This window comes from Dehalococcoidia bacterium, assembly GCA_028711995.1.
Taxonomy (GTDB): domain Bacteria; phylum Chloroflexota; class Dehalococcoidia; order SZUA-161; family SpSt-899; genus JAQTRE01.
Map to the genome: position 1 here is coordinate 1 of JAQTRE010000010.1, position 45,279 is coordinate 45,279.

General features: G+C 53.4%; 39 protein-coding genes. 26 read left to right on the forward strand and 13 right to left on the reverse strand.

Annotation, left to right across the window (positions count from 1 at the left end; all coding sequences use genetic code 11):
* Positions 1-162 precede the first annotated feature (162 nt).
* Positions 163-1,338: an aminotransferase class I/II-fold pyridoxal phosphate-dependent enzyme gene (locus PHV74_03005; protein MDD5093334.1), complete on the reverse strand. Its 1,176-nt coding sequence runs from the start codon at positions 1,336-1,338 to the stop codon at positions 163-165.
* A gap of 223 nt (positions 1,339-1,561) precedes the next feature.
* On the opposite strand from PHV74_03005, the gene PHV74_03010 reads away from it, so the two are divergent.
* The 11 genes from PHV74_03010 (at position 1,562) to ispH (ending at position 13,230) form a co-directional block, all read left to right on the forward strand.
* A complete protein-coding gene (locus PHV74_03010; protein MDD5093335.1) occupies positions 1,562-2,719 on the forward strand; it encodes a PAS domain-containing sensor histidine kinase in 1,158 nt (385 codons plus the stop codon).
* On the forward strand, positions 2,716-3,369 hold the full coding sequence (locus PHV74_03015) for a response regulator transcription factor (protein ID MDD5093336.1): 654 nt from the start codon (positions 2,716-2,718) through the stop codon (positions 3,367-3,369). The genes PHV74_03010 and PHV74_03015 overlap by 4 nt, the downstream gene beginning before the upstream one ends.
* 377 nt (positions 3,370-3,746) lie before the next feature.
* Positions 3,747-4,841 (forward strand): uroporphyrinogen decarboxylase family protein, encoded by a 1,095-nt coding sequence (locus tag PHV74_03020; GenBank protein ID MDD5093337.1) that lies wholly within the window; start codon positions 3,747-3,749, stop codon positions 4,839-4,841.
* 88 nt (positions 4,842-4,929) lie between these two features.
* The gene (locus PHV74_03025) at positions 4,930-5,967 is read left to right on the forward strand and encodes a uroporphyrinogen decarboxylase family protein (protein MDD5093338.1); all 1,038 of its coding nucleotides are present in this window, start codon (positions 4,930-4,932) and stop codon (positions 5,965-5,967) included.
* Between the two features lie 82 nt (positions 5,968-6,049).
* A complete protein-coding gene (locus PHV74_03030; GenBank protein MDD5093339.1) occupies positions 6,050-6,706 on the forward strand; it encodes a cobalamin-dependent protein in 657 nt (218 codons plus the stop codon).
* Positions 6,707-6,815: 109 nt separating this feature from the next.
* Positions 6,816-7,127, forward strand: coding sequence for a hypothetical protein (locus PHV74_03035; protein ID MDD5093340.1), 312 nt, complete (start codon positions 6,816-6,818; stop codon positions 7,125-7,127).
* Between the two features lie 81 nt (positions 7,128-7,208).
* Positions 7,209-9,119, forward strand: coding sequence for an ASKHA domain-containing protein (locus PHV74_03040; protein MDD5093341.1), 1,911 nt, complete (start codon positions 7,209-7,211; stop codon positions 9,117-9,119).
* A gap of 156 nt (positions 9,120-9,275) precedes the next feature.
* Positions 9,276-10,565, forward strand: coding sequence for an ABC transporter substrate-binding protein (locus PHV74_03045; GenBank protein MDD5093342.1), 1,290 nt, complete (start codon positions 9,276-9,278; stop codon positions 10,563-10,565).
* 224 nt (positions 10,566-10,789) lie between these two features.
* The gene (locus tag PHV74_03050) at positions 10,790-11,413 is read left to right on the forward strand and encodes a lysophospholipid acyltransferase family protein (protein ID MDD5093343.1); all 624 of its coding nucleotides are present in this window, start codon (positions 10,790-10,792) and stop codon (positions 11,411-11,413) included.
* A gap of 307 nt (positions 11,414-11,720) precedes the next feature.
* Positions 11,721-12,398, forward strand: a complete 678-nt coding sequence (locus tag PHV74_03055; GenBank protein ID MDD5093344.1) for a lysophospholipid acyltransferase family protein — start codon at positions 11,721-11,723, stop codon at positions 12,396-12,398.
* Positions 12,388-13,230: a 4-hydroxy-3-methylbut-2-enyl diphosphate reductase gene (gene ispH, locus PHV74_03060; GenBank protein MDD5093345.1), complete on the forward strand. Its 843-nt coding sequence runs from the start codon at positions 12,388-12,390 to the stop codon at positions 13,228-13,230. Before PHV74_03055 ends, ispH begins: the two co-directional genes overlap by 11 nt.
* Positions 13,231-13,306: 76 nt before the next feature.
* On the opposite strand, the gene PHV74_03065 is transcribed toward ispH, so the two are convergent.
* The 7 genes from PHV74_03065 to PHV74_03095 form a co-directional block, all read right to left on the reverse strand.
* Positions 13,307-14,509: a hypothetical protein gene (locus tag PHV74_03065; protein ID MDD5093346.1), complete on the reverse strand. Its 1,203-nt coding sequence runs from the start codon at positions 14,507-14,509 to the stop codon at positions 13,307-13,309.
* A 76-nt stretch (positions 14,510-14,585) separates the two neighbouring features.
* Positions 14,586-16,088 (reverse strand): leucyl aminopeptidase, encoded by a 1,503-nt coding sequence (locus tag PHV74_03070; GenBank protein ID MDD5093347.1) that lies wholly within the window; start codon positions 16,086-16,088, stop codon positions 14,586-14,588.
* A 27-nt stretch (positions 16,089-16,115) separates the two neighbouring features.
* Entirely contained in the window at positions 16,116-16,421 is a 306-nt protein-coding gene (locus PHV74_03075; GenBank protein MDD5093348.1) for a hypothetical protein, read from the reverse strand.
* Positions 16,422-16,568: 147 nt separating this feature from the next.
* Positions 16,569-16,724, reverse strand: coding sequence for a hypothetical protein (locus PHV74_03080; protein MDD5093349.1), 156 nt, complete (start codon positions 16,722-16,724; stop codon positions 16,569-16,571).
* Between the two features lie 20 nt (positions 16,725-16,744).
* Positions 16,745-18,292, reverse strand: coding sequence for a bifunctional phosphoribosylaminoimidazolecarboxamide formyltransferase/IMP cyclohydrolase (gene purH / locus PHV74_03085; GenBank protein MDD5093350.1), 1,548 nt, complete (start codon positions 18,290-18,292; stop codon positions 16,745-16,747).
* A 270-nt stretch (positions 18,293-18,562) separates the two neighbouring features.
* Positions 18,563-19,795 carry a CoA transferase gene (locus PHV74_03090; protein ID MDD5093351.1) on the reverse strand — a complete coding sequence of 411 codons (1,233 nt, stop codon included), beginning with the start codon at positions 19,793-19,795 and terminating at the stop codon, positions 18,563-18,565.
* On the reverse strand, positions 19,792-21,048 hold the full coding sequence (locus PHV74_03095; protein MDD5093352.1) for a CaiB/BaiF CoA-transferase family protein: 1,257 nt from the start codon (positions 21,046-21,048) through the stop codon (positions 19,792-19,794). Before PHV74_03095 ends, PHV74_03090 begins: the two co-directional genes overlap by 4 nt.
* A gap of 261 nt (positions 21,049-21,309) precedes the next feature.
* Here PHV74_03095 and PHV74_03100 point away from each other — a divergent pair, with 261 nt between their 5' ends.
* The 3 genes from PHV74_03100 to coaBC all read left to right on the forward strand — a co-directional run bounded on the left by PHV74_03100 (position 21,310) and on the right by coaBC (position 24,089).
* Complete coding sequence (locus PHV74_03100) at positions 21,310-22,002, forward strand: hypothetical protein (GenBank protein MDD5093353.1); 693 nt, start codon at positions 21,310-21,312, stop codon at positions 22,000-22,002.
* A gap of 118 nt (positions 22,003-22,120) precedes the next feature.
* Positions 22,121-22,900: a type III pantothenate kinase gene (locus PHV74_03105; protein ID MDD5093354.1), complete on the forward strand. Its 780-nt coding sequence runs from the start codon at positions 22,121-22,123 to the stop codon at positions 22,898-22,900.
* Positions 22,893-24,089 carry a bifunctional phosphopantothenoylcysteine decarboxylase/phosphopantothenate--cysteine ligase CoaBC gene (gene coaBC, locus PHV74_03110; GenBank protein MDD5093355.1) on the forward strand — a complete coding sequence of 399 codons (1,197 nt, stop codon included), beginning with the start codon at positions 22,893-22,895 and terminating at the stop codon, positions 24,087-24,089. The genes PHV74_03105 and coaBC overlap by 8 nt, the downstream gene beginning before the upstream one ends.
* A 186-nt stretch (positions 24,090-24,275) precedes the next feature.
* On the opposite strand, the gene uvrB is transcribed toward coaBC, so the two are convergent.
* Positions 24,276-26,267, reverse strand: coding sequence for an excinuclease ABC subunit UvrB (uvrB, locus tag PHV74_03115; GenBank protein ID MDD5093356.1), 1,992 nt, complete (start codon positions 26,265-26,267; stop codon positions 24,276-24,278).
* Positions 26,268-26,585: 318 nt separating this feature from the next.
* Between uvrB and PHV74_03120 the strand changes: the two genes are divergently transcribed.
* From PHV74_03120 to PHV74_03155, 8 genes are all read left to right on the forward strand, one after another.
* Positions 26,586-27,086, forward strand: coding sequence for a DUF177 domain-containing protein (locus PHV74_03120; GenBank protein MDD5093357.1), 501 nt, complete (start codon positions 26,586-26,588; stop codon positions 27,084-27,086).
* Between the two features lie 34 nt (positions 27,087-27,120).
* The gene (gene rpmF, locus PHV74_03125) at positions 27,121-27,309 is read left to right on the forward strand and encodes a 50S ribosomal protein L32 (protein MDD5093358.1); all 189 of its coding nucleotides are present in this window, start codon (positions 27,121-27,123) and stop codon (positions 27,307-27,309) included.
* A gap of 109 nt (positions 27,310-27,418) precedes the next feature.
* Positions 27,419-28,357, forward strand: coding sequence for an ACP S-malonyltransferase (fabD, locus tag PHV74_03130; protein ID MDD5093359.1), 939 nt, complete (start codon positions 27,419-27,421; stop codon positions 28,355-28,357).
* An 89-nt stretch (positions 28,358-28,446) separates the two neighbouring features.
* On the forward strand, positions 28,447-28,863 hold the full coding sequence (gene nusB, locus PHV74_03135; protein MDD5093360.1) for a transcription antitermination factor NusB: 417 nt from the start codon (positions 28,447-28,449) through the stop codon (positions 28,861-28,863).
* 46 nt (positions 28,864-28,909) lie between these two features.
* Positions 28,910-29,170 (forward strand): acyl carrier protein, encoded by a 261-nt coding sequence (locus PHV74_03140; GenBank protein ID MDD5093361.1) that lies wholly within the window; start codon positions 28,910-28,912, stop codon positions 29,168-29,170.
* Positions 29,171-29,396: 226 nt separating this feature from the next.
* Positions 29,397-29,960: a uracil-DNA glycosylase gene (locus PHV74_03145; GenBank protein ID MDD5093362.1), complete on the forward strand. Its 564-nt coding sequence runs from the start codon at positions 29,397-29,399 to the stop codon at positions 29,958-29,960.
* A gap of 53 nt (positions 29,961-30,013) precedes the next feature.
* Complete coding sequence (locus PHV74_03150) at positions 30,014-32,344, forward strand: DNA translocase FtsK (protein MDD5093363.1); 2,331 nt, start codon at positions 30,014-30,016, stop codon at positions 32,342-32,344.
* Complete coding sequence (locus PHV74_03155) at positions 32,341-34,161, forward strand: acetyl-CoA carboxylase carboxyltransferase subunit alpha/beta (protein MDD5093364.1); 1,821 nt, start codon at positions 32,341-32,343, stop codon at positions 34,159-34,161. Before PHV74_03150 ends, PHV74_03155 begins: the two co-directional genes overlap by 4 nt.
* A gap of 3 nt (positions 34,162-34,164) precedes the next feature.
* On the opposite strand, the gene PHV74_03160 is transcribed toward PHV74_03155, so the two are convergent.
* Positions 34,165-34,746, reverse strand: a complete 582-nt coding sequence (locus PHV74_03160; protein ID MDD5093365.1) for a flavin reductase family protein — start codon at positions 34,744-34,746, stop codon at positions 34,165-34,167.
* Positions 34,747-35,433: 687 nt separating this feature from the next.
* Here PHV74_03160 and PHV74_03165 point away from each other — a divergent pair.
* A complete protein-coding gene (locus tag PHV74_03165) occupies positions 35,434-37,212 on the forward strand; it encodes a hypothetical protein (protein MDD5093366.1) in 1,779 nt (592 codons plus the stop codon).
* A 24-nt stretch (positions 37,213-37,236) separates the two neighbouring features.
* Entirely contained in the window at positions 37,237-37,887 is a 651-nt protein-coding gene (locus PHV74_03170; protein ID MDD5093367.1) for a hypothetical protein, read from the forward strand.
* An 82-nt stretch (positions 37,888-37,969) separates the two neighbouring features.
* On the opposite strand, the gene PHV74_03175 is transcribed toward PHV74_03170, so the two are convergent.
* Both PHV74_03175 and PHV74_03180 read right to left on the reverse strand, forming a co-directional pair.
* Positions 37,970-39,013, reverse strand: coding sequence for an ABC transporter permease (locus tag PHV74_03175; protein MDD5093368.1), 1,044 nt, complete (start codon positions 39,011-39,013; stop codon positions 37,970-37,972).
* Positions 39,010-40,890, reverse strand: coding sequence for an ABC transporter permease (locus PHV74_03180; protein MDD5093369.1), 1,881 nt, complete (start codon positions 40,888-40,890; stop codon positions 39,010-39,012). Before PHV74_03180 ends, PHV74_03175 begins: the two co-directional genes overlap by 4 nt.
* A 436-nt stretch (positions 40,891-41,326) precedes the next feature.
* On the opposite strand from PHV74_03180, the gene PHV74_03185 reads away from it, so the two are divergent.
* Together PHV74_03185 and PHV74_03190 are read left to right on the forward strand one after the other, a co-directional pair.
* The gene (locus tag PHV74_03185; protein MDD5093370.1) at positions 41,327-42,202 is read left to right on the forward strand and encodes an ABC transporter ATP-binding protein; all 876 of its coding nucleotides are present in this window, start codon (positions 41,327-41,329) and stop codon (positions 42,200-42,202) included.
* A gap of 39 nt (positions 42,203-42,241) precedes the next feature.
* Entirely contained in the window at positions 42,242-42,652 is a 411-nt protein-coding gene (locus tag PHV74_03190) for a hypothetical protein (GenBank protein MDD5093371.1), read from the forward strand.
* A 131-nt stretch (positions 42,653-42,783) separates the two neighbouring features.
* Here the strand turns inward: PHV74_03190 and PHV74_03195 are convergent, their stop codons facing one another.
* The gene (locus PHV74_03195; protein ID MDD5093372.1) at positions 42,784-44,580 is read right to left on the reverse strand and encodes a glucosyltransferase-I; all 1,797 of its coding nucleotides are present in this window, start codon (positions 44,578-44,580) and stop codon (positions 42,784-42,786) included.
* Positions 44,581-45,279 lie beyond the last annotated feature (699 nt).

Below are 45,279 nucleotides of genomic sequence, written 5' to 3' on the forward strand. Positions count from 1 at the left end.
CGGCGAGTTTTCTTTTTCTTATTGGCATAGGCCATGCTGGCAAATGTGGGTCCATTTATCACGGCAGATCTCCTTGAAGTAGTCTGCCATTATTATCGCATGATTCGGGACTTAATCAGAGGTTCCTCAAGTAAACTCAGGCCAAGTGACAGTCAACGATTCTTACGATATACGCCTGCGCACGAATCGCCGAATGCGCTCCAGCGCTTCCTCGATCTCTGGCAGAGAGACGGCATAGCAGCAGCGCACATGTCCCTCACCGCAGGTGCCGAACGCCGATCCCTGAATGACCACCACCTTCTCCTCTTTGAGGAGATTTTCGGCAAACGCGTCCGATGACAGGCCGGTGGACTTGATCGAAGGGAAGGCGTAGAAGGCGCCTTTAGGCTCAAAACACGGAAGGCCGATCTCATTGAGGCCCTTGACGATCACCTTGCGCCTGCGATCATATTCGGCCAGCATCTGCTGGATATCTTCCTCGCCGTTCTTGATGGCCTCAAGGGCCGCCATCTGCCCCATGATGGAAGTACACATCATGGCATACTGATGAATCTTCATCATCGCCTCAATGATGTCCTCCCGCGCCATGGCATAGCCGACCCGCCATCCGGTCATGGCATAGGCCTTGGAAAATCCGTTGATCAGGATAGCACGCTCCTGCATATCCGGCAGACTGGCAAAGCAGGTGTGCTCCACGCCGTAGACCAGCCGATCGTAAATCTCATCGGAGATCACCAGAAGATCATGCCGCCGGGCGATATCGGCGATGCGTTCCAGTTCGCTTCGATCCATCACCGCGCCGGTAGGATTATTGGGGAAGCCCAGCAAAAGAGCCTTGGTTCGAGGGGTGATGCGCTTTTCGATCTCTTCCGCCTTGACCTTGAAGTCATTTTCAATCGAAGTCGGTACCGGCACCACCACTCCACCGGTCAGAATCGTACAGGGTGTATAGGCCACGTAACCCGGGTCCGGGACGATGACCTCGTCGCCAGGATCGAGAATGGCGCGCATGGCCAGATCCAGCGCCTCGCTCGATCCGGTGGTGACCAGAATCTGGTTGTTCGGATTGTAGGCGATTCCATATCGATGCTGATAATGCTCAGCCAGCGCCTTTCTAAGTTCGATGCGGCCGTAGTTGGAGGTATACATGGTATACCCCTTCTCGATGGCATAGATACCCGCCTCAGAGATATGCCAGGGCGTGACGAAATCGGGCTCCCCCACACCCAGCGAGATGGCCCCGTCCATCCCGGAGAGCAAGTCGAAGTATTTTCTGATCCCGGAGGGTGGGATCTTCTGCACCCGCTGAGAGATCGCGTTCCTTGGCACTTTCTTCATAGCGATTAAGGTCGCCTCGATTCTTGATTCCTTAATCATACCCGATATTTGCCTCTGTATCCACTGCCAGCGAGTCAGCCAGTTGAACATCTTGTTATTCACCAATCCCAAAGGTATCATAGGATCACCAGAAATTCGTAAGACGGTTTCAGGCGAGCAGATAACCCCATTCTTTGGGATGGGCTCGCCAGAATCGAGGCCATCGTCAAGATCGAACGGCTTTATGCAGCTCATGAACGACCAACAAAAGACTCAAGAACAACTCATCGCTGAGTTATCACAAGCCCGCCGCGAGATCGCTGAATTGCGAGAAGGCGAGAATCGGCGCATCTGGGTGGAAGAAGCTATCTCAGAGTCTGAGGATAATTTGCGTGCCTTGGTTGAAAACGCTCCGGACCATATCATGATTCTGGATCACCAAGGAACCATCCTGTCTGCCAACCGCATTGTTCCCCCTTTTACTCCCGAGGCTGTATATGGCAAAAACATTTTCGATTTCATCGCCCCGCAATTCCACAGTACTGCCCAAAAGTGCTTTGCCCACACTTTTCAGACTGGAGAAATGATAAACTTCGAAGGCAAAGGCGTACATCCCGGTTTTACAGGATGGTGGGTCGGCCGGGTGGGCGCTGTGAAACGCGGTGGAGAGGTCATTGCCGTAACATTTATGAATACGGACATCAGCCAAGTAAAACACGCCGAGGATGTGCTTCGAGAACATTCTCAACGGCTGGTAGAGGCTCAGGAGGCAGAGCGTCGTCGTATTGCCAGAGAACTCCATGATCATATTGGGGGGAGTCTTACCGGACTTCGGCTATTACTGGAAAAGGCGGTCATGGAACCGCCTGAGAAATCGCAGCAAAGCATATCCGAAGCGCAGGCGTTGATCTTTGAACTCATGGCGTGGGTGCGCGATTTCTCCCTTGACCTTCGACCCTGGATGCTGGATGACCTGGGCTTGTTGCCGGCCTTTTTCTGGGGGCTTGATCGGTTGAAAGCAATAGCCGGTCTTTCTGTGGATTTCGAGCACGCGGGTTTGCAGGGGCGATTCCCCGCACAAGTGGAGACTTCTGCCTATCGCATCGCGCAAGAAGCATTAACCAATGTCGTCAAGCATGCCGGTGTTCAAAAAGCCACGGTACGGCTTGTGGGTGACCGGCACCAACTGACCGTGATAATTCAAGATGCGGGCCGTGGGTTCGATCCGCGAACCGCATTCAGCAACCCCCTGTCCAGTGGGCTGATCGGAATGAGAGAGCGCGCAGTATCACTGGGCGGAAAGTTGTTCGTGGACTCCGAAGTTGGGATGGGAACAACCATAATGGCTGAACTGCCGCTTAGGGAGATGGTCCCGGAATCTGCAGATGAGGACTGGAAGTGACAACAATTGTACTGGCCGATGATCACGATATAGTCAGGAGAGGACTACAATCCGTGCTGCAGGCACAGAAGGATTTCGAGATCATCGGCGAAGCGTCGGACGGACTGGAGACCATCAAGATCGCGGAGAAGCTACAGCCGGATGTGCTGGTGCTGGATCTGGTCATGCCGGGGCTAAGCGGACTGGAGGTCGCCAGAAGAGTTGCCAAGCAATCGCCGAAAACCAGGGTGATTATTCTCTCCATGTATGACAACGAAGCCGGTGTGTTGGAAGCCTTCAGGGCCGGGGCAATGGCGTACGTAGTAAAGCAGGCCTTGTCAAATGAACTGGTACAGGCCATCCGCGCTGTCATGGAAGGCCGTTTATATCTCAGCCCTCCGCTTTCCGATCGGGCCATCGCCAGTTATGTAGAGAAGGCCCAGGGGGCCAAACTTGATCTGTACGAGACGATATTGACATCCAGAGAGCGAGAGGTTCTGCAATTGACGGCCGAGGGATATACCAGCATTCAGATCGGCCAGCGGCTGTCCATCAGTCCGCGCACAGTCGATACCCACCGCAACAGCGCCATGCGAAAGCTGGACCTCCATAGCTCGGCTGATATCGTCCGGTATGCTATCCAACGAGGAATCGTCCCCCTCGAAAGTTGACCCGCATCTGCTTTGGTGCAACACGATTCGATAGAACCGCGAACTCGCCCCGATCAATATCAAGCGGCCTGCGCGCCATCAGTACGTTGGTTCGCGTATACACAGGCTCGTGACTGTTTCACATAATCGCGCCATAATTACGCTTATCCGCGGATATACAACCCCCTTGTCTACTCCTCATACTAAGATCGTAATAGAATATCGTATAATCATTGAATATGTTGCGCTTGCCGAAATTACAGTTGAGAGAGCGACTGAAGTGATTGAAAGGCTCCGCGTGAAGGCAATGTGAGGGTGGAACAAGTAGAGGAACCCCCTATGAGTCATCGATCAGACCCGCAACACCGAGAAATTGATTAGTGGAGGAGGTTGGTACCATGCCAATTCTGAGACAGGACAGGATGACATCGGATGAGCGATTGGTGGCCCTGCTCAACAGAAAGCCCGTTGACCGCGTTCCCATCTATCCCTTAGCTGTTGGCTTCTCTGTCGTCAATGCCGGCTTCACGATTTTCGACGCCTATGGAGATTCCACCGGAAAGAAGAGCGCCGATGCGACACGATGGATGAATGAGCAATACGGCTTCAATCAGTTGCCGCTTCTGGGCACCAATGGAGTAGTAGAGTTTGGCGGGGAACTAACGCTGCCTACAGGTGAGTATAGTCAATCATCAGCCATCGCTCGCCACGGAGTCAACACATCAAAAGAAGCCTGGGATTTGAAGTCGCCCCCCGACGTCAGAACATCGGGTTTCTTGCTTTCGAGGGCCATGGCAATCAGCAAGCTGGAGGCGGAGCGCGGTGCACCCTATATCCACATCGCGATGCAAGGCCCCTGGGATATCGCCTGCAACATTTGCGGAATAGAACGGTTATGTAAATGGGCGATGCGAGAAAAGGAGACGGCCCATCACCTGCTACGGCTGGCCACCGATTTCAATTTACAGATCATCAATTGGTGGGCTGAGACTTTTGGCGCGGAGCGTCTCTTCCCTTTGAGCGCCCACCCTCATACGGCAGCTCAGATAATCGGGCCGAAGATATTTGAGGAATTCTGCTTCCCCTATATCAAGGAGGAACACGAAAAAATGATGGGGATGGGCATCAAGAACATCCTCACTCATGTCTGCGGTTATCATGCCATGAACTATCCGATGTGGGCACAAATCCCTATGGGAAACCCCGGGATTATCAGCGTCGCCCATGATATGCATGAAGACTGGCCATCGCCTCTTGAGAGTGTGGGGAAGCTTTTCCCAGATGATATCATCATGGGCAATATCGAACCGGCGGTCTTTCAGGTGGGTACTCCAGGGCAAGTCTATGAGCTGGCCAGAAAGTGCATCGAGATCGGGAAGAAGCATGAGGCAGGGTTTGTTCTGGGGCCAGGGTGCGAACTGCCGCCCAAAGCATCACCCTACAATGTCTGGCAGATGACCAAGGCAGTCAGCGACCATGGCTGGTACGAATAGCAAGCGGGTATCGCTGTTTATCAAGTGACAAGCGAGGCTGGCCGAAAAAGGGCAATTAAGAAATCGGAAGAGAAGGAAGGTGGCTTTTATGAACCGAATCAGCGCTCTCCTGGATGGAAAACGAGTAGACAGAGTCCCTGTCTTCCAATTCGCACTGGGGTTTTGCGCCAGGAACGTTGGGTATCCCATTGCTGCCATTTATCAGGACCCTGAGAAGAGCTTGCAGGCACAGCTGTGGAGCAAAGAGATGTACGGCTGGGACAATGCTCCGTTTTACGGGTATGCCTCGTATGGGAGCTGGGAATTCGGGGGACCAATAGAGTTCCCCAGCAGCGAGCTGCAACAAGCCCCGACGATTCCCTATTTTCCGGTGCAATCGGAAGAAGATATCAAGGGCCTGAAATTGCCCGCTGTGAAAAGGGCTGGCATGCTTCCCTTCGCTATGGAGTTCTCCCAGCTTCAGAAGAGGCTTGATCTGCCGATCACCGTGGTGGTGGGAGGAGTATTCACACTGGCGGGAAACATCTGTGGAGTGGATCGGCTATGCCGCTGGATGCTGAAGAAGCCTGAACTCGCCCACCAGATTATTCGCCTGTCCACCGATCATATCCTGGACGTAGTACAATATTGGGGGGAAACATTCGGCGCGGAGAGGGTTATCCCCTATATTCTGGAACCTCTGGCAGCCAATCAAATAATTTCACCCGGACAATTTGAGAAATTCGTTCTCCCCTATGAGAAGGAAGCCCATGAAAAGATGTTGTCCATGGGCATTAAACACATCCTCTGCCACATCTGCGGCGAACAGAATCTGAACATACCGTTCTGGGAACAGATTCCGATGGGCAACCCCGGCATCGTCACCTTCGGCAAGGAGGTCAATCTGGCCACGGCCATAAGACACTTCGGGGACAAGTGCATTATCGCCGGCAACGTTGAGCCCCGCATTCTTCAGGAAGGAACTCCGCAGGAGGTCTATGAAGCCATGAAGCAGTGTGTCATTGAGGGCAAGGATTCTCCCCGGGGTTTTATAGCGATGCTGGGCTGCGAACTTCCGCCAATGGCTCCCCCGTATAATGTCCATACGATGATGAAGGCCGTCAATGACTTCGGCCGGTATAGCTAAAATGAACGGCATGGATAAGGGTTGAATTGCAGCCATCCAACACAATAGGGCGTGCTAAAACCAGAAAAGGAGGTAGTCTGAAATGACGTCAAAGGAGAGGACGAGGGAGATAATCAAGGGGCTTTATGATGCCGTGGTGGCATTTGATGAGGGAAAGGTTGTGGAGCTCAGCCACACCGTCCTCAATGAAAGCGTGGACCCATATGTCGCGGTGGTCGATGGCCTGGCCAGTGGCATGTCCGAGGTGGGCGACCGCTTTAACAAGATGGTTTACTTCGTCCCCGAGCTTCTCCTGTGCTCAGATGCGCTCTATGCCGGTTTAAACATCCTGAAGCCGGCCATACTCGCATCGGGAGGAAAGGCCGCCGTAAAAGGATCCATCGTCCTCGGCGTTGTTGAGGGCGATATTCACGATATCGGCAAGAACCTGGTTAAAGTGATGTTTGAAGCTGCCGGCTGGACCGTGCACGATCTGGGGCGCGATGTGAAACTCCAAAGGTTTGTTGAGGAACAAGCAAAGACCGGCTCTGAAGTTGTCGGCCTTTCCGCTCTGACAACTAGCAGCATGCTGGCAATGCAACAAGCGGTTCACATGATAAAGTCCAGCAATCCCAAGACCCGTGTTCTGGTAGGCGGAGCGCCGATAAACATTGACGTGGCCAAGAAGTTTGGCGCCGACGGATATGCTCCAAGCGCCGGAACCGCAGTCGCGGAGGCGGCGAGGCTTGTAAAACATTAAATGGAGATGCGACATCACGGTAGAAGCCAGTACACTCGAATATCAATTCGGCCGCCAGCTTGATCAAAGGGTAGCTGCTCCTTTATGGCGGGATGCATGATCGGATGACATGACAAAAGTAGTGGTTAACCCCGGCATATGCGGTTTTCTTACCTCCATAGAGGTCGAAAAGACTGCTGGTCGAAAGGTCAGGGTCAGAATTCTCAGCGATTGTGAGACAGTGACCAAGCTGGGCGAATCACTGACGGAGGTCGATCAGAGGGATGTCATCAAGCAACACGCAAATATCAATCGAACAGCCTGGAAATTTCCATTGCACCCATCATGTCCTGTTCCTGTGGCCATCATAAAAGCAGTTGAAGTTGAGGGAGGCTTGGCGCTGCCTCGCGATGTGGTTATCCACTTCGAGAAGCCCGATTAGAGACAGCGGACTGCAGAGCGTCCCAAGGGGAGACTATACTTGTCTGATAGCAAGAGGCACGAGATCATTTTCCATCCCTCAGTGTGTAGAGGTACTATCGATGATGGCAAAACCATCATGGAGGCCTCCCAGGAACTTGGCGTGCCGATAGAGGGTGTCTGTGGCGCTCAAGCGCTTTGTGGTAAGTGCCAAGTCAGAATCAAGGAGCGGCTCTTTGCCGAATATGGCATGGCATCTGGCTCAGGGGCTGTATCTCCACTAAGCGAGTCGGAAAAGAAACTGTTGAGTGATGAGGAAAAGCGGCAGGGTTACCGGCTAGCCTGCCAGACTCACGTCCATGGCGATATCATGGTCTTTGTTCCCGAACAAAGCCGGGGGCAGGAACAGATCGTCCGCAAACAAGCCACGCCGAGAACCATCGAGTTGAAGCCCGCGGTAAGAAAATACTGCGTGGAGATGGCACCCCCTACCCTGCGGGATAGCCTAGGCGATTGGGATCGCCTACGGATCGAACTGCATCGACGGTTCAACTTGAGCAATCTGACCATTGATTTTCAGGTAATGACAGACCTGCAAAAAGTGGTGCGCCAAGGCAATTGGATTGTGAGTGCATCCGTGTGGATGGACAATGAGGTAATCAGGGTAGAGCCCGGACATGAAAGCGGGAGCTATGGGATAGCAGTGGACATAGGGACTACCACCCTGGCCGGTTACCTGTGTGATCTGGAAAGTGGTGAAGTGGTTGCCACCGAATCTATGATGAACCCCCAAGCGGTTTACGGCGATGATGTGATGACCCGCATCAGCTACACCATGGGCAACCAGGATGGCCGCGAGCGCATGAACCAGGTGATCATTGAAGCTCTCAATCAGCTCGTCAGGCAAGCAGCGGCCCGCGCAGGCATTGAGGCAAAAGATATCATTGACATGACCGTTGTGGGCAACACATGTATGCATCATTTCTTCCTGAATCTCGATCCTCAGCACATCGCCAAAACTCCCTTTACCCCGGCAATATGCCATTCCCTGAACGTGAAGGCCCGCGACTTGGGGTTAAAGATATCCCCCGGAGCTTATGTTCATGTCCTTCCTATCGAAGCCGGCTTTGTCGGGGCTGATAATGTAGGAGTACTCCTGGCAGAAGAACCATACCACCAGGATGATATTGTGTTGATCCTCGATATCGGCACCAACGGAGAACTGATACTCGGTAACCGGGACAGTATCCTCTCCGCCTCCTGTGCTACTGGCCCGGCATTCGAGGGAGCCAGCATAAGGCACGGCATGCGTGCTGCTGTTGGGGCTATCGAGAGAATTGAGATAGCCCCGGATACCAAGGAGGTGCGCTTCCAGGTTATCGGGAAAGAGGGCTGGAATACGAACTTGCCACATATCGGGGCTAAAGGCATATGCGGATCAGGGGTGATCGATGCCATAGCTCAATTGCTGGTGAGCGGTGTAATAGGCAAAACCGGGCGTTTCAACGAAGACCTGGAGAGCGCCCGTTTCCGCGTGATAGAGGGAGAGCCGGAATTCGTCATCGCCTGGGCAGATGAGACCTCTATCGGTCGCGACATCGTAATCTGTCAGAGTGATATAAGGCAGATCCAGCTGGCAAAAGGGATCATGTATGCCGGGGCAAGAATCATGATGCAACATTTGGGTGTGGAAATTTTGGATAAAGTTATCTTGGCCGGAGCCTTCGGCAGTTGTATCAACCAAGAATCGGCAGCTATCATCGGCCTCTTTCCTGATTGTGCTTTAGAGAACATTTGCGCCGTGGGTAACGCTGCCGGTGATGGAGCTCGCATAGCTCTTCTTAATGTGGATAAGAGAGCAGAAGCCGAAAATATGGCCAGAAAAGTGGAATATATGCAATTAGCTTTAGTACCTGATCTTGCCAGGGTTTTTGGCCGGGCGATGTGGTTCCCCCATATGCATGATTCCTTTCCTCTTTTAACAGGTTCCGGCCTCGGCAAGACAATGGAATAATATTGAGCTTTAATGCCAACAGTTTATACTACAGAACATCAATCTTGTGTGGGTTGAAAGTCATCATTTTGAGGGAAGGAGGTGCCCACAAAGCGTGAGTTGGTGGAAGCTTGTGTACAGATTACTCGGGTGAAACACAAAATAAGGAGGGTACATATGCACAGTCTGAGAAGCAGTCTCTGGTACAAAGCAGCAGCCTTGATCATTGTGGCAACATTGCTGGTTCCCGTGCTGGCTGCCTGTGGTGACGACGGTGATAAGACGACTCCTGCAGAAATCACTGCCCCTCCATCCACAACCACCCCCGCAACTTCAAACCCAGCCATAACGACCTCCGATAAGCCGGTGAAGATCGGTGTGATCATTGATTACAGCGGCCCGGCTGCCTTGACAGGCTTTCTGGTGGATGGCGTCATCGAATTCGCCAAATGGTACTGGAATGACAAACAAGGCGGCATCCTGGTAGGAAACGAGCGCCGACCGGTGGAGTTTCTCAAATACGATAACAAAGGTCAGGTGGCAGAGGCAGCAGCTGCCGCAAAGAAAGCCTTGATCGATGGGTGTACGGTGGTCACCATGGGAGGAACTTCGAATTCGTTTGGCTTTGCCATTGCTGACGTGACCGATCCGGCAAAGGTCCTCTATTCAACCTTCCTAAATGAACCGGACCTGTTCACTACTTACAGCTGGTTGGTTTGCTCATTCTACGACCTTGAGGCGAGGGCCAAGATGACTGCCGACGTGGTTGTCAAAAAGATAAAGGCCAAGAAGGTCAGTATTCTCTGTCTGGAACTGGAGACCGACCGCAAGGCGATGGACAGGGTCAAAGCGGCAATCAAGGATTTGGATCCTACCATAGAGATCGTTAGTGAGGACTACGTCTCCCTGGGGACCTCAGATTTTTCGAGCCTGCTGACGAAGATCAAATACAAGAATCCGGACGTACTTGTCACCATCTTGGTTGAGGCGAACTACCAGGCAATAGCCAAGCAGATATTGGAAGGAGGCGGCTGGGGCAATATCCAGCACGTCGGCAATACTGAGGGGTCCAGTTTCAGTGGAATCGGCAAGTCTCCTGGTGCAAACGGCTGGTATACACCGTTCATGTACCTGAACGGCCAGGGAAGCCCGGCCCAGATAGAATTCGGTGAGCTGTGGGCCGAAAAGTGCGCCGTTGATTCTGGCTGGAAGAAGAAGTATTCGGCGGCAGGAACAGCGCCTCTGTCCAACCATCCTGTCCTATATAATCCTCTACTGACCGCAATCAAGGCTATCGAGAAGGCCGGAACCGATGATCGTGCCAAAGTGGCTGAAGCCGCCAAAGGGCTTGAGTTTGACTCCGCCCTGGGATACGAGAAATTTGGTCCGGGAGGCCAGAGCTCCATCGCCGGTTTTTATGTTCACTGGCAGGATGGGCAACCTGTCCCCGTCGACTTGAGTGAATAGACATTCGGTCGGTTGTGGCGGATTTCATCCCCCGCCACAACCGACCGGGAAGCATTCACCATGGCGGAGCCGCCGCGCGTTCGCAGAGCCCCCCTGGTTCAATGGTCTTCTCGCAAGGTTGAGGATAGGGGGATAACTGTTTTGGGCGCACACCGCAACAATTTGCCTCGCTTGATCCCATCGGCTATAATCAAGCAGATCATATACTCCCCTGTAATATCCGCATGGCTATTTTCTATTCTTTTGCCACGGGCACGATGAAGTTCGCCCTGATATCACTCACCCGCTGGCGGGTGATCGGGAAAGAGAACGTGCCGGCAACCGGGCCGTTCATCGTCGTGGCCAACCACCTCAGCATGGTCGACCCGCCGCTGCTGAGTGCCAGTATACCCCGGCCGATTACATTCATGGCCAAGGAGGAGCTTTTCCGCTCCTGGGGAGGGATAATCGTGAGCGCCTTCGGCGCTTTCCCGGTACAACGAGGCGCTGCCGATAGAGAGGCACTCCGGAAAGCCCTGAAAGTGCTGGAAGATGGAGGAGTACTGGGCATGTTCCCGGAAGGGACCCGAAGCACCGATCAGCGCTTGGGAAAAGCCACTGTGGGCGCTGCTTTCATCGCCGTTCATTCCGGCGCTCCCATTCTGCCCGTCGCCATCAGCGGATCCGATAACGTCAAAGGACCGGGGGTTGTTGTTCGACGGCCTATGATCACCGTCACCATCGGCCCACCCTTTCACCTCAGTGCAGGCAAGAAACAGACAAATCGGGATCGCTTGGCTGAAGCCACCGACCTGATCATGAGCCGGATTATCGATGTTTTGCCCCCGAACCAAGGATGCTCTGATTAAGTGGCGCAGATACCTCCTGCCGGGGGCCTGCCCTCGACCCGATCGGGGGTTTGGGGGTGCCCCAAAACTTTTCCTCTCTTCCCCCAAGACTGGGGGCAAGGGAGTTGATCGGGAGTTGATCAGGAGTTGATCAGAACTTGATCGGAGCTTCACCCATGTCAGAGAAACAAATCTGATTGGATTCATCGGCCAGAAATTTGCTCCCTCTTCGCGCTTCGGCTATAATCAAACAAACAGCAAATCATTCAGATTGTGCAATTTATTATCCGGCGATAACCCGGATTGAACCAGAGGACAGAACATCAGGATGCCATCCGTCTATGCCACCGGTACGGCCACGATGAAGCTTCTGCTGAGGGCGCTGACCCGCTGGAAGGTGGTCGGTCAGGAGAACATACCCAGAGACGGGCCGATCATTATCGTGGCCAATCACATGAGCATGGTCGACCCCCCGCTTCTGAGCGCCAGCATCCCCCGGCAGATCAGCTTCATGGCCAAAGAAGAGCTCTTCACCTCCAAGCGATGGTGGCTCGTGCCTGCCTTCGGGGCCTTTCCGGTGCGCCATGGCATGGGAGATGTGCAGACCATTCGTCGGGCCACCCGAATGCTGCAAAAGGGACAGGTTCTGGGCATCTTCCCGGAGGGGAAGCGGAGCAGCACTCACGCCATGGACAAGGCAGAGGTCGGAGTTGCTCTGATTGCCCTTCTCTCCGGTGCTCCAATTCTCCCCGTTGGGATCACCGGCACCGAAAAGGTAAAGGGCCTGGGGGTGATTTTCCGGCGTCCCAGGATCACGGTGACCGTAGGTCCCAGATTCTACCTGGCCAAAAGCTGGGGCAGGCCATCCAGAGAGCGATTGACGCTGGAGACTGCCATCATCATGAGCCACGTCGCCAGCGTTCTGCCTTCGAATTATCACGGGGCGTACGGTGATTATCTGACGTACACTATCGAAAGAGAAACGGAAGTTGCCCGTGAAGATTGAGCTGGCTTCTGAGATGGGACTGTGTTTCGGCGTCAAGAGAGCCATCGAACTGGCCCAGGAGGCCGTTCGGAAGCACGAATTACTGGAGAGCCTTGGGCCGATCGTTCACAATAAACAGGTGGTGGATAGATTTGCCGCTGAGGGAATGCGCGTTATCGAGAGGCTCGATCAGATGCAGGGGCACGATATCCTCATCCCCTCTCACGGCGTGGGAAAAGAACTGAATGAACAGATCGCCGCACGGCAGTTGAATGTGATTGACGCCACCTGCCCTATTGTCCATAATGCACAGACTGTAGCCCAAAAGCTGGGCCTTGAAGGGTTCAAGGTACTGGTTTTCGGGGACGCCTCCCACGCCGAGGTGGAGGGATTGCTTTCCTGGGCCGGCAAGGGAGCGATAGCCGTTACGGATGTCCCGGAATTTCGGGTCCCACCCCGCCGCATCGGAATCCTTTCGCAAACCACGCAAAGTCAGGCACAGTTCGCCAGCTTTCTGGCCAAGTTCATGAATTCTCAGCTTGCCTCGTTATCCGAGATACGCATCTTCAACACCATTTGTGATGCAACAGCCAAGCGCCAGGCCGCAGCGATGAATCTGGCCAAGAATGTTGACCTGATGATGGTGATTGGAGGACACGATAGCGCCAACACCAAACGTCTGGCCGAACTCTGCAACTCTGTCGGCGTGAAGACCCTCCACATTGAGTCCGTCGATGAACTCGATATGCTGGATTACTCTCCGCAATATCGGATTGGCATCACGGCAGGAGCCTCCACGCCTGAGTGGGTCATCAGAGAGGTGATTGGGAAACTGGAGCGATCCTTGAGATAAGAAAAGGCGTCCGAAACCAAAAGAGGCCATCCTCCCTGACGAAGGACAGCCTCTTTTACCATGGCGCGCTCCAAAATCACGATTCCGCTGGTGCGGGATTTTGCACTTCTTGGTTTTCCTTCAGATTGGCTTTACTCGCCACCGGTGCCGACTTCGCCTTTTCCTGATCGCTCAATTTCGCCTTCATTGAGACGATCCTCTCCTCCAGGTCCTTATTGGCCGTCTTGATCGCCTCTACCTTCTGGCGTTTCTCCCGAATCAGCTTTCGCAGCATGTCCGAGTATTCAGGAGCCCTGGCAGCCTTTATCTCAATCTGATGGCGCTTCATCTGACCTTCAAGCTCCGCAATCTCTTCCTTGTTTTCCTGAATCACTTTTCCCCAGCGTTCAACCTGAGTCTTTGTCCGGCCGATCCAATCTTCCTGCTTCCTGCGTTTCACTTCACGGATCCCATCCACCTTGGCAATCGCCACATCCCAGGCACTATTCAGAACGGACTTTATCTCCTCACGTTGAGACTTGCTCAAAGGGTTTTCCCTTAAATGATTTTGCGCCTCTTTCACCTTATCCAGCGCCTTGAAGGCATCACCCTCATTGGCCTCATCAAGGGCAGCCTTTGCCTCCGGCTGCAGTTGACTATAACTCCGATCCCATAAAGCCTTCCTCCGGCCGAATACCAAATCATTCGCCTGGCGCCACATCTCCCAGCAGGCCTGCTCATCTTCCCTCGTCATATTGCTGACGACCGGCGCTGCTTTCTGAGACTCAGCTGCAGGATCAGAGCCCCGTTCCTTTGGTTTGCCTTTCAGCAGCACAAGCGCCTCACTCAACATTGTCTGAGATTTGGACAGAGCCATAATATCTTCAGGGTTAGACTCGACGCCGGAAAGCGCCTCCTTGACCTTCTTTTCGACCAACTCGCGCGTCTGTTTGGATTCCCCCCTGCGAGATTGCCATTCCCTCTCCTGCTTTTCCCTGATCTGCATGGTCTGCGCTCTGCGAGCCTGCATTTCCTGCTGCTGCCTTCGTTTCGCTTCTCCGCATACGCGGCCATACTTCTCCTGAAGTTTCTCTTTATCGTCCGGTGAGAGCGGGGTCAGCGTCTCAAACATAGCGGAGATTTCATTGGCTTCAGCCCAGAACTCCCGGTACTTAAAGCCATCCGGGCTATCATAGCCCGAAGAAAGTCCTTCGATTTTCTCTTCCAGAACTTGGATATTGGCCTTCTCCTGCGCCAGCCATTTCTCCCATTCTGCAGCCATCGATTCCGTTTCAGTCATCTTAATAGCCTCTTCTACTGATGAATTTCCTATCCCTATCAGGTATAAACCTGCATAAGACTCTTTTCCCTGGCGGCTACTCTTCAGCCATCGCCTCAATCCAATTCACCAGGGTTCTGACCGGAATTCCGGTGGCTCCTTTAGGCGAATAGCCACGGCCCTTGTCCAGCATAAACGTGCCCGCGATATCCAGATGAACCCATGGGGTCTTCCCCACAAACTCGTGCAGGAACTGCGCCGCGCTGATGGCACCTCCCCACCTGCCGCCGGAGTTTTTGATATCGGCAATATCACTCTTGTTGTGATCCTTGTATTCATCAAACAGAGGCATTTGCCACATTCTTTCCCCTGTCCGTTCGCCAGCGGCAATCACGCTATCGATAACCCTCTGATTGTTGCCGAAAGCGCCGCTGCAAACATCGCCCAGCGCCACATGGCAGGCTCCGGTTAGTGTAGCAATATCGATCATCGGTGAGAGGCCCAGCTTATTCCCATAGCAGAGAGCATCAGCCAGGATAAGCCGACCTTCAGCATCCGTGTTAATCACTTCGATGGTCTTGCCGTTCATCGCCTTGATGATATCGCCCGGCTTCAAAGCACTCCCGCTGGGCATGTTCTCCGTAGAAGGTATCAGTCCGGTGACGTTGATCTTCGGCTTCAGCTCTCCCAGCGACTGCATCACGGCAATCACCGTTGCCCCACCAGCCATATCCCCTTTCATCTCGTCCATCCTGTCCGCCGGCTTCAGCGAGATTCCTCCCGAATCAAAGGTGAGGGCTTTGCCCACCAAACCCACCACCTTCTGAGATTCCGGGTCCCCTTTATAGGTCAAAACAACAAATTTCGGCGGCTGCTGGCTTCCCTGAGCTACCCCCAGAAGCCCACCCATTCCCAGCTTCTGCATGGCATCGCGTTCCAGGATTTCAATCCCCAATCCCTCTTTTTCAGCCACCTCTCTGGCTTTTTCCGCCAGGTCAGTGGGCGTCATGAAATTGGCAGGCTGATTGACCAGATCCCTGGCAAGAATTGCAGCCTGAGCCAGTGTGGTGCCTTTTGTGACGGCCGCTTTCAATCCGGCGATATTGCGCCGGGACGGCGTAACAATGGTGATCTGCTCGATTTCTTTCCGGTCAGGCTTCTTGGTAACATACTGGCAAAACGTGTAGAGCCCCAGAAGGCTCCCTTCGGTAATGGCTTGAGCTAGACTTTCCGGCGCAAGCCCCTTTGCCCCAGTTCCATGGAGGACGGTCGCCACGCGCTCGGCTCCAGCCTCACGCGCTGATTTGCAGGCAGCGCTGGCAACACCACGGACCTTTTCAAGATTAAACTCGCCCTTCTTTCCCAATCCAACAACTACCACCATCTCCGGCGCAATCTTCCCCAAACCATGGATAAGGGTCACTTCATTGAGCTTACCCTTGATTGAGCCTTTCTTGATGAGATTCGATATTACGCCATCCAGAGCATTATCCACTGCTCCAGCAGCCTCATCGAGAGACTTTGCCCCCTCAAAAAAGCTGACGACGATGGCATCCACCTTGAGCTTGACGATATCGCCAGAGATTACTTTAATATTCACATTTCCCCCGATACTCAATTTAGCCGGTCAGGGAACTATTTTCGCATACGCATCGAGTATAGAAGCTCCCCTGGCAACATCTCCTTTATCAAGAGCCGAAAGGACATCCTCGATCATCTGGGTTTCCTCATAGAGGCAATTCGAAGGGCCTGGGCCGCAACAGGCGGCGGCAGCATCGGCACGCCACAGAAGAACCGACTTGATTTCCAGCATCTTATTTAGTTCTGCTATGCAGGAATCCAATGCGATGGAATTTCTCAATCTATCACTCAAGGATTTAATTTGCTCCTTGCTGATGATAAATATCTCCGCATTCATATCTCTGGTATCCATCTATTCCACCATCTGTTCGTATTTCCACAGAAGCGCAATGGCCCCAGTAGTATCCTTTTCCTCAAGAGCATTCAAAACGGCTTGAAGTAGATCGATCTCTCCCTCAATGGATATGGCCACCTCACGGATGGCACAACCTCCGCCACCTCAGGAGCCCATATCTGCCCGCCAGGCGAGGGTCAATTTGATATCGCGCATCCTGCGGATTTCCTCTATGCTTGAGTCCAGTGTATCGGACTTGCCGAGCCTATCGATCAGCGCGCGAACTTGCTCCTTACTGATGATGAGCATGCCCTCTTCCATTTCCGTCCTCCCTCTTGGCTCTAATGCCTGAAATGCCTCACCCCGGTAAACACCATGGCGATATTCGCCTTATCGGCAGCGTCAATCGATTCCTGATCCCGGATCGAGCCACCCGGCTGAATGATAGCAGTGACACCGGCCTTGGCCGCCGCCTCTACTACGTCGGAGAAGGGGAACATGGCGTCGGAAGCCAATACACTGTCCTTCGACTTATCTCCCGCCTTCTCCCTGGCAATCTGAGCAGCGATGATACGACTGGGTTGACCCGCTCCCATACCCACCAGCGTCTTATCCTTGGCCAACACAATGGCATTGGACTTGATATGCTTGACCGCCCTCCAGGCGAAGAGCAAATCCCGGGTCTCCTGGGAGGTCGGAGCCCGTTTGGTCACTGTTTTCAGCTGAACGCTGCTCTCAGGCAGCGAATCGGAGTTTTGGACGAGAAAGCCGCCTCTCACCCGGCGCAAATCCACATATCCCGCCGGGGAATCCCCATAGCCCGGCGGCAGGGTAGCAACGAGAATGCGCAAATCCCTCTTCTTTTTCAGCAGCGCCAGCGCATCGGGTGCATATTCCGGTGCGATAACGATTTCATAAAAAACCGGCTTGATCGCTTCGGCCGTGGCCAAGTCTATCGGCCGATTGGAGGCCACGATGCCGCCGAAGGCGGCTATCTCATCGCCGCTGAAAGCGCGGCGGTAGGCTTCACTGATATTCTGATGGCTGGCCAAACCACAAGAGTTGGTATGCTTGATGATGGCCACAGTGGGTTCGGCAAAGTCAACAACCGCAGCCCAGGCCGCATCGGCATCGAGAATGTTATTGAAGGAAAGCTCCTTTCCTCCCAGTTGCTCTGCCCATGTGATACCGGTATTGCGCGGCTGACTGCCAGGCAACTGTTCGGCATAAAAAGCGCCTTTCTGATGGGGATTTTCACCATAGCGAAGCCCATAGCGCTTTTTCATGGCTACGGTCATCTCATCGGGGAGGACGTCATCCGGATCGCGAAGGTATTGGGAGATCGCCGTATCATAAATGGCCACATGTTGGAATGCCTTCTGCGCCAGTCTCTTCCGATCTGCTTGCACCACTTCTCCGGAACGGAGTTTCTCCAGAATGAGCGGATAATCGGCAGGATCAACAACCACCAGGACATGCGGAAAATTCTTGGCCGAAGCTCGGATCATGGTAGGGCCGCCAATATCGATATTCTCCAGCGCATCCTGCAAGCTGATATTCGCCTTGGCCACCGTCTGCACAAAGGGATAAAGGTTGACCACCACCATATCGATAGGGCTCATCTTGTGCTTGGCCAGTTCATTCATGTGGGCCGGAAGATCACGCCGCGCCATGATTCCGCCATGGACTGCAGGGTGGAGGGTTTTCACCCGGCCATCGAGTATTTCAGGAAAACCGGTGATATCGCTGACGCTATGGACCGCAACTCCTGCTTCTACCAGGGATTTCTTTGTGCCCCCGGTGCTAAAGATATCCACTTTCAATCCCGCCAGCCCTTTGGCGAAATCAACCAGCCCTGTCTTGTCCGAAACGCTTAAGATGGCTCGCATTGGACCTCCTTATGGATTTATCGGTTACCCATCCTACTGGCCGCTTTGATTATAGCAAATACGGTCAAACCAAGCTAGGGAAGCACCAATCACCCCTCTGGCCACCATTCTTGGGCGATTGACAGGGACTTAACCAGATCTTCCCCAGCAGAGTGTTGAAAAAGTCTGACTCAACCCCCTAACCCCCACTCGTTGGGGGAACTTTTGCATCTGGGGGACACCCCCAAACCCCCGGAAGGAGGAATCCTTCACCTCTTTTTCAGCAGCCTGCTAGGTAAACACCCCGCTTTGAAACAGGTCGATGAACTCCTCAACAGGCATTCCCAGAAACTCGGTACATATCTTCTCGGTGTGTTCCCCCAGACACGGAGCCGGAATCGCCCGGGCCGGACTTCGCGACAGCTTGAAGGGAAATCCGATTGCCTGAACGCTTCCCATCACCGGATGCTCCACCCAGGGGAAATGCTCCCGGAATTTCAAGTGAGGATCGCGGTCGATGATATCTTCCTCATCCTGCACGATTCCCGCAGCCACACCGGCCGATTGCAGTCGGGTCATAACCTCTTCAGGGGTATGACCGATCGACCACGCTTCTATCAGCTGGTTGAGTTCTTCTTCATTCTCCTTGCGGCTACTGAGAGTGGCAAATCTGGGGTCTCTTGTCCAGGCAGGATCACCCATCGCACGGCAAAGGCTCTCCCACTCCTCATTACTGAACACCGCGATAACGCACCATCTGTCCTCACCCAGACATCGATAGCAGCCGTGAGGACAGGCCCGTGAGGACAGATTGCCTTGCCGGGTTTGCCTTCTTCCGTTGGCCGTCCAGTCCAGAAGAGCCGGAGAGAGAAACTGGAGGCTGGCTTCCACCTGCGAGTGGTCGATATACTGCCCCTTCCCGGTGCGACGTCTCCAATCCAGAGAGGCCAGAATAGCCGCAACAGCAAACCAGGGAGCGACCTCATCGGTATAGGATGAAGCAGGAGAAGTTCCATCTCGATCGGGCCATCCGGTCATATGGGTGAATCCGCACAGGCTCTTCATCGACCATCCCCATCCCGGGTGTTGACAATGAGGACCCGTCTGCCCCTGGGAAGATGTGCTGAGCATGATAATCCGGGGATTGATGCGGCTTGCTTGCGGGTAGTCCAGCCCCCATCTCTCCTTCACCCCCACAGTGAAGTTATCGATCATGACGTCAGCCCATTTTATCAAACTTTCTGCCACTTCATGCTTTCGGGGATGATTCATATCCAGGGCCATGCTGAATTTATTGGAGTTGACATAGCTGAATAGACCGGAGCGGTCCGTTCCGGTTAGCTCATCTTTATAGGGGGTGCTCATCCTGAGGATATCCGGCTTAAGGCTGGTCTCCACCTTGACCACCTCAGCGCCGAACCCGCCCAGATAGGTGGAAATGAAAGGGCCCGCTACCGATACCGAGAAATCCAGTACCCTTAGTCCCTCCAGGGGGCTACCGCCTGCTGCTCTGGCTTGATTCATATGATGCCCGATTCCTTCAGCGTGACAAGTTCCTTAGCCGATATCCCCAATTCCCCATATATATCCTGATTGTGTTCTCCAATCAGAGGGGAATGCCTCCGGATACCCAGTGGCGTAGCGCTCAGACGTGCGGCTGGACCCGGATAGGTGATATTAGCGCCTAATTCCGGATGCTCCACGTCCACCCAGAAGTTTCTGGAAAGCAGTTGCCTATCGGTCAACAGCTCGTCCGGCGCATAGGCCGGCAAAAGGTGAATGCCCCTTTTTACCGCCTCCCGATAGAGATCCTCTTTGGTATGCCGGAGAAAGAATTTCATAAACTGATCTTCCCAAGAGTCATATTCCTCCTGGGTCAACTGGCCAACGTCGATCTCTTCCCATTTCACTTGCTTCAGGTTGCCGGCCATCCCCTCCTCATCCATCCATTCCACCAGCGGGATGATGGCCTTGGCATAGACGCCAGTCAATATCCTCATTCCGATCTGACCGTCCTTGCAGGGCCAGGTAGCTCGCTGCCATGCCTCTCCCCGGAATACATACGGGCCTGACCTGGGGACTTTGCGTTGACCGAACTCCCAGTGAGAGAGCAGCTCCGGGATCGCCGGGATCATTGATTCCTGTATGGACACATCCACTATCTGGCCTTCTCCAGTCAACGTGCGGTGGTGAAGAGCTAGAAGAGATCCTATGGCTGCCTGAGCCCCGGCATGGAGATGCGATTGCTCCACGCTCACCCTCACCGGCGGACGATCAGGATCGCCGGTTACATACATCAGTCCGCCCATGGCCACAGAGACGATATCTGAAGCTTTGTAATCCTTATAGGGACCGGACTGACCAAAAGGGGTGATTGATACCAGAATGATACGAGGATTCACTTGGCTCAACGTGGGATAACCCAACTCCAGGTTGTCTAAATACCCCGGCGCAAACGATTCGATCACGAAATCAGCAGTCTTGGCCAGTCTCTTGAATATCTCTCTTCCGTCTGAAGAACGGAGGTTGAGGGTTATTCCCTTTTTGTTAGCGTTGTAAGCAAACCAGGGCAAGCTTTTCTCCGGGTGGGGGATATCATGATAGAAAGGCCCAATATTCCGGCTCTGGTCCCCACCGGGTTCTTCCACCTTTATCACCTCTGCTCCCAGGTCACCAAGGATACGGCCGCAAAACATCCCTTTTTCGTCGGTCAAATCCAGCACCCGATAAGGAGCCAGAGGCAATTGGCTTTCGTTGTTGCTGTTCAGTTCGCTCACGTTGAAACCTACGCCAACCCCATTGTAAGAGAGTTGATTTGAAACCGTCAAGGAACGAGAGGGTCCACGCCAGAAGGAAGGCCTTCACTTTATTCAGGTCATAAACATAAGATTGCCACAGCGCCTCATCAGGACTATAATCCTTACCATGATTCCCTTTGCATCAGCCAGTGAAAAACCCCTCTGATAGGGTTATCATAAGGCCGAAAACACAAAGGGGAAATGACAAGTTGGATTTCCAACCGGAGGCTACTCTCTTCGATGCAAGAGCATGGGAACTCTCAATTTGATCATGGTGTCAGCAATGAGACCAACCCGATACGCTGCCTGAAGCAATCCATAACAGATGGCAGACATTGGTATATTGCCCTGCTGGAAGCTATGGCCATTTGGCCCATAACCGAGGAAATCCACAACGGCCGTCATTATCGATATCTGGTGGCGGATCAGGCCTTCGACTGGTTCCTGCTGGCGGAGCGCCTGTGTCAAGAAATCGACAACTTTATCCCTGAAGATGAAAAGGTTGACCTGCTTTTTGGCAAGCCGCCCATCGAGCTTTCCAGGGAAGAGTTCAGAGCACTCTTGGGCAATGAGAAATATCAGGCGCACCTCAATTATTTTTACGGCATTGTTGTGGAGCAAGCCCTGCATATCGCTGTGGAACTGGAAATAGAGAAAGAGTTGCACGGAATGAGCCGTCGAACCAGTTCCCGGGGCGATATCTTCCAGCGGATCTATGGCTCCGCTGAGTCGCTTCTGCTCGAGCGCTTCAGACAGGCAAGGGGCTTGGATCAGAGCGAAAATCTCGCGCTCACGGAGTTCAACGAGTTCATCTACTGGCTCTTCAAATATCGGGTGGAAAACTGCGATAGCTCCCGTGTTGCCAGCGATACCAAGAAGGCCCTGAAACAACTGGAGCAATTGAAGGGACGGCAGGTATCGATCTGGTGGTAGAAAATCACGGATTTGACTTCATAGTGACGGGGCTTTGGGCGAACAAAGGAATTTATCACCCCAGCCAAATTTCGATATGATATAATGATCCTAATCATTGAAGAGTGCGAGTAATTTTATGCTGATGGCCTTCGACGTCGGAAATACCAACATTGACATCGGGGTATTTAAGGGAGAAGAGCTCTTCACCAAGTGGGACCTGGCAACCGATGTTTACCGGACTTCAGATGAATATGGCGTCATCCTGATGAGTTTACTGGCACAACAGGGATTGAAGCCTTCCAACATCAATCATGCCATTATCTGCACCGTGACTCCCCCTCTGGTGACCATTCTCAAGGAAATGCTCCAGCGGTATTTTCACATCTCGCCGCTGATGGTAGAAGCGGGAATCAAAACAGGCGTCAATATTTTGATCGATAACCCTCGCGAGGTCGGACCTGACCGAATCGCCAACGCCGTGGCCGGACACCATTTTTATGGCGGTCCGCTGATCATCATCGATTCCGGAACAGCCACCACCTTTAATGTGCTCTCAAAGAAAGGCGACTATCTGGGAGGAGCTATAGCGCCGGGCATCAGAATCGCCATGGAGGCACTCTTCCAGCGAACCGCCCGGCTTCCCCGCATGGACCTGGCCCGCCCCAAGAGCGTCATCGGGAAAGACACCATCTCCGCCATGCAATCAGGGGTTCTCTTTGGATATGTGGCGCTTATCGAAGGCATGGTGGTCCGGATCCAACAGGAACTGGGCACAAAAACCAAGGTGATCGCCACCGGCGGATACGCCGAGCTGCTGGCAAAAGAGGCCAGCGTCATTGAAAAGGTCGACCCTTATTTGACGCTGGTCGGGCTGAGGATCATTCACGAACTCAACTCCGGACAGAAGCATGTTTGAAGGCAAGAATATCCTCCTGGGAGTGACCGGCAGTATTGCGGTTTATAAGGCCGTCGATCTGGCCAGCAAGCTCGTTCAAGCGGGCCTCACGGTCGATGTGATCATGACCGAGCCCGCCGCTCAATTCGTCACGCCATTATCTTTCCGCAGCATCACGCATCGCCAAGTTCACACCGACATGTGGGCGCCGGTCGCCGAGTTCAACGTCAAGCATGTAGCGCTGGCAGACCGGGCCGATCTGGTGGTAATTGCCCCAGCCACTGCCAACACCATCGCCAAGCTGGCCCATGGCCTTGCCGACGATCTGCTGAGCTGCACCATTCTATCCACCAGGGCTCCCATCCTTCTGGCTCCAGCGATGGACGTCGGAATGTACACCAACGCAATCACCCAGCAAAACCTGGAAACGCTCCAAAAGCGGGGCTGCACCATCGTTGGGCCAGGCAGCGGTCGGCTTGCATCAGGACTGGAAGGTCCGGGAAGGCTGGTGGAAGTGCCTGAGATTCTGGCAGCCATTTACCAGAGCCTCGGCCGATCCGGCGACCTGGCAGGCAAACGAATCGTCATCAGCGCCGGAGGAACTCAGGAGCCCATTGATCCGGTGCGCTTCATCAGCAATTACTCTTCCGGCAAGATGGGCTATGCCATCGCAGAGGCGGCTCGGAATCGCGGGGCGCTGGTAACGCTCGTCAGCGCTTCCACTACTGCGCCACCTCCCCTGGGTGTTGAGCTGGTGAAAGTCCAAACGGCAGCCCAGATGCGAGATGCCGTTGTCAAGGCAAGCGCGGAAGCCGATGTTCTGATTATGGCTGCTGCGGTGGCCGACTATCGCCCGGCGAATATCGCCGAGGGCAAAATCAAGCGCAAAGCCGCCAAGCTGACCCTTCAACTCGAAAAAACGCCCGATATCCTGAGCGAAGTCAAAGGCAAGCTGTTGAAAGTGGGCTTCGCTGCCGAAAGCTCTGATCTTCTCAAAAACGCCAGTGCCAAACTGAAAAAGAAGGGCCTTGATTTCATCGTGGCCAATGATATCACCGCCTCCGATGCCGGATTCGCTGTGGATACCAACCGAGTGACGATCATCGATCGGAATGGAAAGTCCGAAGAACTGCCGTTGATGCTCAAATCCGAAGTGGCCCACAAGATACTGGATCGAGTGGCGGCCAAGCTGAAACGAAAGTCAGCTTGAGTCTCCGATATCACCTGTTGAAACCCGCCGCTATGTCCTCCCGTAATTGATGCGGAATCCCCCTTCCAGCCATTTGACTGGATTCCCAATCCCTTCGACAAGCTCAGGACGAACGCAAAAAGAGCGCTCCGCTCGTGGTGAGCCTGTCGAACCATCACTCAATGCCTTCGGCAAAGATACCTCCCGTCAAGAGAGGGAAGAAAAAGATTCCATCACCTTCCTCAGCTCGATGATTTGATCTCTCAACAGCGCCGCCTTCTCGAACTCCAGATTTCCGGCAGCCGACTTCATCTGCGACTGGAGGCTCTTGATCAGCCGGGTGATCTCTTCTTTAGAAAATGCCCCTGCGGCGATCTCCGGCTCTGGTTTAGCTTTGACTGCCTGCCGTAACTGATCGGTGATGTCCTTGATGGCCTTCTTGATTCCCTCCGGCGTGATGCCATGCTCCTGGTTGTGAGCCGCCTGGATTTTGCGCCGCCGCTGGGTCTCATCGATCGCCCTGCGCATCGAATCGGTCATCACATCGGCATACATTATAATATGGCCCTCAGCATGACGCGCCGCCCGCCCCATTGTCTGGATCAGGGCCGTATCGGATCGCAGATATCCTTCCTTATCGGCATCAAGGATGGCAACTAAACTGACTTCCGGCAAATCCAGTCCCTCCCGCAACAGGTTAATCCCCACAACCACGTCATAGACGCCGAGGCGCAAATCCCGGAGAATCTCCACCCGCTCCAGCGTAATAACCTCCGAGTGCAGATAGTGCGTTTTGATGCCCATCTCGCGAAGATAGTCGGCCAGTTCTTCGGCCATGCGCTTGGTCAGGGTGGTGACCAGGACCCTCTCCGAACGGCTCACCCGAATGTTGATCTGCTCCACCAGATCATCGATCTGCCCCTTCGTCGGCTTTATCTCCACCGTGGGATCCAGAAGCCCGGTAGGACGGATCACCTGTTCCACCACCTGCTGGCTATGCGCGTGCTCATAAGGGCCGGGGGTCGCGGAAGTGTAGACGACCTGATGGATATGGCGCTCGAACTCCTCGAAGTTCAACGGTCGATTATCCATAGCCGAAGGAAGCCGAAATCCATACTCCACCAGCACCTCTTTCCGTGACCGGTCGCCGTGATACATGCCCCGAACCTGTGGAATGGTCATGTGGGACTCATCGATGATCAGGAGAAAGTCATCGGGAAAGTAGTCGATCAGCGTCCAGGGCGAGCTCCCAGCCCCACGTCTTGCCAGATGGCGAGAGTAATTCTCCACACCGTTGCAATATCCTGTTTCCCGCAGCATCTCGATATCATAATTGGTACGGGCCTCCAGCCGCTGCGCCTCTACCAGCTTATCCCGAGATTTGAGGTCAGCCACTCGCTGCTCCATCTCCGCCTGAATATCGATGATGGCCGCCATCAGCTTCTCCTGGGTAGTAACAAAGTGCTTGGCGGGATAAATTTCGATCTCATTCTCGTGGGACAGGATTTCCCCTGTCAGCGGATCAAAGAGGCTGATGCGTTCCACCTCATCTCCCCAGAATTCCACCCTGAAACCCAAATCTTCGTAGGCGGGCTGAATCTCCAGCGTGTCTCCCCGAATACGGAACCTGCCTCTCGCAAAGCCAACGTCGTTCCTCTCATACTGCATCTCCACCAGACGGCGGGCCAGCCGATCCCGGTTTGCCTTTTCGCCTTTCTTTATCTGCGTCACGAAGCTGAAATATTCTTCCGGTTCGCCCAATCCATAGATGCAGGAAACCGATGCGGTCACAACAACGTCGCGGCGGGCGAGCACCGACCGCGTAGCTGAATTCCGCAGCTTATCGATCTCCTCATTGACGTCGGTTTCCTTTTCGATGTAGGTATCCGTGCGCGGGATATAAGCCTCCGGTTGGTAGTAATCATAGTAGCTGACGAAGTACTCTACCGCATTTTTTGGGAAAAACTCGCGAAATTCACTGCAAAGCTGTGCGGCCAGGGTTTTGTTATGAGAAAGGATCAGCGTCGGCTTTTGCACTCGGGCGATAACATTGGCCATGGTGAAAGTCTTCCCACTTCCGGTGACGCCCAGAAGGGTCTGGTGCCTGTAGCCTTTCCCCAAACCTTCGAGGATCTTCTCGATGGCTTGCGGCTGATCACCGGTGGGTTGAAAATCGGAGGCGAGTTCGAATTCCGGCATAGGATAACACTCTGGGCAGCGCGACTTCCCGATACTGAGTTATTATATCACCATCGCTGGATAGTCAGCTTCATCAGGATCAACCAAACCGCAGTCCATTACGGGGTGGAAGTTTAGCCAACGGGAACAACCTGCGCATCATAATAGAGTCTAAAGGCTGATCAGTCCCCGGAAATACACATGGACTAACATCAACTTCCAGTCTCAAACTTAAGTCCCTTACCAAAACAACGACCTGCCTCATTCGAACCGGCAGCTTGACAAACGGCCGGCTTTATCTCTACAATAAGCTAATCTTGGGGAGTCATATAATTGGTCATGAAAATCAATGTTTCGCAGCAGCTTATGGGCCCTCTGGGTGATCGTCGCACTTATTCTATCGATGAATTCACTCCGGAAGGTTATTCTGTAAAAGCGCTCGTGACGTTGGTACGCACTAACCGCAGCATTCTGGTGACGGGGCAAGCCAAAACCGCCAGCCACAGCATCTGCAGCCGATGTCTGGAAGAGTTCGAGCATTCGCTGGCATTCAAAATTGAAGAGGAATTTTTCCCGGCCAGAGATGTGGTAACTGATGAGCCTTTACTAACAAGCGAAGAGATCGATGGATTCACCATCGGCCAGGATCATATCATGGACCTGAGCGAAGCAGTGCGGCAAAACATTCAGCTCAATCTCCCCATCAAAACGATCTGCCAGCCGAAGTGTGCTGGATTATGTCAACAATGTGGCCATAATCTAAACCATGGCCCCTGCCATTGTTCGGAAGAGCCTGCTGATCCTCGCTGGTCTGCCTTGCGAGAGATACTCTCCAGATAAAATGGCCGGAAGAAAAAAGCGAGGTTGAAACTACATGGCATTACCCAAAAGAAAAACATCAAAGTGCCGACAGGCAACAAGGCAAAGTCACCGAGCCTATCCTATTCCCAGCTTATCCGAATGCCCACAGTGTCATACTCCGAAACCTCCCCACCAGGTATGCCCGGTCTGCGGAACTTATCGGGGAAGAGACGTAACCCAGGTCAACAAGACCAAGGCATAATCAAATGGAGATCATATTCGATCATCCTGCCTACAACACCGGCGAGGAAAGGCAACCCTGACAGCGTCAACACCCAGCCGAATCACAAATTCACGTGCGGCGGTGATCAATGAATAGGATAGCGTTCGTTTTTCCTGGCCAGGGATCGCAGAAAGTGGGTATGGGGGTTGATCTGGTCAATCAATCACCGGCAGCCAGACGCATCTTTGAAGAAGCCGATGACGCGCTGGGATTTTCAATATCCAAACTCTGCTTCGATGGCCCCGAGGAGAAGCTTCGTCAAACAATCAACACCCAGCCAGCGGTGATGACCGCCAGCTTGGCCTTTCTGCAGGCAGCCTTTGGAAACGGGCATCACATTCAGCCTGCCTTCGTCGCCGGGCACAGCCTGGGTGAGTTTACCGCACTGGTAGCCGCAGGTGTGCTCAGCTTTTCCGAAGGCATCCGCCTGGTTCAGGAACGCGCTCGCCTGATGCAGGAAGCCGGTGAGAACCGGCCCGGCGGCATGGCGGCCATTATCGGACTCGATCTGGTAACTCTGGAAGAGGTTTGTCAGGAAACCGGCACCCAGATCGCGAACCTTAATTGCCCGGAGCAAATCGCTATCAGCGGCACGCATAACGGTCTGGCCTGGGCGATGGACCTGGCCAAGGCCAGAGGAGCCAAAAGGGTTATTCGACTCGAGGTGGGCGGCGCCTTCCACTCTTATCTGATGAAGCCCGCGGCCAAAGGTTTAGCCAAGGCCGTTTCTCAGTTTGAGTTCCACCAGGCAGCGATTCCAATCGTGGCCAATACCACAGCCGAGCCCAAATCAACCGCCAAAGAAATGAGAGAGGAGATTGTGAACCAGGTATGCGGCTGCGTCCGCTGGCAATCCTCAATCGAATACATGATCAGTTCAGGAGTAGACACCTTTATTGAGATTGGCCCCGGCCAGGTACTTACCGGGTTGATAAAAAGGATCAACAGCGAGGTAAGGGTCATCAACATCAACGATGTGGCCTCTATCTCAGCCATACATTCTCAGGATTTGCTGTCGCCAGTTTGAACGGAGTAATCACTCCCTCCCCATTCGCTCGTGCTAATAAAGTCGCTGCCCTTTCTTGGACTTAACTAAATAATGAGAGTTTTAACTACATGGTCAGTTCTCGAAGAAAAGCCAGAATAATCGCCTTACAGGCCTTATACGAATTTGACTGCGTGGGACACGATCCCATTGCTTCTATCCTGCGCGCGACCCAGGAGAAATCCGTTTCAGAGGATATCGCCCTCTTCGCCCAACAAATCGTCAGCGGGGTGCTGGAAAACACAGAGGAACTCGATAGCCAGATCCACAAGTTCGCGCCAAGCTTCCCAGTAGAACAGCTTGCGCTGATTGATCGAGCGATATTGCGTCTGGCCATTTTTGAGTTGATGATCGATGGCAGCGTACCGGTCAAAGTAGCCATAAACGAGGCCGTGGAACTGGCAAAATCGTTTGGCAGCAGAAACTCTTCAAGGTTCGTCAACGGAGTTCTAGGTTCTGTCAGTGCGACCCTTGTACAACAGCGCTAGTTTTCATGCTATAATCACCTTTGAAATCTTTCAGGGAGGAAAAAGAATGGCCACAGTGTTTGAGCGGGTGAAAAAAATTGTAGTGGAGCAACTTGGTGTCGAAGAAGATGAAGTCACCATGGACGCTTCATTCGCTGATGACCTCAATGCGGATTCCCTCGATCTGGTTGAGCTGGTAATGGCCTTCGAGGAAGAATTCGGAAAAGACAACGAGCCCTTTGAGATACCCGATGAAGACGCAGAGAATCTCCGCGGCGTGAAAGATGCGGTTGAGTATCTGAAAGAACACGGATTCGAGGACGAATAAATAACGACGATGGTCATGAAAACCGCTCTTCCTCTCCCATCAACTGAATCCGGAACAAAAAAGGTGGAGCTATGGATACTGGCGGTGAAGCATTATCGGAGTGCGTCCTAACCGAATTTTCGGGGTCAAATAACATAAAGCACACGGCCGTCTCCGGCCGTGGTCTTTTATTACTCTCATCCAGAGAGGCGCGGATGTGACGTTACTAGCTGATTTATGTGATGAAATCTCCCAATGTCGAGACTGCGAACTGGCAGGATGCCGAAATCATGTAGTGCCTGGTGAAGGGGCGGAAAATGCTGAAATCATGTTTGTTGGCGAAGCACCAGGATTCCATGAAGATCAGCAGGGTCGACCTTTCGTGGGGGCGGCGGGGAAATTCCTTGATCAACTGCTGACTTCAATCAATCTCGACCGAAGGCAGGTGTATATCTGCAACGTCATCAAATGTCGGCCTCCGGAGAACCGCGATCCGCTCCCCAAAGAAATAGAGGCCTGCCGGAAATGGCTGGACCGCCAGATCGAAGTTATCGCCCCAAAGGCAATTGTCACACTGGGACGCCACTCCATGGCCAAATTCTTTCCCGGGGCCAGCATCAGCAAAATTCACGGCACGGCCCTGAAGAGTAACGGCCGAATTTTCTTTGCCATGTACCATCCCGCAGCGGCTCTGCATCAGCAAAGCCTGCGCAAGACCATCGAAGCGGATATACTCAAGCTCCCGGAGATTCTGGCCCAGCTCGAGGATACCAAACCGCAGCCCGAGCCCAAACAGCTCAGCATGTTTTGATCGGTTGCCATAGAGAGCCTCATTTTCCACAGGACTCTTGGAATGATGTGCATATGACCAGGCGCAATGTGAAGCGAAAGAGAGCCACAGCAAAATCAAAAGGAAATGGCAAAGGTCCAGGCGCCATACGCTCCTTTATATCCAATCTGTCTTACAAAGTGGGAGCCGTTGTTCTCACAGCCCTTCTTGCCAGCGGAGCACTCTTCATCGCACTCGAGGTCGGGGGCACGGATCTCCTCAAGGCATTGGGCTTCGGATGGATTCCCATCATCATATGGATTGTGATCGTCATCGCTATTATATGGCAAGACCGTATCAGCAGCATGCGAAAGTACTGGAACTGCTGGATCGGAGCCCTCATCCTCAGCACTGCTCTTCTGGGCATAATGGCCTTGTTTCGTCCCGCGATCACCATCGCTGATGTCTCCCTAGCCGATGAGGACGTCACACTGGCCGGCTCTGTGGGGCGATTTATCCGCGGCGAATCTTACAGTTGGGCGCATCTGATGAGCCTGGTTGTTCTTGGCACGGTCTTCATCATCCCCAGACACTCCTTTGACTTCGCCATAAAAGCATGCCGGTTTTCCTGGGACATGAGCCGAAAACTCCTCGTCCTGCTTGCAACCAAATCATGGCCTTTTATCAAGCAGATACCGGGATGGATACTCTCCGCCGCTCGCTTCATATGGGCCAAAATAGGTTCTCTCTTACGTCCCAATCCGGATGCAGAGAAAGCGCCTGAAGCATCGAAGAGCAAAGAGGGAACAAAGAAACCGGTGGGACGATCCTTAAGAAGAACCCGAAAGCCCTCTCCGGAAATGGTCGCCGTCCCGGCGGCAGAACCGGAGGAAACGCCGATAGATGAAGTGATCATTTCTCTTGATACCAACCGGGAATTGCCCCCCATTGAGATTCTGGACGAATCTCCCAAGACCAGCTTCGCGCAAGCCAATAACGATGATCGCGCCCGGATCATTGAGGAAGCGCTCTCCAGTTATGGCGTCGATGCCAAAGTGCAGCAGGTCAATCCGGGACCTTCGGTCACTCAATTCGGCATAGAACCGGGATGGGATCGCAAATACAAGAAGATTGTCGAAAAGGACCTAAACGGCAAGCCCAAACTCGATAAGAACGGCAACCCGAAAACACATCAAGAAGAAATATCGAAAACCCGAGTCAAAGTGGAGCGCATTACCGCGCTTGCCAATAACCTCGCACTGGCATTGGCTGTCTCCGATATTCGAATTGAAGCGCCGGTGCCCGGAAAGGCACTAGTGGGGATCGAAGTTCCCAATGTGAGCACTGCCATCGTCTCTCTGCGCAGTGTTATTGAGAGTCCTTCCTTTCAAAAGATCGCCGCCAAGTCCAGCCTGGCCATCGCTTTGGGGCTGGGTGCCGGGGGAGAGGCGTCCTCCGGCGACCTGGCCAAGATGCCCCATTTGCTCATCGCCGGCGCTACCGGAAGCGGGAAAAGCGTTTGCCTCAACTGCATCGTGAGCTGCATTCTCTCACAGACTACACCGTATGAAGTGCGACTGCTTCTCATTGACCCCAAGAGAGTTGAGATGGTGGCCTTTAATGATGTTCCCCACCTGATAACCCCAGTGGTAGTAGAATCCGATCAAGCAGTCGATAGCCTGAGACGGTTAACGGCGGAAATGGACATCCGCTACCGTAAGTTCGCCTCCGTTGGAGTCCGCAATATCGAGACTTACAACAAGAGCCCCAGAGTCGCCGAGAAAATACCCTACATCGTAGCCGTAATCGATGAGCTCGCCGACCTGATGATGACCACACCGGATATCGTCGAGCCCTTGATCTGCCGGCTGGCTCAGCTGGCGCGGGCCACTGGAATCCATCTCATCATAGCCACTCAGCGGCCATCGGTGGATGTCATCACCGGGCTCATCAAGGCCAACTTTCCCACCCGGATCAGTTTCGCCGTCGTTTCCTCGATCGATTCCCGCACCATTCTCGATTCAATTGGCGCCGAGAAACTTCTGGGGAAGGGCGATATGCTTTACCTCCCTTCGGACGTCAGCAAGCCAAAACGAATCAGGGGATGTTATGTATCCGATGAAGAAATGGAACGTTTGGTGGGTTTTTGGAAAAAATGGGCGGCAAGGCATTTCCCCCCGGAAGCAGATCATGTAGCAAAGGATTTTGCTGCCCTGCCTGTTGAGAGATTGGACATAGATCCCCTCCTGGAAAAAGCCAGGCAGTTATGCGAGGAGGCCAGTCACGTTTCTGCCTCTCTCCTCCAGCGCAAGCTTCATATCGGCTATCAACGAGCTTCTCGAATCATGGAGCAGCTCGAAGTGGAAGGACTACTTGAATCCGGGGAATCCGATGATTTTGAAAATCCTTGGGAGGGGGAACCATGAAGCAAATGATTTCATATGTGACCTACGTTGTAGAAAGAAAGAGGCAGCGGAATAGAAGACCCAAGTATCTTTTTCTGAATCCCATGAAGCGATTGCCGGAAGAGGAAGCTCAGTGTGTTTCTTGCGGCGCTGATCTGGCCAAATCCGAGCTGTATCAGCAATATCGCGTCTGTGAAGAGTGCCGATTTCATCACAGCATCTCGGCCTTGGAAAGGATACAGCTCCTGGCCGATCCAAACAGTTTTCAAAAAATTCACCGAACCCAAGCGACTTCAAGTTCAGCCCAGCTCCCGGGGAATGTTTCCTATCAGGAGCGCATCCACGAAGCCCAAAGGAGAACCGGGCTCTCCGAGGCAGTGGTGACGGGCATCTGCACCATCGGCGGCAATCCGACGGTTCTGGTGGTGCTGGACTTTGGCTTCCTGGGCGGAAACATGGGCATCGTGGTCGGCGAGCGGATCGCCATGGCTTTTGAAACCGCAGTGAAGAAGAAGCTCCCTGTGATTACAGTCGTCTCATCGGGCGGGGCCAGAATCGAAGAAGGGGTTCTTTCTCTGATGCAAATGGCCAAGACGGTAGCCGCAGCCAAAAAGCTCCACGATAATCGATTGCCCCATATTTCCATCCTGACTCACCCCACTACCGGTGAAGTCTATGCCAGTTTCGCCAGCCTGGGAGATATGATTATCGCTGAGCCAAAGGCAATGGTCGGATTTGCTCCGATACGAGTGGCGGAGTGGGCAAGCGAAAACCAGATCACGGAGATCGAACACACTTCCGAATCACACCTCGATCATGGCCTGATTGACCAGATCGTTGATCGAACCCGATTGCGCCACTTCATCTCAACGGTCCTCGACATGCTGAGCTCCAGATACCGCTTGGGAATGCGAAAAAAAGTCAGCCCTTACATGGCGCCCACCCATCCCCAGGAACAGGCCTGGGAAGCCATTCAGCTGGCCAGACATGAGGAACGGCCTACAGCTATGGACTATATCTCCCGCATCACCTCCACCTTCATCGAAATCCATGGGGACCGATCTTACAGTGACGACCCGGCGATTGTGTGCGGTCTGGCTGAATTCGGAGGGGAAGCCGTCATCGTCATCGGGCAACAGCGAGACCACAACGAAGGACATGCCGGACCGGAGGGATTCCGCAAGGCCAAGCGAGCCATGCGCCTGGCGGCCAAGTTCAATCTGCCGCTCATCAATCTCATCGATACCCCCGGCGCCTATCCGGGTCCGGAATCGGAGGAAAGGGGAATCGGACATGCGATTGCTTCAACCATTGCCCTTCTCTTCGAGCTGCCCGTGCCGGTGATTTCGGTGATCATCGGACAGGGAGGCAGCGAGGGCGCTCTGGCGCTCGGAATCGCCAATCGAACTCTTATTATGGAAAATGCCTTCTTTTCAGTGATCTCACCGGAGAGGGCTGCCTCGATCTTCTTCCGGGATGTCAAAAGAGCAGAAGAACTCGCGGTGGCTCTAAGGCTCACAGCTGCCGATTGCAGTGAGCTTGGGGTGATTGACATCGTAGTGCCGGAGCCTGCAGGAGGAGCCCACACCGACCCGGAAGAAGCCGCCCGCTTACTGAAGAACGTCATCCTTCGGGAATTGCTTCAGATTCAAACCCAATCCCCCAAAACGCTGATCGACTCCAGATATGAGCGATTTCGGCATGGCAAAGAGGGCACCAGATTCTTGAAACGAGTCTTTTCCAAGCAAACAACACAATTTCAGAATCTGCTCCAGAGCGTAAGTGAGATGAGGCAGCATCTCGGAGAAAAACCCGAAGGTGAGAGAATGGCCGATTAAGGCCTATTCCAAGCCCTTCCCATAACGAGCTCGCTCCAGATGCCGAAGGCTCTCTTTGGAAGTTGTGGCATACGTTTCCGCCCCCAGAAAGAGGGCTGGATTCACATGGCCCAGATCGAGAATTCCCGCCGGGGTGAATGCCCCTTCGGTGACGTGGGTGGCGACCACTTCTCCCACGAACCATTCGTGGTCGCCGTATGTCCGATGCTCCACCAACCGGCACTCGTAAGCCGCATAGGCATCGGCCAAAATCGGCACACTGGTCTTCAGCGGTTGCTCTCTGGCAATATTGAACCTGGCAAATTTATCTACGTCCTTCCCCGTAACGCCCCCGACTGCGGCGATAAGCTCTCCCATCTCAAGTGGCAGAAAGTTGACCCCGAATTCCCCGGCCTCCAGTATCAGTTCATAGGTATATCGCTTGGGCGCGATGGAAATCCCTATAAGCGGCGGCTTCTGGGAAACGGAGCTGTGCCAGGCCACGGTCATGGCATTATCCTTCCCCTGCGCATGGCAAGTGACCACCACTGCCAGCCGGGGATAGTGATGGTGAAACCCGCCCGTGCCTTCAACGCTCTTTTTCATCCAAAGGCTCCTTGTTCACGCGTCTACGAGAAAACGCTTGATCATTTGTTCATATTATAGCGAGAAGCTCTTCAGAAGTGAAGGAATAATATCCGGCAGATGCACTCTGACTCGTCATTTGAACTGACGAACACAGCCATGCCCATTCATTCCTGAAAGCGACCTTTTGAACCACTTGTTTACCGCAATTTTACCTCCTGTTTACTGACATTTCCGGATGATAATGATAAAGTGTTAATTATCGTTATCCGAGGTCTAGGGACAACTGCATCTATTGCTAGTTTTTTCGGATCAGAAGGTGCGAGGAGGCTAGCCTTTTGTCGAACCTTCGGCATATGGTGCCATGTTAGTCCCTTAAGGGCGAAATCTTATGCAAAAGTGTCAAGATATTTTGGGGCTGAATCTGAGTTGAAACTGAGAAATTATGCTTCAACTTTTTGGTTCTGGCTATGCCGGGTTAGGCCAGAGCAGGCGGGCGATTCGTCCTGGCAGAATAGTATCGAAGCCGGCGCTGCCGCAAGGCACTCGCCATCATAGCGATTGCCCGCTATCTTACGCAGCAAAAAAGAGCAGCTACTGGAAAGAAGACGGAAGAGGAGGTGCAGATACAAACACTCAACCATCGTAAATCCTACCAATTGGGAATGAAAGGGAGCATCTCCAACAAACGAAAAAAGGAGGATCAGCTTGAGAAAGATATTTGTAATTGTTCTGGTATTGGTTATGGTGGTGGCGATGGCAGTGTCAGTCACCAGCGCAACTGCCGCACCGCCGATGACTCAATCATCAAGCGTGGCGGTAATAGGATCGCTCACTGTATGGAATGGCGGGTACTTTCCGGCATTGTCTGGTTTCACATTTACCACCCTGTCACCGGCAAATGTGAATTCGGCCAATCTGGCTAATTATGATACAGTATTCCTTAATGTTAGCAGCTCTGGGATGAACTGCAATATGAACAACCTTAGCGCTCAGGCGAAGGCAGACCTCATCGCCTTTGTTGGAACCGGCAAGAAGCTCATTATCTCCGATTCTGAGTGTTCCAGTCAAGACTACTCTTGGCTACCCTATCCATTCACCACAAATAACCCCGGTGCATATGGGGCAACAGGGACTTTGACTATTGTAGAGAATAGCACCCTTGCCAGCAGCAACGCATCAGATGCAAGCTACATTGATGCCGCATTGCTTAACAGTGGAACGGACGCGATTGGGGACATGAACGTCATGACAACGCTCGACTCAGCCTGGTGCGTCGCCATGTCCGGCACTAATCACAACCAAGTTACCGGACCGGTACAGTGTTATGCCAGGTATGGAACTGCTGGTAGTGTCGGTCTGATCATCTACAACGGATTTGACTGGGACTACAGCACCTCCACTACTACACCAGACACCAGCACCGCACGTGGGAATTTGGTTAAAGTGTGGCAACAGATGTTGCTGCAGCCGGTCAACCCCGATGGCCTCCCTTGCGGCGTTGCCGTCGTCGGCATCACGCTCACGCCGCGCACCGCGACCAATCCTGTCGGGACGGCCCATACCGTGACCGCTTCGCTAGTCGATTTGCTGGGCCAACCTCAGGCTGGTATTTTGGTTAGTTTCCAGGTAGTTTCCGGGCCAAATGCAGGACAACAAACTAGCACCCCCATAGCCACCGATGCCGCCGGAAACGCCTCCTGGACCTATGCCAGCAACGGAAATGTCGGCCAGGATGTCATTAAAGCTAGCTTCCCGGATCAAGCCGGTGCGCCGGTCTACTCCAACAACGTCACTAAGGACTGGGAGCCATTGCCACAGGGCCCATGCACAACCCAGACCTGGAAACTGGATGCCAACACACCGATCGTGGGTACCAATGTCTTTGAAATGGACCGGTACTATGCAGGTGGCGATCTTCTCCAGGGCAGCGCGGATGGAAACAACAATAGCGTGCCTGTGCCTGCCAACAACGGGCAAGTGAACGGAACAGCGACCTGGATTGCCGATGAGGCAGCCAAGGTGGATGTGACCTTCCCTGATGGAGATTGGATCACCAAGCTGTGCATCCAGGGAGTGGATATGGATCAGGATAGTGATATTGACCAGGATGACGCTGATGCTCTGAGTGCTCTGATCTCCGTTCGTGTGGGGAGCTGGAATGGAAGCTTCAACACTTTCGGGCTGAGTAGCCAGGGCGTCATGAGATGGGTGACAGGGACTGATATCTTCCGAATGGAAGTCCAGACCCAGACCGGTTCGGAGGAAGTATTAACGGGCGACTATCTGGCTCTGGAAGTCAGCAACTCTGATCAGGTGAAATCCTATTATGTGCTGACGGAAGGGTGTTCGGAATTGCAGTCCCCCTGCAGCGATCCGGGCTATCCTACCCCTGAAATTGCCACAGCAATCCTGGTAGGGCTTGGAGTCCTTGGACTGGCGGGATATGTGTTCATCCGCAGGCGGTCTGCAGGAATGGCGGCCTAACGAAAAGGAAATAAGGGGGTTTAGATGAAGACAAGACGTGGACTAATAGTAATGATAGCAGTAGTTCTCTCCGCGCTGGTTTTGATGGCCACCGGCATAGCCATGGCAGCAACTCCCAGCCAGCATTGGAAATTGGATAATGACAAGCAGATGGAAAGGGAAACCGGTCTGGGGAATGATGGCCAAAGCGACAGTGTCAGCATTCCAAAGAGCACCACCGTGATCTGGCTGGCCGATGAAGCGGCCCAGCCGGCCACCGGAGTCACCTTCCCCAATGGATCCTGGGTTACCCACCTGTGTCTGGATTCCAATTGGTCTGGCAATATGACCATACGCGTCGGCAGTTGGGATGGGGCCAATTTCACACCCTTTACCATCAGCGGTACCGCATCAATGACCTGGGACAGCGGCAAGCAACAGCTGGCATATCAGACGCAAACCGGTTCCGAGACAATAGCCCAGAACGACTATCTGGCTCTGGAAATCACCAATAATGACGCCAATAGTTCTCATAGCATCATGACCAACGGGTGTTCGGAATTGCAATCCCCCTGCAGCGATCCCGGCTATCCCACCCCCGAGATTGCCACCGGCATCATGGTAGCTTTAGGCGTTTTGGGGCTGGCCGGATATGTGTTCATTCGGCGCAAACAGACCCAGGATGTACTGGCCTAAACAGTAACGAGCAACTTTTCACAAAGGCTCAAGAGAAGAGAGGGGGTGCCTCAGAGGCGTCCTCTCTCTTCTGATTTCCTCCTCACCTCTCCGCAGCCACCAGCCTCTTCGAAGCCAGGAGAAACACGCCGGCTACTCCCATCAGGGGAAGCAGATACAAAGCCACCTGTCCCAGTCCCACAGAGTAATCACCAACAGCCAGCCTGGTCAACAAGCTGAAAGGCGATGGGTTCGAGAGGTAGCTCAACCCCACAGCGCCAAGGAGCACCAGCGAATAGATGAACTGGGAACGCTCTCTATCCTTGAAGTAAAGCCCGATGATCCCTGCAGCAAATGACACAGCGGCAGCGACGATAACGGAAAGAGAAAGCACCGGCACGAGGTTTTCTATAGAGAAACCGTTGATCCGCAACAGGCCCACCCATAAGGCGCACTGGAACAATGCTGTCAGGATAGCAGCGAACACCTTGGACGAAAATATCTGGTTGAGAGAAATGGGCGCAGCCCATAGAGTATCAAGCGTCTTGCCCTCCAATTCCTCAGAGAAGGTATCGATGACGATGCTTCCGGCAATCAGCGCCGGGAAGAACATCAGCAGGGGAATGATGATGGAATAGAGGAATTCATAGTCGGTGCTAGGTTTTCCCTCAAGATCAGAATAGTTGAGTTGCACCCCGTTTGCTTCCCGCATCGCATTCTCGGCCTTTTTGAGAGGCTCGTTCAGCGTCATCAGGATGACCGTCGACTGCGCATCCGACTCCGGCAAGAAGAGCTGCATATCCACTATTCCCGCCTCACTGGCCGGAACAGACACGATGGCATCAAGCTGGTTTGATTGGAATGCTTTCTCTGCGCCCGCAATATCAGGGATGGGGAACACTTGTATGTTTCGTTTCTCTACCAGCGAATACATCACCGGGCTGGCAGCATCGCCAACATATCCCACTTTGATGTTGACATTGGAATTCTCGCCGATCGATGTCGGATCATAGAACGCCATGATGCCCGTCAGCATAATCGAAGAAAAAGAAGCGATGAAGAACTGGATCAGCATGGCAAAGAGAATCGTCTTCTCTTTCTTGATCGATCGCAGTTCTTTCCTTACCAGTATCCAGAACCGTCTCATGACAGCGCCTCCAGGATAATCGTCATATTGTAAATTCCGTGGATGACCACCCCCGCAAAGATGCCCAGGGCATAGTATTTCACCCCTAGTCGCGCCGGTATGAGACAGACCACAGTGGTGCACACAAAGTGCAGCGCCAGCGGGACAAGCAGCATTCCGGAGCCAAAGATGGCATCCGTGAACTCGGACCTGTCCATGACGCTGAGAGCCAGATACAGCAACAGTTTTTCCCCGATCAGGAATCCCAGGGCCGACAAGAAGGACAGCACAACGACACTCTTGAGCGAGCCAATGACCTTATTCTGCAAAAGCACGAAGATGCCCGTCGATTTGGCGATCTCTTCGGTGACAACTGCCAGCGCCAATATCACGCCCCAGCCGAGGACCCCGTTCAGATTTGAGGCGATAACGATAGAGGCAAACTGAGCCATGAACACCACCGGCACCAGACACAGGCTCAGCACAAAGATCGACGCTTTAAGGTGATTCTGGTCGATGGCCAGATAAGCCGCCTCGCTCAGCTTGGTATGCAGCGGCCGGAACCCCATCAGGAATTCTTCGTTGAAAATGCGCGTCCCGATGAACATCGTCACCGCGAAAACCAGGTACATCGGGATGGTGGAAAGAAAATACTGAGCGATGGAGAAGGATTCGCCCCGGTACATCTCGACCGCCAGGGTAAGCGGCGAAATGTGGCTCAGGTCGCTCGTATCGGAGAACATCGCCGGAGCCACCAGATAGGCAGTGATAATCCACACCGCCAGAACCGAGAAGAAGGTCTGATCCTTAAAGGTGCGATACAACAACGCCACCATCAGATAGACGGAGAGGATGAACAGCATCACCGGTATGAATATCGCCAGCGCGATCAGGACGTTGCCTTTCAGCACCAGGGTGATGGCGATAATGCATCCAATGGAATACCCGATATAGGGCAGCATCTTGCCCAGGATAATCTGGGAAGGGGTAATCGGCGCCGACATCAAGATGACCAGCTTGCGGTTGGTCTTCTCTTCAATAAAGCTGCTGGTGAAAAACACGCTGACGAAGAATATGGGAACGATATACAAAAAGGCCAGCAATACCTGTGAAAGCGGTATAGGCGGATTCAACAACGAGGGAACGATGATCTCGTTATCCGAAGTGAACTCTGCCTTGAACTGGGGTAACCCGCCGCTATCCATATTTTTCAGTTGATCTCGAACAGCTGCATCGGTGGAGCTATCGACTCTCTTGACAGACGAGCCATTGGAGGGACTGAAGGCGGGGGTGCCTGACTGTAGGGGGGTGGGTGCTGCCAGTGCAGGCGCAACTTGAGATTCAGAGGCTTTTGCAGCCGGTGGTGGGCCAGCCGCTACGGAGACTTCCGAGTTCTTCCACGATGAGTTGAGCGCATCAGCGATTGAGGACTTTTGAGCCTTTTCGCGGACATCGTCGCCATCTCGCTGCAGGTGCTGCACCTCAATGCGCAGGGGAAAGGCTTGGTCGATCTCGTACTCCTGCGCGATCCGGTTCAGCTCTTGCTTTTCTAAATATTTCTTGAGCGCTCCGAGAGCGCATTGAGACTTTTCACTCGAACCCCAACCCACAACATCCTTCCCGAGATAGACATCTATAGTGCCATCATCAATCATGGTAGAAGCAGAATCGGGATCAACAGCCAGGACGGTGAAGCGCTGGTCGGCGATTACCGGGGCATCGGAGGACACGCCAATAGTGTACAGCCCCTTGCTGAAAGAGAGTTCTTGATGGTAAATTACATACGAGAGGATCATCACCAACGCCAGAATTCCCACCATGACGAGCCGCGATTTTCCGGTGAACCGGCTCCTGAGGCGGGTGATCTCACGCTTGGAGATGGTCAGAATGTTGCTCATGATTTAAGCGTCACTGCAATGACGCAAAGCTTGCCCAAATTTGCCGACTGCTTGCCAGGTAAGCGCTGATCAAGAGATGCAGGATTCCTCCTGCCGGGGGTTCGGGGGTGTCCCCCGAATTCCCCAACCTTCCCCCAAGAGTAGGGGCCAGGGGATTGATAGCCCTTGATCAGACTTTCTTTAATTGTACCGAGGGCCATCACAAAAGGATTCAGGGCAGCCCCCGAAATGGCTATGGGGATATCACCCAGTTGGAAGTCATCAGTAATCAGCCGTCAGTAGGGGCGACTCTTGTGGTCAGCATTCAAGAGCGAGTGAAGGGATACTTCCCTTCCGGGGGTTTGGGGGTGTCCCCCAAATTTCGCCTCTTCCCCCAAGAGTAGGGGCCAGGGGATTGATCAGAACCTAACCATGACTTCTTAAAGAAAGGAATCTGATGATCAAACTCCAGTCGATCAACAAACAATACAAGAACTTCTATGCTGTAAAGAACCTGAACCTTGAAGTCAGGGACGGAGAGATATTCGGTATCATCGGGCACAACGGGGCAGGAAAAACCACCACGCTCAAAATGATGGTAGGCCTGCTGACACCCACCTCCGGCACCATCGAGGTGATGGGCCGGAACATGGCTAAAGAAAGCACTCAGATCAAGCAGTCGATCGGATACCTGCCGGAAGAAAGCCCCCTCTATGAAAATATGACCGTTTCCGATTATCTGATGTTCTTCGCCGAGCTTTACAAATTGCCCAAGGACCGGGCAAAGGCGCGCATCGAGGAGCTGCTGGAATCGCTGAAGCTGGAGGATCGGAACAAATACACGGGCGAACTTTCCAAGGGAATGCGGCGAAAGGTGGCCATCGCTCGAACCCTGCTTCATGATCCGCAACTGCTGGTGCTGGATGAACCGAACTCCGGACTCGATCCGCTGACATCCTTTTTCATTATCGATTACCTCAAGAACCTCAACAGACAGGGCAAGACCATTGTCCTGAGCGCCCATAACCTGTTTCACGTGGAATATATCTGCCACCGGGTGGCGATCATCAAAAAGGGCGAACTGGTGGTCTGCGACACCATCGAAGCCATGCGCCGGAAGTTCGGCAAACGGGAGTATGAGGTGATCTTCAAAGCCGATGCCGAACTCAGATATGAAAAAAGGGACGGGAACTACCTCTTCCGGGCTTCGGAGGTCTCCGAAATCGCCCGGCTTCTGCAGAAGATTTCGGAACAGAACTGGGCGCTGGTTGATCTCTCGGTAAAGCAATCCGCCCTGGAAGAGATGTACGTCAATATCATGGAAAAAGATTAACTAAGGCGATCCTGTGTGGTCGCCCTGGGAAGCACCCCAATGAAGAAATCAAGAAAGCGGGCCGGAAAGAGCATTCCGCCCAGGCAATTGCGCCTGGCGCTGGAACCGGTCGAATGCCGCTATGAGAAGGAATGCGCCGCTCCGATGTGCCCCAGGGACATCAACTTCGGAGGGAGAATCTGGTTTCCCAAGGAGCCGATATGCCGCCTGAGAAGCGCTCCCGAGTGGGTGCGCAAACAACGGGAAATCGCCAGACTCCCTGGAATCGACGCCGACAGATATTTCACCTTCCGCATGCTCAAGGCTGTTCCCGAGATCTGCCACGATCTTCAGGGAGCAAACCCCGATTATGTGACCGCAGAGAGGATCTGGTTTAAAGGGTGGATTGGCAGGAAAGCCAAAAAGCGCGCACCTGCTTCGGATGCAGGGCTGGGGAAGCCGCTTTTCTAGGGATATAGCTCGTTTTAGTTTGACCGCGAAGATATGTCGAACAACCAGCTTCATCATGGAGCGTTTTGCTTATCAAAACAAGCTCTAGCTCAAAAAACTCTTTATGATATCTTGCTAAAGCCGAAGGGGCATTACTCCCCTGAATAGTGGAGGATGGTGCCTCGCTCTCCCACGACGAAGACATCGGCGGATGAACTCCCCCAGGCCCCAAGGAGATGATTTCTGGTGCCGCTGGACATTTCGCTCCATGTGCTGCCGTTGTAGTGCAGGATGGTACCAAAAACTCCCACGGCAAAGACGTCGGAGGATGAGCTGCCCCACACGGCAAGGAGACCATCTGGGGTGCTGCTGGCCATAGTGCTCCAGGTACTGCCATCATAGTGCAGGACGACGCCGGAGTTTTCAACTGGGGCCCATCCTACAGCAAAAACATCAGATGAAGAACTGCCCCAGACATCTCTGAGATCATATCCGATATCGTTGGTTATGGTTTCCCAGATGCTACCGTTGTAATGGAGGATGCTGGCGTTTCCAAAGGTTTCCCATCCCACGGCGAAGACATTGGAGGGCGAACTGCCCGATATGCTCCAGAGATCAGTTATGGTGCCGCTGGTCATTTCGCTCCAATCGCTGCCGTTGTAGTGGAGGATAGTGCCTTGCTCTCCCACGGCGAAGACATCGGAGGGCGAACTGCCCCAGACACCGGTGAGATAGCTTTCGGTGCCGGTGGGCATGGTACTCCAGGCATTGCCGTTATAGTGGAAGATGGTGCCTTCCTCTCCCACGGCAAAGACGTCGGAGGGCGAACTGCCCCAGGCACCGGCAAGATGAGTGGCACCGCCGAGATAATCTCCGTAGCCGCTGGCCATGATACTCCAGATGCTGCCGTTGTAGTGCAGGATAGTGCCCGCATCATCCACGGCAAGGACATCGGAGGAGGAATTTCCCCAGACACCAAGAAGATCATTTGCGATGCCCTTGGTCACGGTGCTCCAGGCGCTGCCGTCGTAGTGCAGGATGATGCCCTGATCTCCCACGGCAAAGACATCGGAGGACGAACTGCCCCAGATACCCCGGATGCCTGGGATGCTACTGCTTGTCATGGCGCTCCAGGCGCTGCCGTTGTAGTGCCGGATGGCGCCCGTAGTTTCCACGGCAAAGACATCGGAGGACGAACTGCCCCAGACGCCGGCGACATCACCTGTGGTGCTGTCTGCCATTTCGTTCCAGGTGCTGCCGTCATAGTGCAGGATGACACCATGGAACTCGCCCACGGCAAAGACATCGGAGGACGAACTGCCCCAGACATCACTGAGATGATTTCCGGTGTCGCTGGGCATGACGCTCCAGGCGCTGCCGTTGTAGTGCAGAATGGTGCCCCCTTGTCCCACGGCGAAGACATCGGAGGAGGAACTGCCCCAAACATCACTGAGATAATTTTCGGTGCCGCTGGGCATGACGCTCCAAGCGCTGCCGTTACAGTGCAGGATGGTGCCCATAATTCCCACGGTAAAGACATCGCAGGATGAGGTGCCCCAGATACCACGGAGATCATTTCTGGTGCCGCTGGGCATGACGCTCCATGTGCTGCCTTTGTAGTGCAGGATGGTGCCCGCACCTCCTACGGCAAAGACATCGGTGGAAGAACTGCCCCAGATATCAGCGAGATTATTTCCTGTTGGCCACGGATTCCGCCATGTCCACCCAGTCATTGACGCCTGTTCAACAGTGGGAGTAGGTGTGAACGAGACTGGAGTTGTTGGACTACCGATAGCTCCGTCCGTTGGTGTTGCTGATAACGTAGACGTTAGCTGCGTTTCTCCGGACGGAATCATCGGCGTCGTGGCCTTTTCCGTTCCCCCGCCACACGATGCCATCAGTGTCAGCAGGAGAATTAAAAGTAACATCGCAATGCTAGCAACAGTCATATTCATTCTCATTCTACCTGCCTCCATCGGGGGCTACCTAACCCGAACAATCTGAGATACGCATCGATCATCATTCTCCACCTGATCACAATATGTGTCAGCAAAGATAACGATTTTCATAGCGATCTTTTGCAATATGATGAAACTATAGCCCTATTCTAGCGACGCTATGTTATGGAGTCAACACGCACGCACGCAGATTCTCGTTAGATTCGCATGGAATCTTGATGCTATGGTGTTTTATGCGAAAGCGAATAAATGATGCCAGTTCCGTAATTGACAGCAGGTAGATGAAATCCATTCCACTAGAATCTAGTAGATGGAATCCCATCTACCCACCTTGTTATTTGGTGATACTGAACAAATTGGTTACTATCTTCCGTCTACATTGAAGGATTGTCCATCTGCGCCAATGTCAGAGACAATCGGTGGAGTGGTAACCGTGTTGCGTTTATATAGGATTGAAGCTGCATCGCTATTGATCGGCTGGGGATTCACACCAATCGTCCACAAGCATTGAGAGAAATAAACCGGATCATAAGTTCCTCTCCGCATCGGCCATGGCGCAATTTCAACTATGGCGTCCCTGCAAAAAGCCGGTATCGGAATTCTGATTGAGTCACCCTGATATTATGCTGCGAAGTTTAAAGTCTGAGTGAATCGGCTGGCGGGTCGAATTTAGCGCCAAAACAAGCGCCA

What these genes read in the sequence shown, in the direction of transcription:
- PHV74_03005 (MDD5093334.1), bottom strand. Translation starts at nt 1,338, where the DNA reads ATGAAGAAAGTGCCAAGGAACGCGATCTCTCAGCGGGTGCAGAAGATC.
- PHV74_03010 (MDD5093335.1), top strand. Translation starts at nt 1,562, where the DNA reads ATGCAGCTCATGAACGACCAACAAAAGACTCAAGAACAACTCATCGCT.
- PHV74_03020 (MDD5093337.1), top strand. Translation starts at nt 3,747, where the DNA reads ATGCCAATTCTGAGACAGGACAGGATGACATCGGATGAGCGATTGGTG.
- PHV74_03025 (MDD5093338.1), top strand. Translation starts at nt 4,930, where the DNA reads ATGAACCGAATCAGCGCTCTCCTGGATGGAAAACGAGTAGACAGAGTC.
- PHV74_03030 (MDD5093339.1), top strand. Translation starts at nt 6,050, where the DNA reads ATGACGTCAAAGGAGAGGACGAGGGAGATAATCAAGGGGCTTTATGAT.
- PHV74_03035 (MDD5093340.1), top strand. Translation starts at nt 6,816, where the DNA reads ATGACAAAAGTAGTGGTTAACCCCGGCATATGCGGTTTTCTTACCTCC.
- PHV74_03045 (MDD5093342.1), top strand. Translation starts at nt 9,276, where the DNA reads ATGCACAGTCTGAGAAGCAGTCTCTGGTACAAAGCAGCAGCCTTGATC.
- PHV74_03050 (MDD5093343.1), top strand. Translation starts at nt 10,790, where the DNA reads ATGGCTATTTTCTATTCTTTTGCCACGGGCACGATGAAGTTCGCCCTG.
- PHV74_03055 (MDD5093344.1), top strand. Translation starts at nt 11,721, where the DNA reads ATGCCATCCGTCTATGCCACCGGTACGGCCACGATGAAGCTTCTGCTG.
- PHV74_03065 (MDD5093346.1), bottom strand. Translation starts at nt 14,509, where the DNA reads ATGACTGAAACGGAATCGATGGCTGCAGAATGGGAGAAATGGCTGGCG.
- PHV74_03075 (MDD5093348.1), bottom strand. Translation starts at nt 16,421, where the DNA reads ATGGATACCAGAGATATGAATGCGGAGATATTTATCATCAGCAAGGAG.
- PHV74_03080 (MDD5093349.1), bottom strand. Translation starts at nt 16,724, where the DNA reads ATGGAAGAGGGCATGCTCATCATCAGTAAGGAGCAAGTTCGCGCGCTG.
- purH (MDD5093350.1), bottom strand. Translation starts at nt 18,292, where the DNA reads ATGCGAGCCATCTTAAGCGTTTCGGACAAGACAGGGCTGGTTGATTTC.
- PHV74_03090 (MDD5093351.1), bottom strand. Translation starts at nt 19,795, where the DNA reads ATGAATCAAGCCAGAGCAGCAGGCGGTAGCCCCCTGGAGGGACTAAGG.
- PHV74_03100 (MDD5093353.1), top strand. Translation starts at nt 21,310, where the DNA reads ATGCAAGAGCATGGGAACTCTCAATTTGATCATGGTGTCAGCAATGAG.
- PHV74_03105 (MDD5093354.1), top strand. Translation starts at nt 22,121, where the DNA reads ATGCTGATGGCCTTCGACGTCGGAAATACCAACATTGACATCGGGGTA.
- coaBC (MDD5093355.1), top strand. Translation starts at nt 22,893, where the DNA reads ATGTTTGAAGGCAAGAATATCCTCCTGGGAGTGACCGGCAGTATTGCG.
- uvrB (MDD5093356.1), bottom strand. Translation starts at nt 26,267, where the DNA reads ATGCCGGAATTCGAACTCGCCTCCGATTTTCAACCCACCGGTGATCAG.
- PHV74_03120 (MDD5093357.1), top strand. Translation starts at nt 26,586, where the DNA reads ATGAAAATCAATGTTTCGCAGCAGCTTATGGGCCCTCTGGGTGATCGT.
- rpmF (MDD5093358.1), top strand. Translation starts at nt 27,121, where the DNA reads ATGGCATTACCCAAAAGAAAAACATCAAAGTGCCGACAGGCAACAAGG.
- fabD (MDD5093359.1), top strand. Translation starts at nt 27,419, where the DNA reads ATGAATAGGATAGCGTTCGTTTTTCCTGGCCAGGGATCGCAGAAAGTG.
- nusB (MDD5093360.1), top strand. Translation starts at nt 28,447, where the DNA reads ATGGTCAGTTCTCGAAGAAAAGCCAGAATAATCGCCTTACAGGCCTTA.
- PHV74_03140 (MDD5093361.1), top strand. Translation starts at nt 28,910, where the DNA reads ATGGCCACAGTGTTTGAGCGGGTGAAAAAAATTGTAGTGGAGCAACTT.
- PHV74_03150 (MDD5093363.1), top strand. Translation starts at nt 30,014, where the DNA reads ATGACCAGGCGCAATGTGAAGCGAAAGAGAGCCACAGCAAAATCAAAA.
- PHV74_03155 (MDD5093364.1), top strand. Translation starts at nt 32,341, where the DNA reads ATGAAGCAAATGATTTCATATGTGACCTACGTTGTAGAAAGAAAGAGG.
- PHV74_03160 (MDD5093365.1), bottom strand. Translation starts at nt 34,746, where the DNA reads ATGAAAAAGAGCGTTGAAGGCACGGGCGGGTTTCACCATCACTATCCC.
- PHV74_03170 (MDD5093367.1), top strand. Translation starts at nt 37,237, where the DNA reads ATGAAGACAAGACGTGGACTAATAGTAATGATAGCAGTAGTTCTCTCC.
- PHV74_03175 (MDD5093368.1), bottom strand. Translation starts at nt 39,013, where the DNA reads ATGAGACGGTTCTGGATACTGGTAAGGAAAGAACTGCGATCGATCAAG.
- PHV74_03180 (MDD5093369.1), bottom strand. Translation starts at nt 40,890, where the DNA reads ATGAGCAACATTCTGACCATCTCCAAGCGTGAGATCACCCGCCTCAGG.
- PHV74_03185 (MDD5093370.1), top strand. Translation starts at nt 41,327, where the DNA reads ATGATCAAACTCCAGTCGATCAACAAACAATACAAGAACTTCTATGCT.
- PHV74_03190 (MDD5093371.1), top strand. Translation starts at nt 42,242, where the DNA reads ATGAAGAAATCAAGAAAGCGGGCCGGAAAGAGCATTCCGCCCAGGCAA.
- PHV74_03195 (MDD5093372.1), bottom strand. Translation starts at nt 44,580, where the DNA reads ATGACTGTTGCTAGCATTGCGATGTTACTTTTAATTCTCCTGCTGACA.